Raw genomic sequence first — 57,671 nt, forward strand, 5'->3', positions numbered from 1 at the left:
CCGCGAGAACGGCGAGGCTGGCGATCACGTTGATCAGTCCGGCCAGCCCGATCGGCATCGGCACCATGGGCAGCATGGCGAGCGCCGCGAACGGCGGATAGGTGAACCCCAACCCCCCCACCCCCACCCACCCCCCCCGCCGGGGTTGATCATGAAGTTAGCTGCGACATTTGGTGCAAACTGTTCAGTCAACTTCATGATCAACCAGAAAGGGAGGGGGGAGACGGAGGGGGTGGGGTGGGGAGGGGGTGAAGATTCGGGTTGGGATTGTCGGCGTGTGGTGGGTGGAACGGGGTACCCGTGCGGTCCAACGACCAAGGGGGGAACACCATGTTGGGTGTGAAACGGCTGGCGGTGATCGTCGGCCTAGCGGTCATCGGCCTCGCGCCGGCCGCCGCGGCACAGGCAGCGGCAGAGGGGACGCCGGCACCGTCGGGCTCCGCGTCACCGGCACAGCAGGACACCCAGTACCTGCAGACGATTCACCAGGTCAACCTGGCGGAGGTCTCCGGGGGCAACGTGGCGCAGCAGAAGGCGTCGAACCAGCAGGTCAAGGACCTGGCCATGCAGTTCGTCACCGACCACCAGCAGCTCGACCAGGCGGTGCAGAGCACGGCCTCGCAGGCCGGGGTGACGCTGCCGAACGCGCCGACGAACGACCAGCAGGCCGTGCTCAACCAGTTGCAGGGTCTGAACGGGTCGGCGTTCGACAACGCGTGGGTGACGGCCGAACTGGCCGGCCACCAGAAGGCCATCCAGGCGACCGAGACCGAGGTCAACCAGGGTTCCGAGCCGGCGGTGAAGCAGCTGGCCCAGCAGGCTCTGCCGGTGCTCCAGGCCCACTTCGAGTCGCTTCAGGCACTGGCGCAGAGCCTGGGCATCGCGGTGCCGAGCCTCTCGGGTACGCCGGCTCCGGGGACCAGCTCCGGCAGTGCCAGCCCGAGCGGAAGTCCCACCGAATCGCCGGGAACGGGTGGCACCACCGAGGCACCGGGTACCGGGACCACGGAGGAGCCGACCGAGGCGCCTACTCCGGCCACCACCTGAACGGGTACGACCGGATTCAGCGGTACGGGTGGGTCTGCGGGTTGACGCCCGGCAGGCCCACCTCGCGCTCGTCCCGTCAATCAGTGACCTGAGCGGTACCTGAGTGATCCACCCGGCGGTACCGGTGGCTTGGCCGCCCCGTTGCGCGACCCGAGAGGTGGCTGTCAGTCGGCGTCGGCGAGCCCGATGGCGAACGCCTCTTCCAGGTCGTGCTGTGAGTACGCCCGGAAGGCGATGTGTGACTCGGTGTTGACCACCCCGGGCACCTTGGAGATGCGGCCGGCGATCACCTCGGCGATCTGCTCGAACTCCCGTACCCGGATGACGGCGATCAGGTCGGTGTTCCCGGCGACCGAATAGACCTCGCTCACGCCGGGCAGCGCGGCCAGGGTCTCCGCGACCTCGGGGATCGAGTCGGTGGCGCAGTCGATCAGGACGATCGCAGTGATCACCGATGTGCTCCTCTCCTGGAGAACGTCCCGTTCATGCTAGATGGTGCCGACCGGCGGCGCCCGGCCAAGCCGGATGGCGCCGGCCGGTGGCGTTGGGCCAGGCTAGACGGCGCCGGCCGGTGGCGTTGGGTCAGGCTGGACGGCGCCGGCCGGCAGCGTTCGGCCACGACCGAAGCGCACGGCCGAGTCCAGTCGCTCGTCCTCGCCGACCGACTCGCCGGGCCAGACCACCGCGCGGCGTACCGAGCCCCGGACGACCGCCCCCGCGCCCACCACCGCGCGCTCGCAGCTGCCGGTGACCGTCGCCGTGGACGCGACCAGGTTGCCGTCCCCGGCGGCGTGCAGGTTCGCCGCCAGGTAGTCCGCCGGGGTGCCGGTGTCGAGGTAGACGCCGTGGAACGGGATGATCTCCAGTTCCCCGGCCGCCTCGGCCGGCCGCCAGACCGCCCGGACCAGATCGGGCTCCCCGACCGACAGCCGGCGGACGTACCGGGCCGGGATCAGCGAGAATCCCGCGAACCGGTGGCGGCCGAACTCGCCGGAATCGGCGGGGTCGGCCACCGGCACCCCCAGCAGCCGTACGCTCCGGCCGTCCCAACCGGCCAGCAACGCCGCGATGTCGGCCCCCGGCGGCCGGTCCGGGTCCGCGAGGTAGCCGTCCGCGTTGCCCACCAGTACGCCCCGGTCCGCGATCCAGTCTCGCAGGTTGGCCAGGCCGCCGGCCGTACCCAGTGGGGAGCCCGATTCGACGGACGGCCACGCGCGGGTTCCGACCTGTCGGACCACCTGCTCGGCCAGGTAGCAGGCGTTGACCGCGACGTCGGCCGGGCCGGTCAGGCCCAGGGCGGCGACCCGGGCCAACGCCCGGTCCAGCAGTGCGACGTTGCCCACCGGGCACAGCGCCTTCGGTATCAGCTCGGTGAGCGGTCGCAGCCGTTGCCCCTCGCCGGCGGCGAGGATCACCGCGCACACCGGCGGGTCGGCCGGAGACCGCCGCCGGACCTCGGGCCGGGGCTGCCCGGCCGCACCCCGGACCGCCGCCGGATCGTCCTCGGCGGACGCGGCCGGGCGACCGGTCACGGCGCGGGCCGGGGCTCGCGGGTGGCGGCCGGGCCGAGGCCGTAGATGCCCAGCAGCCGGGCGGTGTTCGTGGTGAGCGTCGGCAGGGCGTCCACGGGATACCAGGCGGCCTCGTACACTTCCGCGCCGTCGACCACCAGTGGGTTGGTGGAGGCGGGAACCCGCGCGGTGAAGACCATGTCCACCCAGCCCTGGGCGTGTACCACGGCGTTGGGAACCGCCGGGGTGAGCTGGTCCGGGGTCAGCCGTACGCCGCTCTCCTCGGCCAGTTCGCGGGCGGCGCCGACGACCGGTGCCTCGGCCCGGCGCAGCAGTCCGGCGGGCAGTCCCCACTTTCGGCCGGGCGGCTGCCGCAGCAACAGCAGGCGTCCGGGTTCCGGTGACTCCGAATCCCAGACCACGGCCACCGCGCCGACGATGTACTTCGGCACCGCCAGGCGGACCAGTCGGTGCCGGAACCGGAACGGCAGCCGGTAGAACGCGCGGTAGACGAGGGCGCGGGCGATCGAGTGGGCGGTCACCGTCCCAGGCTAGAGGGTTCCGGCCGCAGCGGCGCCGGGGCCGGTCGGGTCCCGCGCCAGCCGGCACGGGTCACTCCGGATGGTCGACCAGGGCGATGAGCTGTTCCACCACGGCCTCCGGGGCCAGTTTGCGGTCGAAGACCGCCACGAGCATGGTGTCGACGTCCGGATAGCCACGTTCCTCGGACAGCCGGCGCAGCGGCAGGTCGCTGGCCAGTCCACGGTTGTGCCGGCGCAGCGCCAACCCGATCGCCGCCCGGCCGAGGCGGATCTTGTCGGCGATCGAGATGCCGGGTTCCTCGTGTTTGGCGAACCAGCGGTTGATCTGGAGCTGGGCGTGTGGGGACTTGACGAAGCCGAGCCACTCCTTGCGTGGGCCCGGCGGGGCCACCTCGAGGTCGAGTTCGGCGTGCGCGTCGCCCTCGGTGAAGATTTCGACCACGTCGCCCTCGCACAGTTCCGAGCCCAACGGGGCCAACCGTCCGTTCACCTTGGCGGCGAGGCAGTGGTCGCCCCGGTGCGTACCCAGCTCGTATGCCAGATCGACCGGCGTCGAACCGGAGGGCAGGACCACGGTCCGGCCGTCGGCGAACACCTGGACCTGTGATTCGGAGAGGTCGCAGCGCAGCGAGTGGAGGAACTGGCTGGAGTCGGCGGTCTCCTGCTCCCAGTCGAGCACCCGGCGCAGCCAGTCGAGCTGCTCGGTGCTCGGCGCCGAGTCGGTGACGGGCCTGGGGTAGCGGAAGTCCGCCGCGATGCCGTACTCCGCCGACCGGTGCATGTCGAGGGTCCGGATCAGCACCTCCACCGAGCGGTTGTCCGGGCCGCAGACGGTGGTGTGCAGGGAGCGGTAGAGGTTGTTCTTCGGTGAGGCGATGTAGTCCTTGAACCGGCCGGGCACCGGCCGCCAGAGCCCGTGGATCGAGCCGAGTGCGGCGTAGCAGTCGTTGTCGGAGCCCTCCACCACGACCGCGATGCGGGGCAGATCGTACGGCGTGGCGTGGCCACCCGCGACGGTGTCCTTCCAGATCGAGTAGAGGTGCCGGGGGCGCGGGTCCACCTTGGCGTCGATCTTGTCCCGGCGCAGGACCACCCGGGCCTCGCCGACCACCCGGGCCAGGTAGGGCTCCCAGTCCGGCCGGCCGCCGTTGACGTACGCGCGGATCCGGTCGTACTCCTCGGGTTCCAGGTGCATCAGCACCGCGTCGTCGAGGTCCCGCTTGAGCACCTGGATGCCGAGCCGGTCACAGAGCGGCACCAGCACCTCGACGGTGGCCCGGGCGATGCGGGCCCGGGAGGCGGGCGACCGGGCGTCCAGGGTGCGCATGTTGTGCAGCCGGTCGGCCAGCTTGATGATCAGGACCCGGACGTCCTTGCCGGCCGCGATGATCATCTTTCGGATTGTCTCGGCCTCGGCCGCCTTGCCGTAGAACTCCTTGTCGAACTTGGTCACCCCGTCGACCAGGAGTGCCACCTCGGGGCCGAAGTCGCCGTCCAGCGCGTCCAACGTGTACCGGGTGTCCTCGACCGTGTCGTGCAGCAGCGCCGCCACCAGGGTGGTGGTGTCCATCCCCAGCTCCGCGCAGATCTGCGCGACGGCCAGCGGATGGGTGATGTAGGGCTCGCCGCTCTTGCGGAACTGGCCCCGGTGCATGTTCTCGGCGATTCCGTACGCCCGGCGCAGTGCCGCGGCGTCGGCCCCGGCGTGGACCGCGCGGTGGGTCCGCACCAGGACGGTGACCGGGTCACTGTCGGACGGCGGCCAGGACAGCAGCGAGCGCAGCCGTCGAGCCAGCGGGAAGTCCGCGGGGAGGGAACCGCCGAAAGCGGCGCCGCGACCGGCGTCGACGTCCACCCGGGACACCTCCTCACCGGGCCACACCACCACCCGTCCGCTCGAACGGGCGACAGCGAGCCACGAATCGGGCACGACTGCACTTCTCCACCAGAGTAAGCGAGTATCCGTCGTCCGAACGGGTGGTTACCTACAGTCGTTCGGTCGAGAGTTGACCGGCGGCCGACTCCGCCCTGGTCAGCAGGTCGCGGAACCGGGCCGCGCCGCGTACCGGCGAGGCCCACGGTTCGGACGCCTCGACCAGTCGCGTCTCGGGCCGTTCCAACCAGGACAGAATCCGTTCCGACTCCTCGGCGGTGGCGTTCGGCACCGGTCCGGTCCCCGCCGGCACGGTCTCGGCGGTGGCCAGCACCTGATCGAGCACGGCCCGCGGCGGCTGGCCGGGCCGGGCGAGGGCGGCGCCGGCCAGCCGGCCGTGCCGGACCACCACCAGCTCCCACCCGCCGTCGGCGGTGCGTCGGGCCGCGGCCAACTGGCCGATCCGGGCCAGCCCGAGCAGACGTTGCATCCGCAGGGTGGCCCGCAGGACCGCGGCCAGCCGGCCCCGGACCACCGCGGCCTCCTCGTACCGCTGGTCGGTGGAGAGCGCCTCGATCCGGGCCAGCAGCGCGGCCACCACGACCTCCGGATCGCCCGTGGTGGCCCGGCGGAACGCGCCGGCGGCGCGCAGCTCGTAGTCGGACACCGAGATCCGGTGCTCGCACGGCGCGGCGCACCGGCCCAGCTCGGCCAGGGCGCAGGCCGGCAGGGTGGTGCGGGTGGACAGCCGGTGGGTGCACTGCCGCAGCGGCAGGGCGTCGTGCAGCGCTGCCGCCGCCAACTCGGCGGCGCGCCGGGAGGTGAACGGGCCGAGGTAGGCGTCGTCGCCGTCAGCCAGCTTCCGGACCAGGGACAGCCGTGGGTACGCCTCCGCGGTCAGCTTCAGCCAGACGACCCGGTGCGGGTACTTCGACCGACGGTTGTACGGCGGCGTGTGCGCGGCGATCAACCGCAGCTCGCGTACCTCGGCCTCCAGCGGGTGCGCGCACTCGACGGCGTCGACCCGGACGGCGGCGGCCAGCATCTCCGATATCCGGGCCCGCTTCTCGGCGGCGGTGAAGTAGCTGCGTACCCGGGTGGCGACGTCGCCGGAGGTGCCCACGTAGAGCGGCCGGTCATCGGCGGCCCGGAAGATGTAGACCCCGGGCACCCGGGGCAACCCGTCGGCCAGGTGCCGCTTGCTGCGCTGCACCGGGCTGACCGCCCGGCAGAACTCGATGGCGTCGCCGATGGTCTCCACCCGGTGGCCGCTCAACCGGGCGATCAACCCGTGCAGCACGTCGACCGTCGCCTCGGCGTCGGCCAGCGCGCGGTGGCTGGGCTGCCGAGGGGTCCGGAAGTACGCGGCGAGCGTGCCCAACTTGCGGTTGGGTACCTCGTCGGCGGTCAGCACCCGGCGGGCCAGCGCGGCGGTGTCCAACACCCGGGGGTTGGGCCAGGCGTAACCGTGTCGGGCGCAGGCGGCCTTGAGGAAACCCACGTCGTACGGGGCGTTGTGCGCCACCAGCACCGCGTCCCGGAGGAACTCCAGCAGGCTCGGCAGGATCTGCTCGATCGGCGGCGCGGGCAGCAGCATCGCCTGGGTGATCCCGGTCAGCACGGTGATGAACGGCGGGATCGGCACGCCCGGGTTGACCAGCGTGGCCAGCACACCCAGCTCCTCGCCGCCACGGACCCGTACCGCGCCGATCTCCGTGATGCCCCCGCCGTCCGGAGTGCCGCCGGTGGTCTCCAGATCGAGCACCACGAACGTCGTGCGGTGCAACGGGAGGTCGTCGGGAATGCCGGTCGAGGGGTCGAGCAGCCCGTCGAGGGTGCCCTGGACGTACTCCGGTTGTGCCACGGCGGGCAGGCTAAAAGCCGCGTACGACACTTCCGGCACGGTGGGTCCCGATCGTGACGGGCGACGCACCGTACGCTCCGACTGACTCACCGGGCGCACAGCGCGGCGACGGTGGGAGACTTGTCAGATGTCCCACCCCGAGCCCCGCCCGCACGGTCCCGCCGAACCGGCGGCGACCGACCCGACCGGTGTGCCCGGCGCGGTCCCGCTGGCGGGGGACGACCGGGCCGGGAACGAGCCGGCAGGGCCGGCGACCGACGGAGACGGGCTGGCCGGATCGACCACCGACGGGAACGAGCCGGCAGGGCCGGCGACCCGCGGCGAGCAGGCGCCGGCCGAGCCGGCGGGTCTGCCGGAACCGAGCCTGCCGGAACCGATCCTGCCCGAGCCGGTCCGGCAGCGCGTCGTGACGCTCGCCGCCACGGCGCTGCCGAGCCTCATCACCGACGAGATACCCGTGCCCCTGCGCCGGGTGGCCCGGTTCGCGCCGAACCGACGGGCCCGGCTCGGCGGGCCGGCCATCGCGGCCCAACTGGCGGCCGACCCACTCTTCCGGCAGCGGATCGGGGCTCGGGCGTTGGTCGAGGCCGGGGAACTCGGCGCGGCCGTCGGCGGGGGTACGGTGCCGGCGGCGGCCGACCCGGTCCAGGTGGCGGCGCTCGCGTACCTGGCCCGGCCGGTCGGCTGGCGGGATCTGGTCGACGCCAGCGGGGCGGCCGTCCGGGCCGAGGCGGACAGTGCCCAGGTCGCGGAGCTGGTCCGGGAGGCCGAGCAGCGCGCCGACCGCGCGGAGCATGACCGGGCGCTCGCCCGGGTGGAGGCGGACAAGCTGCGCGACGAGTTGTCCCGGGTACGCGAGGAACTGGGCCAGCTGCGGGAGGAGACCCGGGTCCAGGCGCGGGCGCTGCGCGAGTTGCAGGCCCAGCACCGTCGGGTGAGCGAGTTGCTGGCCACCGAGAAGGGCCGGGCCGGGCGGGCGAGCGCCGACCACGACGCCGAACTGCGCCGGCTGCGCGCCCGGTTGGCCGAGGCTGAGAGCGCCGCCGGCGCGGCCCGGCAGAGCGCCAAGGACGCCCGGTCGGTCGACAACGCCCGGCTGTGGCTGCTGCTGGAGACGATCGGCCAGGCGGCCGTGGGGCTACGGCGCGAGCTGGCGCTCGACCCGGTCGACCGGCTGCCCGCGGACTTCGTGGCGGACGAGTTCGCCGAGCGACCGGGTGACCGGTCCGTGGCCCGCGCCGGGGCAAGGGCGCTGGACACCGATGATCCCGCCCGGCTGGACGAACTGCTGGCCCTGCCCCGGGCGCATCTGGTGGTGGACGGCTACAACGTCACCAAGCGGGGTTTCGGCGAGATGTCCCTGGAGCAGCAGCGCAAACGGCTCATCACCGGTCTCGGCGGGTTGGCCGCGCGAACCGGTGACGAGGTGACCGTCGTCTTCGACGGAGCCGAACGGGTGCCCGGGCTGCCGCCGGCGCCCCGGGGCGTCCGGGTGCTGTTCTCCCGCAAGGGGGAGACCGCCGACGAACTGATCCGCCGGCTGGTCCGGGCCGAGCCGGCCGGCCGGCCGGTCGTGGTGATCTCCTCGGACCGCGAGGTGGCCGACGGGGTACGCCGGCACGGCGCGTACCCGCTGGGCGCTGACTCGCTGCTGCGCCGGCTCGCGCGGTCCTGAACCGGCCACCCCCGGACTCCACGATCGGACGGTCGGCGCCGTCGACGGACGGCACCAGGCCGGCTCGCCGCCGGCCACCGGGTCCCTCGCCGGACATTCAGGGCATCGGGGCCTGACCAGCGCGAGATCGTGGCGATCTTCGACTCTTGGACAAAGTTGTCGGACCCCCCGGTTAGCGTCGATGTCACCGACGGTGGCCGGTTGGTGATCGGGCCGCCGACGCACGTGAGGAGAGGCGGGATCCGATGCTCATCGACTGCGACACCTGCACCGTCCGCGGCGCGGCCTGCGCCGGCTGCCTGGTGAGTGCGCTGGTCGACGCGACAGCGGACGTGGCCGGCCTGACCCCCGCCGAGGAGCGGGCGATCGAGGTCTTCGCCCGGGCCGGCTTCGACGTCGAGGTGCTCAGCGCCCCGGCCACCGCTCCGGCCGGCCCACCGGTGCCGCTGGCGCGTCCCCGCCGCCGGGGCCGGAACGTGGCCTGATTCCGGGCCGTCGCCCGCCGCGCCCGGCCCCGGACGGCGGACCCATAGGATGGGCCGACGCGCACCGGCGGCGGGAGGAGCTGCGCTGATGAGTCCACGGGCGTGGGCGGTGACCACCCTGGTGGCGCTGGCCGTGCTGCTGGTGTTCGTGGCCGTCCTGCTGGTGCCGTGGGCCCGCCCGCCGGCTCCGCGCGCCGACCAGGTGGCGGCGCTGCGCGAACTGCCGGCCGCGCAGGTCGCCCGGGGACGGGCCTTCACCGCCGCACTGCGGCCGGCCGGGTACGGGGCGATGCTCGTCGGCTTGGCCGTGGCCGTCGTGCTCGGGCTCACTCCGTTGGGCGCCGGGCTGGTCCGCCTGGTCGGCCGACCGTTCGGCGGGCACTGGATCGCCGAGGCGGTGCTCGGCGGTCTGGCCGTGGTCTTCGTCGCCGACCTGGTCACCCTGCCCTTCGCGGCCTGGCGGCACACCGTCGTCGTCCGGTACGGGCTGTCCACCCAGGGTTGGGGCGGTTGGGTCGGCGATCTGCTCCGGTCGTACGCCGTGACCGCCGTGCTCGGCGCGGTGGCCCTGTTCGGCTTCTACGCCGTGACCCGGCTGGCCCCGCGCTGGTGGTGGGCGTTCGGCGCGGCCGGCGCGGCGCTGCTGGTGGCGCTGCTCTCGTTCGTGTTCCCGGTGCTTGTCGAGCCGGTGTTCAACAAATTCACCCCGATGGAACCGGGCCCGCTGCGCAGCCAGCTGCTGGACCTGGCCCAGCGGGACGGGGTGCCGGTCCGGGACGTGCTGGTCGCCGACGCCTCCCGGCGGAGCCGCGCGGTGAACGCCTACGTCTCGGGTCTCGGCCCGACCCGCCGGATCGTCGTCTACGACACGCTGCTCCGCGAGGCGCCGCCGGAGGAGGTGGTCAGCGTCGTGGCACACGAACTCGGGCATGCCCGGGACCGCGACGTGTTCACCGGCACCCTGCTGGGTGCGCTCGGCGCGGCGTTCGGGGTGGTGGCCGTCTACCTTCTCGGGCAGTGGACCGGGCTGCTGCGGGCGGCCGGTGTGGACGGTGTCGCGGGCGCGGTCGGGCTGGCGGGACCGGACGGCATCGCCCAGCCGAGGGCCCTGCCACTGCTGCTCGCCGTGCTGGCCGTGACCGGGCTGGTCGCGGCGCCGGCCCAGGCGTTGGTGTCCCGCCGGGTGGAGGCACGGGCCGACGAGCACGCGCTGGCACTGACCGGCGACCCGAGCACGTTCGCGGCGATGCAGCGGCGGCTGTCGGCGGTCAACCTGGGCGATCCCGATCCGCCCCGCTGGGAGTACCTCTACTCGGCCAGTCACTCTTCCACCGTGGAGCGGATCGCGGCGGCCCGGGCGTACGCGAGGCGGGTCGGCCGGTGAACCGCACCCTGCTGATTACCAACGACTTCCCGCCCCGGCCCGGCGGGATCCAGCTGTTCGTCCACCGCCTCGCGTTGAGCCTGCCGGCCGATTCCGTGGTCGTGTACGCCTCGTCCTGGCGCGGTGCCGACAAGTTCGACGCCGACCAGCCGTTCGAGGTGGTACGCGAGCCCACCACGGTGCTGCTGCCCACCCCGGGGGTGGCCCGCCGGGCTGCCGCGCTGGCCCGCGACCGGGGTTGCGACACGGTCATGTTCGGCGCGGCGGCCCCGCTCGGGTTGCTCGCCGCCGGACTGCGTCGACGGGCCGGCATCGACCGGGTGGTGGCGCTGACCCACGGCCACGAGGCCGGCTGGACCACCGTGCCCGGCGCCGGTGTGCTGCTGCGCCGGATCGCTCGCGGCGCCGACGTGGTGACCTACCTCGGCGAGTACCAACGCTCCCGGCTCGACCGGGTGATGGGTGGGCTGACCGAGCTGCGCCGGCTCGCCCCGGGGGTTGACGTCGGGACGTACCACCCGGGGGTCGACGGTTCCGGGGTGCGCGCCCGGTACGGCCTCACCGACCGGCCGGTGGTGGTCTGCGTCTCCCGGCTGGTGCCCCGCAAGGGACAGGACTCGCTGATCCGGGCCTGGCCGCAGGTCCGGCGGCGGGTGCCGGACGCGGCGCTGCTGATCGTGAGCGGGGGTCCCTACCGCGCGAAACTCGAGCGGCTGGCCCGGCAGGCCGGTGTGGAGCGCGACGTGGTGTTCACCGGCTCGGTGCCGTGGGCCGAACTGCCCGAGCACTACGCGGCCGGTGACGTGTACGCGATGCCCTGCCGCACCCGCAACCGGGGGCTGGACGTGGAGGGGTTGGGCATCGTCTACCTGGAGGCGTCGGCGACGGGGCTGCCGGTGGTGGCCGGCGACTCCGGTGGGGCGCCGGACGCGGTGCGGGACGGCGAGACCGGTTTCGTGGTCGGCGGCCGGGACGGCGCCGCGCTGGTCGACCGGCTGGTCACGCTGCTCACCGACCGGGCGCTGGCCAGCCGGATGGGCGCCGCGGGCCGGTCCTGGGTGGACCGGGAGTGGCGCTGGGATCGCCAGGCCGCCCGACTCGCCGAACTGCTCGCCGGCTGACCCACCCCACCCCACCCCACCCCACCCCCACCCCACTCCCACCGTTGATCATGAAGTTAGCTGACCGTTTGGAGATCAAACAGCCAGCTAACTTCATGATCAACGGAGGGGTGGGGATGGGAGGGGGAGCCGGACAGGGTGGCGCTGGCTGACGGATCAGCCAGCGACCAGCCCGGGGGAGGGGATCAGAACTTCGGGGCGTCGGGCGCTTCGAGCAGGCCCAGCCGCAGGGCCGTCATCAGGGCCTGGGCCCGGTTGGCGGCGCCGAGCTTCTCGTAGAGCTTCGAGATGTGGGTCTTGGCGGTCGACTCGCTGACGAACAACTGCTTGGCGATGCCGGCCACGCTCATGCCGTCGGCGAGCAGTCGCAGCACCTGGCCCTCGCGCGGGCTCAGTTGCGGGCCGGAGGGGGCGAGCCGGCGCTTCATGGCCTCGGCCAGATCGGCGGCGGTGAACGCGCTGGGCGACGACGCGGCGTGCCGGGCGGCGGCCACCACCTCGTCGGCGGGGGCGGTCTTCGGCACGAACGCGCTGGCCCCCGCCTCCAGGGCACCGAACAGCTGATCGTCACCCGCGTACATGGTCAGCACCACGATGCCCATGGTGGCACTGGACTTGCGCAGTGCCCGGGTGGCCTCCAGCCCGCTGCCGTCGGGCAGTCGGAGATCCATGATCACGACATCTGGCTGCAACGCCCCGGCCTGCCGTACGCCCTCGGCGGCGGTCGCGGCCTCACCGACCACCTCGAATTGCCGGTCCCGCTCGAATGCGTGGCGCAGTCCCTTGCGGATCAGATCGTGATCATCGACGAGCAGAACCTTGGTGCGGGTCGTCGGCATGGGGCTGGTCGTCATGTTCCGGGTTACTCCCCTTCTGGTGCGGTACTACCGCGCACGTTATCTCGCCGAGGGGAGGTTCCGAGCACCACCGCCACGGTCGTACCGCTGGGGCGACGCGGACTGATCTCCAGCCGGCCCCGGATACGTTCCGCCCTCTCTGCCATGATCGCAAGACCGTACCTTCCGTCGGGCCGCTGGTCAGCGATGCCCTGACCATCATCCGACACTTCAATTCGGGCGTACGGGGGATCAATCTCGCAGGTGACCCAGAGATTCGCGGCACTTGCGTGTTTTCGGGCGTTGGTGACGGCTTCCTGGGCGATGCGCAGCAGTTCCGCCTCGGTGGCCGCCGGCAGCCGGGCCGTGGACTCGTCCAGTGACAGGTGTACCCGCAGCCCGGCCGAGGCGCCGACGGTCCGGGCGTACTCGGCGATCGCCGCGGCCAGCCCGCCGTGCCGGTCCACCTCGCTGCGCAACTCGAACAGGCTCAACCGCAGCTCGGTGATCACCCGGGTGACCTCGGCGCGCAGCATCCGCAGCGCCTCCTCGGTCTCCTTGGCGTCCTCGTGGACCGTGGCGAGGGCGTTGTCGATGCCGTACCCGACCATCACCAGCTCCTGCGCCACCCCGTCGTGGATCTCCCGGGCCAGGCGTTGCCGCTCCTCGTTGGTGGCCAGCGACCGGACGTCGTCGAAGAGCAACGCCGCCTCCAACCGCAGCGCGGCCGGATCGGTGAGCGCCCGCACCCGGGCCACCACGGGCGGCGGGTACGCGTTGGCCACGTCGGCCTCCAGCGTCACCAGCCCGACCGTGCGCACCCCGGCCACCAGCGGCACCACCAGCGCCGACACGTCGCCACCCGGGTGTGACCGGGCCTGCGAGCGGGGCGCGGTCTGCGGCTGCTGGCTCGCCCAGGCGTCGGCGATGGCCGAGTCCGCGTCCAGCGTCGTCTCCCAGTCGACCCGGTCGGCGCCGCGCTGGGCCAACACCACGAGCCGGCCACCGCCGCTGGCCGACAGCACGGCGGCCCGGTCGGCCCGGGTGACCGTGAGCAACTCCTCGACCAGGTGCTCCGAGATCCCGCCCGGATCCAGGGTGGCGCCCGGCAGTTGGCGGGCCACGCTGCGCAGCTGGGTCAGCAGCCGGGTGGCCTCGGCGTACGGCTGCGGGGTGGCCTCGGTGCGGGCCCGGATCACCCGTTGGAAGGTGGCGGCGGCGTAGAGCCCGAGCGCGGCCAGGATCAGCCACTGGGCGCAGACCGCCAGATACCACGGCTGGGTGAGCTGCCGGTGCCCGCCGGAGGTGGTGAGCGCGCCGCTGACCACCAGCACCGTGGCGGTGACCAGGAGCAGGCCCGCTCCCTCGGCGGTACGGCGGCTCAGCGCGACCACCGTCAGCGGCACGGCCAGGTAGGGCAGGATCGCCGAGGCGCCCCAGCCGCCGCCGGTGTCGGCGACCGCCGCCACCTGGCTGGCCGCCAGCCCGACCACCACGGCCTCGGCGAACCGGCCGATCGGTCCGACCAGCCGGTGCCGCGGCGCCAGCACCGCCGGCAGGCCGGCGGCGGCGAGCAGCACCACCCACCACAGTTGGACCGGTTGCCGGGTCGCCACCAGGGCGAGCACCGCGACCAGCGCGAGCATGACGACCCGGGCCGTCGCCGCGAGAGGTCTCGGGCGAAGGCTGACGGCTGTGGACGCGGACACCTGAGGGATCGTAGTCAGCTGGAGTAGATGGCCGCGATCTCGGCGGCGTATGTCTTGAGTACGACGTTGCGCTTGACCTTCATCGACGGGGTCAGCTCCCCACTCTGTTCGGTGAAGTCGGCGGGCAGGACGCGGAACTGCTTGATCGCCTCGGCCCGGGAGACCGCCTGGTTGGCCTCGTCGACACAGCTCTGGATTTCCGCCCGCAGCTGCGGGTCGTCGCGCAGGTCCGCCACCGGGGTGTCCGCGGGGTGGCCGTGCCCGGCCAGCCAGCCCGGCCAGGCATCGGGATCGATGGTGACCAGTGCGGCGATGAACGGCTGCCGGTCGCCCACGACCAGGCACTGGCTGACCAGCGGATGCGCCCGGATCCGGTCCTCCAGCACGGCGGGCGCGACGTTCTTGCCGGCCGCCGTGACGATCAGCTCCTTCTTCCGGCCGGTGATCGTCAGGTAGCCGTCGTCGTCGAGCCTGCCCAGGTCGCCCGTGTGGAACCAGCCGTCCTGGAGTGCCTCGGCGCTGGCGTCGGGGTTGTTCCAGTAGCCCTGGAAGACGATGTCGCCCTTGATCAGGACCTCGCCGTCGTCCGCGACCCGGATGGTCACCCCGGGCAGCGGGCGGCCCACCGTGCCGATCCGGGTGGCGGACGGCAGGTTTGCGGCGGCCGCCGGTGCGGTCTCGGTCAGGCCGTACCCCTCCTGGATCGTCACGCCCACCCCGCGGAAGAAGTGGCCGAGTCGGGCCCCCAGCGGGGCGCCACCGGAGATCGCGGCGTCACACCGGCCGCCCAGCCCGGCCCGCAGCTTGCGGTAGACCAGCCGGTCGAACATCCGGTGCCGCAGCCGCAGGCCCAGGCCGGGTCCGGACGGGGTGTCCAGCGCCTGGCTGTACGCCACCGCCACCCGATCGGCCTGGCTGAAGATCTTCCCCTTGCCCTCGGCCTGGGCGCGCTGCGCGGCGGCGTTGTAGACCTTCTCGAAGACCCGGGGCACCGACAGTACGAAGGTGGGGCGGAACCGCTTCAGGTCGTCGACCAGGTTCCTGGTGTCGGGGGCGTGTACCAGGGTGGCCCGGGCGGCCACCGCGCCGAGCTGGATCAGCCGGGCGAAGGCGTGCGCCAGGGGCAGGAACAACAGTGTCGAGGCACCCTCGTGGAACAGGTTGGGCAGCACCGGGATCGCGTTGGCGACGTCGGCGTACATGTTGCGGTGGGTCAGCGTGCAGCCCTTGGGTCGGCCGGTGGTCCCGCTGGTGTAGATGATCGTGGCGATGTCGTCGGCCCGGACGGCCCGGCGTCGGGACTCGATCTCGGCCTCGTCGACCCCGACACCCCCGGCGACCAGGCCGGCCAGGTCACCGGTCTCGATCTGCCAGACGTGCTCCAGACCGGGCAGCCGGTCCCGGACGCCGGCCAGCACCAGCGCGTGCGCGTTGGTCTCGACCACGCAGGCCACCGCGCCGGAGTCGGCCAGGATCCACGCGACCTGCTCGGCGCTGGAGGTCTCGTAGATCGGCACGGTCACCGCACCCGCCGCCCAGATCGCGTGGTCGAGCAGGGCCCACTCGTACCGGGTCCGGCTCATCAGCCCGACCCGGGCGCCGGGCTCGATTCCGGCGGCGACCAGACCGCGGGCCGCCGCGACCACCTCGTCGCGGAACTGCCGGGAGGTGACGTCGGTCCAGCCCGACCCGTCCCCGTCCGGCCGGACGAACTGCACGAAATCGGGGGTCGCCGTGGCGTTCGTCCAGACCGGGTCGGTCAGGTTGGCCGCGTCGCCGACGGTGACGATCGGGGGGACCGAGAACTCGCGCACCTGAACTCCCTCGTACATTCGCGCCCGCGGCGTCGTCGCGGCGACGGGTCGGCCATCCGAACCTACCCGCCGGTGGCCGGTGCGAGCCGCCCGGCCACCCGGGGCGGCACAGAGGGTAGCCTCCCCACATGGCGGACTCCTCCACCCAGTCGATCGTGATCTCGGCGCCGTGTCCACGGGTGGCAGAGGTGATCTGTGACTTCGCGCGGTACCCGGAGTGGACCGAGGCGGTCCACCGGGTGGAGGTCCAGGAGGAGTACGAGGACGGGTACGCCAGTCGGGTGCGCTTCGTCCTCGACGCCGGTGTGCTGACCGACGACTACACGCTGGTCTACTCGTACGCCGAGGACCTGACCCGGATCGAGTGGGAGCTGGCCGAGCCGAGCCGCATGCAGCGCCGGCAGGTCGGCTCGTACGACCTCACCGAGAACGGCGACGGCACCTGCACGGTGACGTACACGCTGGAGGTGGAACTCTCGGTGGCGACACTGGGCATGTTCCGGCGCAAGGCCGAAAAAATGATCATGGATGCCGCGCTCAAGCAGCTCAAGCGACGGGTGGAAGCGGGCGAGGGCGCGTGAGTGCGGCGCGGGCGGCGGGACCACCGCGGTGAGGGGGCCGGAGATGGCGCAGATCGATCCGGGTAGCGCCCGCGAGGAGGCGGAACGGTTGGTGGCCACCGCGCTGGCGGCGGCCCGGCTGGCCGCCTCGGGACAGCGCGCGGCCGGTACCGCCGGCCGGTTGCTGGACGCGCTCGGCCAGTTCGCCGGGTCGCCTGGTGGCCGGTTCGCCACCGGCAGCGCCGAGTGCTGCGTCTGCCCGGTCTGCCGCGCCATCGCCGCCGTGCGGGACCCGAGCCCGGAGTTCGCCGAACGACTCAGCACCGGCGCCGGTGACCTGGCGGCCGGGGTCGCCAGCCTGCTGCGGTCTCTCGCCACCGCCGGTGGGTCCCAGCCCGCCGAGGAGGCCGGTGGGTTCTCCGAAGCGGAGCCGACCGGTTCCGCCGACGCCGAGCGGACCGGTTTCGCCGACGCCGAGCCGACCGGTTTCACCGACGCCGAGCCGACCGGTTTCACCGACGCCGAGCCGACCGGTTCCGCCGGCGCCGAGCGGACCGGTGGGTCCCCGGAGGCCGAGCCGACCGGCGGGTTCGCGGAGGCTGGTTCCAGGGTTTCTCCCGGGGCCGGACGGGCCGGTGGGGACGATCATGATTTCGATCCGGGTGATGATCCGGACCGGGTGTGGCGCGCGGCAACTCGTACCAGGCATGATGCACAGCCGGCGGCAACACCGGATGGCTGGGCCGCCGCCACGGTCACGGACCCGGCCGGACCTGCCACGACGGCGGGTACCGGCGGTGGAGTGCCGGGTCGGACGGTGCCGGCGAGTCGGACACCCGAGGACGCGGGTCCACCGGACGACGGGGCCCGGCGAGCGGGGTGAGTGGCGACCGCCACCGGCGGCGGGCCGGCAGCGGGGTCGGATGCGGCATGGCAGAGGGGAGCGGCAGCGGTGACGCTGACCATCGGAGTCGACGTCGGTGGCACGAAGGTGGCCGGAGGTGTCGTCGACGAGTCCGGTGAGGTCCTGGTCGAGACCCGTCGGGACACCCCTGCCGACGACGTCGGCAAGACTCGGGACGTCATCGTCGAGGTGGTCACCGAGCTGGCCATCGGCCGCCAGATCGAGGCGGTCGGGATCGGTGCGGCCGGCTGGATCGACGCCGGCCGGTCGACGGTGCTCTTCGCGCCCAACATCGCCTGGCGGGACGAGCCGATCCGCGACTACGTCAGCTCCGCCGTCGACCTGCCGGTGATCGTCGAGAACGACGCGAACGTGGCGGCCTGGGCGGAGTTCCGGCACGGCGCGGCCCGGTCGGCCGACGACTCCATGGTCATGTTCACCATCGGCACCGGGGTGGGTGGCGGCATCGTGCTCGGTGGTGAGCTGCTGCGCGGGGCGCACGGCATCGCCGCCGAACTGGGTCACACGCTGGCCGTGCCGGACGGGCACCTGTGCGGCTGCGGCCGGTTGGGCTGCATCGAGCAGTACGCCAGCGGGAGCGCCCTGGTCCGGTTCGCCCGAGCCGGCGCGCGGCAGGAGCCGGAGCGCGCGACCGCGCTGCTGGAGATCGCCGGTGGGGATCCGGAGGCGATCACGGGCCGGATGGTCACCTCGGCGGCCCAGTCCGGGGACCCGGTCTCCGCCGAGGCGTTCGCCCAGCTCGGCCGCTGGCTCGGCATGACGATGGCCGACCTCGTGCAGATCCTCGACCCCCAGGTCGTGGTGATCGGTGGTGGCGTGATCGACGCCGGTGAGCTGCTGCTCGGGCCCACCGACCGGTCCTACCGGGAGTCCCTGGCCCAGCGCGGCCGGATCGAGGTGGCCGAGATCCGGCCGGCGGAGCTGGGCAACCAGGCCGGCGTGGTGGGCGCCGCCGACCTGGCCCGGCGCCGATGAGCGACCCGGTGACGGCCGACGGCCCGGTGACGGCGAACGGCCCGGCGAAGGCCGACGGCCTGGCGACGGCGAATGGCCCGGACAGCCTGGCGACGGTGGACGGTCCGGCGCTGGTCGGGCCCCGGTTGCGGGTGCTGTCGTACAACATCCACGGCCGGCGGGACGACCTGGCCGCGCTCGCGGCGGCGGTCCGGGACACTGCCCCGGACGTGTTGATCGTGCAGGAGGCGCCGCGTCGGTTCCGGTGGCGGCACAAGTGCGCCGCGCTGGCCGAGTCGTTCGGCATGGTGGTCGCCGTCGGTGGCCTGCCGTCGCTGGGCAACCTGGTGCTGACCACGCTGCGGGTCCGGGTGCTGCGGACCTGGACCCAGCGGTATCCGCTCACCCCCGGGCGACACCTGCGCGGTGCCGCGTACGCCGAATGTTCGGTGGGTCCGGGTCCGGACGGCACCGGGACCGCGCGGTTCGTGGTGGCCGGCTCGCACCTGTCCACCGATCCCGCCGAGCGGCCCGGTCAGGCGGAACTGCTGCGGTCCGAACTGGCCGGTGTGGACCTGCCGCTGATCGTCGGCGCCGACCTCAACGAGGATCCGGGCGGCCCGGCCTGGCGGACGGTGGGGAAGGACCTGACGGACTCGGCGGTCGCCGCCGACCGGGCCGACCTGCTCACCTTCCCCTGCGCCGGCCCCCGGCAGCGGTTGGACGCGATCTTCGTGGATCCGCGGATCCGGATCGTGGACTACGACGTGGTGGACACCGAACGGACCCGTCAAGCCAGCGACCACCTACCGGTGCTGGCCGACCTGATCCTGCCGCCCGCCTGAAAGGAAGGGCACCCTGTTATCGCTTTTCGTATAGCAGGGGGCCCTTCTTAACGGAGCCACGTTTCGCGGTCACCGTCCGGCTCAGTGCGCCGACTGGACAACGGGGGCGGCGAGGGATGAGGATTCTGCGGCATGTCGGCACTCGTGCCGGAGCGAAGGAGATTCCCGGTGTCCACCTCCACCGAGCACCCCGGTCCTGAACCCGGCCCCGCCGTCCCCGGCTCCGCCCCGGAGACAGCCGGCTGGAGCCCCGAACCGGCCGCCACCGAGTGGCGGGACGGCCGCCAGGTGTACGACCGCGGCGACACCGTCTGCGTGATCGGCGCCGGCGCCAGCGGACTCGCGGCCGTCAAGAACCTCACCGAGTACGGCTTCGGGGTCGACTGCTACGAACGGGAGACCGGCGTCGGCGGCATCTGGAACTGGCGGCACGACCGCAGCCCGGTGTACGCGAGCACCCATCTCATCTCCTCGAAGCCGTTCACCCAGTTCCCGGACTTCCCGATGCCGGACGACTGGCCGGACTACCCGCATCACACCCGGCTGCTGTCCTATCTCGAGCGGTACGCCGACCACTTCGACCTGCGCCGGCACATCTGGTTCGGCACCGAGGTGGTCCGGGTGGAACCGGCCGGGAACGACAGGTGGTACGTCACGACCCGCAGCACGGGCGGCTACGGCAGCGAGCGGACCAGCCGGTACGCCGCCGTGGTGGTGGCCAACGGGCACAACTGGTCGCCCAAGATGCCCGAGTACGAGGGCCTGGCCGACTTCCGCGGGCAGGTGGTCCACGCCTCGGCGTACCAGGATCCGACCCAGTTGCGCGGCAAGCGGGTGCTGGTGGTGGGTGCCGGTAACACCGGCTGCGACATCGCGGTGGAGGCGGCCCAGCAGGCCGCGCGATGCTGGCATTCCACCCGCCGGGGCTACTGGTACGCGCCGAAGTACGTCCTGGGTCGTCCGGCCGACCAGGTCAACGACACCACGCACTGGTTCCGGCTGCCACTGTGGCTGCGGCAGTGGCTGTTCCACCAGACCCTGCGGCTGACCGTGGGCGACCTGACCCGGTTCGGCCTGCCGAAGCCCGACCACAAGGTGTACGAGACGCACCCGATCGCGAACAGCCAACTCGTCTACTACGTCGGCCACGGCGGGATCGATCCGGTGCCCGAGGTGGCCCGGTTCACCCGCCAGCGGGTGGTGCTCAGCGACGGCCGGGAGATCGAACCCGATCTGGTCATCATGGCGACCGGTTACCTGCCGCGCTTCGAGTTCCTCGACCCGGCGGTGCTCGGTGACGACGGCTCGGGCCGGCCGACCCTCTACCTGAACGCCTTCCCCCGGCAGCATCCGACGCTGGCGGTGGTCGGCCTGGTGCAGCCCGATTCGGGGATTCTCCCGCTGTCACACTGGCAGAGCGTGGTGGTCGCCCGCTACCTGCGGCTGCGGGAGCGGGCTCCCGAGCGGGCGGCCGAGTTCGCCGGCCGGGTGGAGTCGGACGCCGCGCGCCGGTGGCACGAGGCCAACGTGAAGGACAGCAGTCGGCACTGGTTCGAGGTGGGGCACGTGGCGTACCTGCGTGCGCTGCAGAGCGCCCTCGACGACCTGGAGGTCCCCGCGTGAGCGCGAGGTGCGCGCGTTCCGGGGTCAGCCGCGTGGGACGCGCTGACGCCGGAATGCGGGTAGAGCCGGGTTTGCGAGCCCCGCAGTCGCGAACGAAGGGTGGATCCGCGTGAGCGCGAGGCAGCGGGAACGGCTGGACATCATGCGGTTCCGGGACTGGGCCCGTCCGGTGCCACCGGTCCGGCGCGAGATCCTCAGCGCGTTGCCGGCGACGGACGAGGGCCGCCCGCCGCTGCTGTTCGTGCCGGGCTACGGGCACGGCGCCTGGATCTTCGCGGAACACTGGCTGGCCCACGCCGCCAGCCGGGGCTTCCCGGCGTACGCGGTGAGCCTGCGCGGTCACGGCGACAGCGGTTCGGCGCCGGGGGCGGACCTGCGGGCGTACGCGCACGACGTGGCGCAGGCCGCGGCCGGCCTGCCCCGGCGGTCGGTACTGGTCGGGCATGGTGCGGGTGCCCTGGTGGTCGAGCACGCGCTGGCCCGCTATCCGGCGCGGGCGGCCGTGCTGGCCGCGCCGGTGCTGGGTGGCTGGGGGACCTTCGGTACGGCGTTGCGCCGCAACCCGGCCGGCACCCTGCCCGCGGTGTTCGGCGGTGCGCTGCGGTTCAACCGGCGGCAGCGGTTCAGCCGGGAGCTGCCAGCCGAGGTGGCCGACGCCTACCTGGGCCGGATCGGCCGGGCCGGCCGGCGGGCCCAGTGGCAGTTGGTCGACCGGCCACGTCTGGAGCCGGCCGTGGGTGATCCGCCGGTCCTGGTGGTGGGCAGTCCGGACGACCGGATCGTGCCGTCCGCCGCGCTCACCGAGGCGGCCCGACGGCACGGCACCGCACCGTTGCTCTTTCCCGGGATGGGGCACGACCTGATGCTGGACGCCGGCTGGTACGAGCCGATCGAGGCGATCCTGGACTGGCTGGTCAAGGAGACGGACTGAGCCGTAGGTTGGGCCACTCCGCCGGCTCGCGTCCACTCTGGCCGGTCTGGGTTGTCAGGCTGAGGGCTGGGTGAGCAGGTCGCGCACGGTGCGTGGTTCCCGGTCGAGAAGTTTGCCGAGCAGACGGTCGACTCCGGCGAAGTCGCCCTGCCGTGCGGCCTGGTAGAAGCCGAGGAGGAAGCGCGCCATGAACTCCTGCGTTCCCTGAGCGATCTGGGCCGCGAGCCACTCCTGTTCGCCCAGGATCTCAAGCTTGACCGTGCGGCCGGCGACCTCGGACGCGATCATGGCGATGTCTTCGAAGGTCGGTGCGGTACCCGCGGTGAGCGTCGTCGGTCCGTCGTACGCCCCGTTCGAGGCGAGGATGATGGCGGCGGCCTCGGCGGCGTCTTCGCGGGCGGTCCACGACACCGGTCCGTCGCCGGGCACGGTGATGACGCCGGTCTCGCGCCACGGGCCCATCATCCAGTTGAGGCTGTGCAGGTAGAAGCCGTTGCGCAGCGAGGTCCAGGCGACGCCTGACCCGGCGAGCAGCTGCTCGGTCGCGGCATGGTCACGCCCCGGCCTGAAGGGGGTGCCGGGGGTGGCGTTCTGGTGGCTGGTGTAGAGGATGCGTCCGACCCCCGCGGCGACGGCCGCTTGGATCGCGGTCCGGTGCAGGCTCACGGCGTCGGCGCCCGGGTCATTCGAGGACACCAGCAACAGCTGGTCGGCACCGTCGAAGGCACCCGGCAGTGAGGCTGGGTCGGCGTAGTCGCCGTGGCGCACCGCCACGCCGCGGTCGGCGAACCGCTGGGCCTTCGTGACGTCGCGTACGACGACGGCGACGTCCTCGGCGGAGACGCGGTCGAGGAGGTGATCGACGGTGGCGCCGTTGAGCGCGCCGGTGGCTCCGGTGATGACGATCATGGAGGACTCCAGGTGTTAGCGATGATTGCAGTTCGACGCTAACACTGTAATTGCGGTGATAGCAACAAGGAGATAACGTTGGAATCATGAAGGCACCCGTCCCGCAGCCGGCCCGCGACGCCGTACGGACCCGGCTGGTCGAAGTCGCCGCACGCCTGCTCGCCAGCGAGGGGCCTGACGCGGTGACCACGCGCTCGGTCGCGCTCGCCGCCGGCGTTCAGGCGCCGGCGATCTACCGTCTCTTCGGCGACAAGGACGGGTTGCTCGACGCCGTGGCGGAACACGGCTTCGCGAGCTACGTGGCGCGGAAGCCCCCCGTCGACACCGACGACGATCCGGTCGAAGGTCTGCACGCCGGGTGGAACCTGCACGTCGGCTTCGGCCTCGCGAACCCCGCCCTGTTCCGGCTCATGCATTCGGCGAAGCGGACGCCGGACGGGCAGGCCACCATCGAGTCCGGCATCGAAGTACTGCGACAGCGAGTGCGGCGGGTCGCCCAGACCGGCCGTCTGCGCGTGCCCGAACATCGCGCCGTCGCGCTCATCCACGCGGCCGGCACGGGCGTCGTGTTCACCCTCATCGACCAGCCCGACGACGAGCGGGACGAAACCCTCGCGGAGCTGGCGTGGGAAGCCGTCTGCACAACCATCCTGATCGACACGCGCGCGGCTGAGCCTTTCGGCCCGGCGGTGGCGGCGGTCGCCCTCCGGGCCGCCCTACCCGACCTCACGGCGCTCACCGCCCACGAGGGCGCACTGCTCGGAGACTGGTTGGACCGCATCGCGGATTCCGATCCACAGGTGCCGCGTCCAGCTGGACTGTGACAGTCGGTGTTCAAGGCGCCGCGTGCGCAGCCTTGATGGTTCCGGTCCGGGTCAGTCGGCGGTGAGGCGGTCGGCCAGCGCACCGGTCTCGTCCAGGGCGGTGAGGTACGACCGGGCCCAGGCGCGGATGTCATGCGAGCGCAGATGGTCACGCATCAACCGCATCCGGTTCCGTAGCTCGTCGGGCGGCGCCTGGAGGGCGTCCAACAGGGTCCGCTTGAGCCCGTCGAGGTCGTGCGGGTTGACCAGGAACGCGCTGGTGAACTCGACGGCTGTGCCGGCGAACTCGCTGAGCAGCAGCGCGCCGCCGCCGTCCACCCGGGCGGCCACGTACTCCTTGGCGACCAGGTTCATGCCGTCCCGCAGCGGGGTGACGGCCAGCACGTCGGCCACCCGGTAGAGGGCGGCCAGGCCGGCCCGGTCGAACCCCTGGGTCAGGTAGTGGATCGCGGGCTCGCCCACCCGGCCGAACTCGCCGTTGATCCGGCCGACCTGGTGCTCCACCCGGTCGCGCAGCACCTTGTACTGCGCCACCCGTTCCCGGCTGGGCACCGCCACCTGCACCAGCGCGGTGTCGTGGACCTTGACGCGACCGTCCGCCAGAAGTTCGCTGTACGCCTTGAGTCGCTGCTCGATGCCCTTGGTGTAGTCCATCCGGTCCACGCTGAGCACCACCCGCCGTGGGTCACCGAGGTCACCCCGCCACCGTCTGGCCCGGGCCAGCACTTCGGGCTGGTCGGCCAGGGTGGCCATCTCGGCCATGTCGATCGAGACGGGGAAGGCGCCGATCCGCACCGGGCGACCGGCCACGGTGATCTGCTCGTCGCTGGCGGGCAGGCCGAGCAGCCGGGTGGCGAGCTGGGCGAAGTTGTGCGCGGCCTGGACGCGCTGGAAGCCGACGAGGTCGGCACCGAGCATGCCGGCCAGCAGCTCGGCACGCCGGGGCAGTTGCATGAACAGCTCGGGCGGTGGGAACGGCACGTGCAGGAAGAAGCCGATCCGTACGTCGGGCCGGCGCTCCCGCAGCATGCTCGGCAACAGTTGCAGGTGGTAGTCCTGCACCCAGACCACCGCGTCGGGCTCCGCGGTGGCCGCCACCACGTCCGCGAACCGCTGGTTGACCCGCCGGTACGCGTCCCACCAGCGCCGGTGATAGACCGGCTGTTCCACCGAGTCGTGGTAGAGCGGCCACAGGGTCGCGTTCGCGAACCCTTCGTAGTGGTCGCGGACGTCCTCTTCGGACAGTGGAACGGTGACCAGGCGTACGCCGTCGACGTCGGGCAACGTCGGCGCCGCGCCGATCCCGCCGGCCCAGCCGACCCAGGTCGCCGGTTCCCGCCGCAGCAGCGGATGAAGGGCGCTCACCAGTCCGCCGGGACTGCGCCGCCATTCGCAGGCGCCATCCGGCAGGCTGTCGTCGACGGGCAGACGGTTGGCTACTACCACGAGCGATCGGGGGCGCATCGGTACCTCGCGAGGGGTGGGCTCGACCGTCGTCTGAACCGACGGTCGGCAGAAGGATCGACCTTTCGCAGTATTCCTACTGACCCAAAGTTGCGCGAATGTTACAGCCTGTCGATCATTGCCCCGAATCGCGAACGTGGTCGGGTTATGGACGGTCAGACGACCGCCCCGTCGTCCGGGTCCGGATCCTCGTCGTCGCCCGGCCGCAGCCGCCAGACCAGCGTCACGAAGCCGGCCAGGATGCCGGTGAATCCGATCAGCTGCGCGATGTCCCCGTCGATCGGCAGCAGGGTCGGGACGAGGAACAGCGTGAAGCCGCAGAGCACGGCCAGCACACCGGCGACGGTGTATTTGGAGGGCCGCGGCAGCGGCGGGGGCGGCGGGGGAGTGAAGTGCTCCTCCGGCTCGTCGGGCAGGTCCGCGCCGAAGGTGTCCAGCCCGTCGAGCAGTGACCGGTCGTCGCGGTCGCTCACCGAGATGCCGGAGATGTCCGTGGCCGAGGTCAGCCGCCGGGCGCCGGGGGTCGTCGGTCCAGGCGGATCGGTCGGAGCACCGACCGGGCCGGCGGGCGGCGCGGTGGGATCGACGACGATGTCCTCGGCGGCGGGCCAGGGTCGGGACCCGGCCGCCACGTCCAGGTGGTACCCGGCGACGATCTTCGCCCACTCGGCCTCGACGTCGGCATCCCGCGCGGGTTCAGCCGTCGCCGTGTCGCCGGTGGCGTCGTTGGCGAGCTGCGTCAGGTAGTCGCGGGCGGTGGCCAGGTGGGCCCGGTCGACGTAGAGCCGATCCACCGGCCGGGCCGGCACGGTGGTGGTCCGGGTGACCGGGTTGAGGTCGGCCGAGGGCTGCAGGTACGCGGCGATCCCGCCGGCGGCCAGCACGTCGAGCAGGTGCTCGCCGACCCGCGGATCGACGTCACCGGCGACCGCGTACTCGCTCGCGTCGATCCCGTTGTCCCGCCGGCCCCGCCGGGCCCCACCTCCTGACACCCGACATCCCTCCCTGCCCGGCGTGCGCGTCCGGTCTCCCGTTCGCCCGCGACCTCCGTACGCCGTGCCTTGAATCCTGACACGGCGGCCACCCGTTCCGGGAGTACGTTGTGGCGCGGCACATCCGGTACGGGTACCCGACCCGGTCCGCGCCGGCCGCCGTCACCGGCCGGCCCGGGGCCCACAGACCGGCCCGGATGGCACGGAGCGCCTCTGACCAGGCAGTTCTCGCCGAGGTCGACGCTCGGTCCGGTAACCGGTCCGCGCCGCTCCGATGATCAAGCGCAAAGTCACCTTCGCGGCAAATCCGAATTCGTCCCCGGCGGAGGGGTCGGGGCCGGGACTCATCGGCGTCAATCGAGGTGGGCCAGGCGCAGCAGGCCGGGCGCCCGGTTACGGGTCGCGAACGCCCGCACCGCCGCCGCCTCCTCGGTCTGGCTGGTTTCGTCGCCCGCCCCGACCAGGAGCGCGGTGGCCAACGCCTGGTCGGTGCGCGCGGGCAGGTCCGCGTACACCCGCACGGCGGCGGCGTGCGACCGGAGCGCGCCGGCCCGGTCCCCGGCGGCGCCGGCCAGGGCCCCCTCGGCGGCGTGCCGGGCGGCCCTGGCCCACGGGGTCTCCCGAGGGGCCCGGTGCAGCATCCGCTGGACCAGCTCGGCCGCCTCGCCGCCGACCACCGCGGCCACGTGCCCGGCCGCAGCCGTCCATTCCATGAACGGGATGATCGGGGTCAGCCGGTAGTCGTCGTCCAGCTCGGTCAGCAACGCCGTCGCCTCGGCCAGCCGCCCCTGTACGGCCCGGCAGAGCGCGGCCTGGGCGAGGGTCGACCGGAGCACCCGGCGGAAGCCGCTGCGGCGCGCGGCGGCCAGCGCCTGGTCCACCTCGTCCGTGCCGTCGGCGGCCGGCGACTCGTCGCGCAGCGCCCGCATCCAGCCGGCGATGCCCACGAGGTGCAGGTCCCACTCGGCGGTGGGCCGACGGGTGAACTCGGCCGCGGCCCGCACCGACGTGGTCCAGTCACCGGCGTAGTAGGCGTCGGCGAACTGCTGGGCGAAGTCGATCGCCAGGCTGTGTCCGCCGCCCACGTCGATGGAAGCCTGCTCCTTGACCAGTTCGGCCGAGCCGGCGAGGTCGCCCTCCTCCTGCAACGCCCAGGCCAGGTTCTGCAACGCCCGCCGCCGGCTGGACAGGCCGAGCTTCCGGCAGTGCTCGGTGATCGCGACCAGCTCGTCGAACGCCTCCGGTACCCCGGCCATGTACCGGGCGGCGGCCAGGGTGACCCGGGCGTCGGCCGCCACCTCGAACAGTTCGAGCCCGCTGGCCAGTTCGGCGGCCGACTGGGCCGCCTGGCAGGCTGGCTCGGTCTCCGCGTTGATCATCCGTACCCGGGCCAGTTCGAGCAGCGCTCCCGCCTTCTCCTCCGAGGCCGGCAGGTGCTCGTACAGCGCGATCGACCGGTCGAGACAGACGAGCGTCTCCGCGCGGTCGGCCCGGCGCCACGCGGCGGTGCCGAGCAGCGTCCAGGCCCGTGCGGCGCCCGCCCGGTCGCCGGTGGCGGCCAGCCGGTCGGCCAGCTCGCGCAGCCGCTTGCTGCCACCGTCGCTGAGGAAGGCGTCGCTGTCCCGGTAGAGGGCGATCTCGGCGGCGAACAGGTCGAGGCCGAGATCGGGCGGCAGCTCCAGCCCCAGCGCCCGGGTGATCAACTTCTCGGCCGCCTCCAGCGCGTGCAGCGCGTACGCCCGGCGGGCCGCCCGCCACAGCGCCGCCCGGGCCGGTCCGGCGTACGGGGCGGGGTCGATACCAACGGTGCGGGCGATCTCGTGCGCGGCCCAGCGGTGGTTGGCCAGCACCTCGGCCAGGTCGTTCTGCTGGCCGTCCGAGACCCGCTCCAGCCAGTCCGCCGTGCGCTGGTGCCGGGCCACCCGCTCGGCCCGGGGCAGGCGCTGATAGCAGATGTCCCGCACCAGCACGTGCCGGAACCGGTACTCCGGTTGGTCGGCCATGGCCGAGGAGGTCTGCTCGTAGACCAGGTCCCGCTGCTGGAGCCGGTCGAGGCAACGCTCCACCCACTCGGTGGTCCGGCCCACCGCGGCGGCGACCGCCCCCGGCCAGAACTGCGCGCCCACCACGGCGGCGGCCTGCAACACCGCACGGTCGGCCGCCTCCAGCAGGTCGAGCCGGTTGGCGATGACGGCCTGCACGGTACGGGGCATCCGGGGCGTACCCGGCTTGCTGAGCACGATGCCGGCCTGCCGCAGCAGACCCCCGTCGACCAGCATCCGGGTGTACTCCTGGGCGTACAGCGGATTGCCGTCGGCGAACTCGATCAGCGGTTCCAGCACGTCGGCCGGCAGGGCCGCCTGCCCGAGCAGCAGCGAGTAGAGCGTGGCGATGTCCGAGTCGTGCATCGGCGGCACCGAGATCGAGATCGCCCCGCTGATCGTGCTCGTCCAGGCCGGTTGCTGCTCGCGCAGCTCGGGACGGGCGGTGGCGATGATCAGCAGCGGCAGGCCACGGGCCGCCGCGCCGAGCTGCTCGACGAAGTGCAGCATCGGCTGGTCGGCCCAGTGCATGTCCTCGAAGACCAGCACGGTCGGCCCGGTTGAGGTCAGGCCGAGCAGGAACCGTCGCCACGCCGACTCGGTCTCCCCCGGGGACAGGCGCTCGCCGCGCACGCCGACCAGCGGCGCGAGGGCGTCGGGGAGAAAGTCCCCGCGCCCGTCGGGCAGCCGGGCCAGCCGGGCGCGCAGCCGGGCGGCGCGGGTCGCCTCGTCGTCGCTGTCCAGGATGCCCGCCCACGCCTTGACGATGTCCGCCAACGCGGCGTACGCGACGTTCTCCCCGAACGGCGGGCAGTGGCCGACCCACCAACCCACGGTCGGGCCGGGCAGGCTGGCGGCGTGCCGGGCCAGCTCCCGCAGCAACCGGCTCTTGCCCACCCCGGCCGGTCCGAAGACGGTCACCAGCTGCGGCACGCCCTCGTGGACGGTGCGGTGCAGGGCGTTGACCAGCAGGCCCCGCTCGTGGTCCCGGTCCACCATCGGGGCCAGCTCGGCCTGGTACAGCTCGTCGCGCGGACGGGCCCGGGTGGCCAACCAGACCCGGCTCACCGCTGAGCGCCCGCGCAGCGTGACCGGCGGCTGTTCGATGTATTCCATCTCGCGCTGAGTCGCCGCGTGGGTGGCCTCGTCCACCACCACCCCGCCGGTGGGCGCCAGGGACTGGAGCCGGGACGCGCTGTTGACCACGTCACCCGTGACGAACGCCTGGCCGCCGTCCCGGGCCGCCGCGTGGTTGACCAGGGCCTCGCCGGTGGCGATGCCGACCCGGAAGCCCATCGGCGGCTGGTTGTTGGCCGGCTGCCGGGCCAGGGCCCGTTGCAGCTCCAGACCCGCGCGTACGCACCGCAGCGCGTCGTTGTCGGTGGCGACCGGTGCTCCGAAGAGCGCCATGACGGCGTCGCCGATGTACTTCTCGACCACGCCGCCGTACTGACGGACCAGTCGGCGAACGGTCGCGAAGTATTCCTGCTGAAGGTTCCGGGCCTGCTCGGGGTCGGTGCGTTCGGCGTACGCGGTGAAGTCCGCGATGTCGATGAAGAGAACGCTGACCTGGCGGCGATCCTCCTGGGTGGTCGGTTCACCACTGGTCAACGGCTGCCCGCAGTTGGTACAGAATCGGGCGTCGAATGCGTTCTGCCGTCCACAGTGGGCACACTGCGGAGCGAGGTTACGGCCGCAGCCAGCGCAGAACCGGTCGTCCGGGCCGGCGGGGCGTGAGCAGTCGGGGCAGGTCACGCTATCTCGTGGCTCCGTCAGGTCGCAGGGAAGCTCAGCTCCAGTATGTGCGTGCCGTGGCCAGCGCGGTAATCGACGTGTTGACAATCCGACGATCTCTTGGCCAAACCGCGTACGCCGATAGCCTTTTGGTTGAAGTTCATTCGTTTCGAGGAGGCCACAATGTATGTTCGGCTGGCGTCGGCCTGGACCGACCTCAGCGGAGCGGCGCACCAAGCAGGCGATGTCGTCGACATCGACGTGGTCACCCTCGCCGAACTGGAGGAGCAGGGAGTGGTTGACGAGTTCAACAGTCACGGCGTCGAGACCGACGGGGCGACCGAAAGCCAGGCCCCTCAGGGACTCATCGGTCCCGGTCCGACCGCACCGCCGGCGGACGATCCCGAGACGATCGGTCCCGGTCCCACCGTCCCGCCCAAGGACGGGCCGTCGGTGCGGGGACTCATCGGTCCCGGTCCCACCGTCCCGCCCGTGGACGGGCCGTCGACGCAGTCGAAGATCGGCCCCGGTCCCACCGCCCCGCCCAAGGGCTGACCACCGGGACTGGCATCAGGAGTGGACGCCGGCCAGCCATCACGGCTGGCCGGCGTTCGTCGTTCGGGGAAGCCGCCGGCGGTCGATCAGCGGTCGATCATGCCGGCCCGCCGGCGCAGCGCCCCGACGTCCGTGACCACGATCCGCCGGCCCTCGGTACGCAACCAGCCCCGGCTGGCGAACGAGCCGATCGCCTGGTTGACGCTCTGTCGCGAACCACCGGCCATCTCCGCGAGCTGGCTCTGGTTGAGCTCGATGGTGATCATCGGCGCCTGGCTCTCGCCGGCCAGCCGGACCAGCGTCTTGGCCACCCGCCCCGGCAGGTCAAGGAAGACGTGGTCGGCGTTCTGCTCGGTGAGCCGCCGGATCAGACCACCCAGCGCCCGCATCACCGCGTCCAGGATGCGTGGATTGGAGTGCACCAGTTCCATGAACGCGCCCCGGCTCAGTGCCAACGCGGTCGTGTCCTCGATCGCCTCGGCCGAGGTCGACCGGGTCGAGGCGTCGAGCAGCGAGACCTCGCCCAGCACGTCCGGCGGGCGCATCACGGTCAGGATGGCCCGTTCGCCGGTCGGCGCGGTGCGGAAGACCGCCACGGCGCCGCGGCGGAGCACGATCAGCGACTCGCCGGGATCGTTCTCCACGAACAGCAACTGTCCCTTGCGGTAGGTGCGCGGCACGGCGGCGGCGATCACCCGTTGCCGTACCTCCGGCTCCAGACCAGCGAACATCTCGACGCCGGTGAGCGCGTCACCCTGCTCCGGTAGGCGTCCCTCCACGGCACAACCCCTCCCCGGTACGGACCACCTGCCGCACCCGGACCCTACAATCGCCGGACGCGGGTTGCTTTGACACCGGTTTTCCGCCCGGCAGCGCTACACATCAGATCATGACTGTCCTGTCGCGTGCTGTACACCCCTCAAATCGTTTCCGTGACAGTTCCGATGCTGGTGGCGGGGCACGATGATCGGTAGATCCGCCATCGGGTGGGGGCCACACGGGGGCGGGGCGGATCAGGTCGCGGGGCGTCGCGGCCGGCCGGGGTAGGGGCGGGGGTGCTTCGCCCGGTCGGTCGCGATGGACCGACGTCGGTGTCGACCGCGGGGGGAGAAACGAGCGGTTGAGCCTGGGGAGGTCCCGGTGGTCCACCTGTCGGGTGGGCCACCGGGCATCCGCCTACGGACCGTCCTGGAACGTGGCCCCGCCTGTCGGGACCAGGCGGCGGTGGTCCAGGATTGCGGTGATGGTGTACCGCTACTTCTACGACTGCGAGTTCATCGAGGACGGCCGGACCATCGACCTCGTGTCGATCGGCGTCGTCGATGAGTACGAACGCGAGTTCTACGCGGTTTCGACCGAGTTCGACGATCGCCGGGCGATCCCCTGGGTACGCCGCAACGTACTGGACCGGCTGCCCTCACCGGCGGACCCGGCGTGGCGGTCCCGGGAGCGCATCCGGGACGACCTGTACGACTTCCTCACCGAGCCGGTCCGGGGCCGGACCGGCGAGCGGATCGAGCTGTGGGCCTGGTTCGCCGCGTACGACCACGTCGCGCTGGCCCAGTTGTGGGGCGCGATGCCCGCGCTGCCCCGGGAACTGCCCCGGTTCACCAAGGACCTGCGTCAACGCTGGGACGACCAGGGCCGACCGCCACTGCCGGAGGCCGCCGCCGGCCGGCACGACGCGCTGGTGGACGCCCGACACAACCTGGCCCGCTGGCGGGCCATGGGCGGCTAGGGCCCACTCCACCCGTCCGCCAGCGGGACGCCACCGCCGGGGGAATGCCGGCCTGCTGGCCCGGCTCCGGATCCGGCCGCTAGAGTTCGCACTGACGGCCTGCCCCGGGCCGGCAACGACGCCGCAGTCTGACCTGACTTCGACCCTGGGGCTCGACGGGCTGATCGAGCTCGGAGAGAAGGAGAATCAGCTCATGCGTATCGGCGTGCTGACCGGCGGCGGTGACTGCCCTGGCCTGAACGCGGTGATCCGCGCGGTGGTCCGCAAGGGCGTGGCCAACTACGGCCACGAGTTCGTGGGCTTCCAGGACGGCTGGCGCGGCCCGCTCGACGGGCTGAGCCGGCCACTCGGTATCGCCGAGGTCCGTGGGATCCTGCCGCGCGGCGGGACGATTCTCGGTTCGTCCCGGACCAACCCGTTCAAGATTGACAACGGGGTCGAGCGGATCAAGGAAAACCTGGCCGACCAGGGCGTGGACGCGCTGGTCGCGATCGGTGGCGAGGACACCCTCGGTGTCGCCACCAAACTGTACGAACTGGGCGTCCAGGTGGTCGGCGTGCCGAAGACCATCGACAACGACCTCGGAGCCACCGACTACACCTTCGGCTTCGACACCGCGGTCAACATCGCGATGGAGGCGATCGACCGGCTGCACACCACGGCCGAGAGCCACCACCGCACCCTGGTGGTCGAGGTGATGGGCCGGCACGCCGGGTGGATCGCCCTGCACGCCGGGCTCGCCGGCGGTGCCAACGTGATCCTGCTGCCGGAGCGTCGGTTCGACGTCGAACAGGTCGCCGGGTACGTCGAGAAGCGGTTCCAGCACCAGTACGCCCCCATCGTGGTGGTGGCCGAAGGCGCCCAGCCGCTGGACGGGCAGATGGTGCTGCACAACCAGGAACTCGACGCTTTCGGGCACGTCCGGCTCGGCGGCATCGGCCAGTGGCTGGCCGAGCAGCTGGAGGCCAAGACCGGCAAGGAGGCCCGGACCGTCGTACTGGGCCACATCCAGCGCGGTGGCACCCCCACCGCGTTCGACCGGGTGCTCGCGACCCGGCTGGGCCTGCACGCCATCGACGCCGTTCACGAGGGTGACTGGGGCAAGATGGTGGCCATGCAGGGCACCGGCATCGTCCGGGTGCCGCTGGCGGCCGCGACGGCCGAGCTGAAGACCGTGCCGCTGGAGCGCTACACCGAGGCCGAGGTCTTCTTCGGCAGCTGACGCCCTGGGGTGGCCCGCGGGTGCCGGCTTGGACGGCGGTCGGGGCTGGCCGCTTGGTGCCGGCTTGGACGGTGGTCGGGATGGCCCGCCGTGCCCGGCTCCGAGCGGTCAGGCTTGATCTCTGCGCCGGGCACGGCGGGCCATCCCTCAGCGGTGCGGGCCGCTCCGGGGCGGGTCGTTCTGGTTGGGCGGGCCGCCTTGACCGGGGCGGGGCCGTTCTGAGCGGGGGCGGGCGGCTCCGGGCGGGGCGTTCCGGGTGGGGCGGGCCTCAACGGTGGGGGTTCCGATGTGGGACTGGGCCTAGGCTCGCTGACGAGGCTGGTTGAGGAGGGGTCATGGCGGCGGGTGCGCACACGGTGGCGGTGATCGGCGCCGGGAAGATCGGCGAGCTGGTCCTGTCCGGACTGCTCCGGGCCGGCTGGCCGGCCGGGAAGCTGCTGGCCACCGCCCGCCGGCCGGCCCGGGCGGCGGAACTGGGCGCCCGACACGGCGTACGGGTGGTGGACAATCTCACCGCGGTCGGCGCGGCCGACGTGCTGGCCGTGGCGGTCAAGCCGCAGGACGCCGCCAACCTGCTGGCCGAGATCGGCCCGAAGGTACCCGCCGACAAGCTGGTCATCTCGCTCTGTGCCGGCCTGCCGACCGCGTTCTTCAACCGCAGGCTGGCCGAGGGTACGCCGGTGGTCCGGGTGATGACGAACACGCCGGCCCTGGTGGATGCCGCGATGACCGCGATCTCGGCGGGGGCGCACGCCACCGACGAACACCTCGCGCTCGCCGAGGAGATGTTCACCCCGCTGGGCGCCACCATCCGGGTGCCCGAGTCGCAGCAGGACGCGGTCACCGCGCTCTCCGGATCCGGACCGGCGTACTTCTACTACCTCGTGGAGGCGATGACCGACGCCGGCATCCTGCTCGGGCTGCCGCGCCAGGTCGCGCACGACCTGATCGTGCAGACGGCCATCGGCTCGGCGATCATGCTGCGGGACTCCGGCGAGCATCCGGTCAAGCTCCGCGAGGCGGTGACGTCACCCGCCGGCACCACCATCTCGGCGATCCGCGAATTGGAGAACCACGCCGTCCGGGCGGCTCTGCTGGCCGCGCTGGAGGCGGCCCGCGACCGGGCCCGGGAACTCGCCGCCCAGTCGGACTGAGCGATCACCCCGGGTCGGCTGGCCTGGTCGGTTCGTTCCCGGAGCGGATCAGTCCGGGGGTTCGGAGCCGGGCCGGGAACGGCGGCCTCGACCACGTCCCGGCCCCGGGGCCGGGCGCAGGTCGCCGTGCCGGCCATCTCCCGGGCGCCGCTTGTCCGGCCGCCGCGTGGCGCCGGTCATCCGGCCGGGGCGAAGGCGGGCACCGCCTCCGCGGTGGCGAAGACCACCACGTTCTCGCGGTAGTGCCGGGTACGCCGGTCGAAGTCGCCACCACAGGTGATGAGCCGCAACTGCGGCGTGGGCGTCGGCCCGTACACATCGGCGGTGGGAAAGCGGTCCTTGGCATGGTGGGTCACCGAGTCGACCCGGAAGGCGACCACGCCGGTCCCGCGGAACACCTCGATCCGGTCACCGGGGCGTAACTCGCTGAGCCGGGCGAACACCGCGGGACCCGAGGTCGAGTCGACGTGCCCGGCGATGACGGCCGGCCCGACATCACCCGGCGCCGGACCGCCGCCGTACCAGCCGGCCCGGTCGTAGTCGGTCGGTGGGACCAGTTCGCCCGCGTGGTCCAGGCCGAGTACGGCGAGCGGCGAGTCGATGCCCAACCGGGCGACCCGCAGCCGGCGCGGTGCCCCGGCGCCTGACTCTGCGCTTGGCCCGACGCCTCGCCCGGCGGCTGGCCCGAGGTCCGGCCCGGTCGCACCGTCGGCCCCGCCGTCGGCCCCGCCGTCGGCCCCGCCGTCGGCCCCGATGTCCGCCCCGCCGTCGGCTCCAGCGCACAGCCGCTCGCATGCCGGATACCAGACCGGCATGCCGGGTGCGGAGCCGGTCAGTGCCAGCGCGGCGGCCGTGGTGACCGTCAACAGCAGAACCAGGCCGGCGACCCGGAACGGGGCCAGTCGGTACCGACCGGGCGGCCAGCGTGTCCGGTGCCGGGTGATGCCGGGCTCCCGGCCGGCGCCGGTGGGCCGGGCCGGTTCTGGTCCGGTGCCGGTGGGCCGGGCGGGGACCGTCACCGGGACCGTGTCGGCGCCGGTGGGCCGGGCCGGTTCTGGTCCGGTGGTTTCGGGCCGTGCGGTGGCCGGTCCGGGGGTGCTCACCAGGTGGTGCGGGACCGGCGCCGGACCAGCAGCGCGATCCCGGCCGTGAGCACGGCCAGCAGCAGGCCGGTGGCGACGACGGCGAGCGGCAGGTACCACCGGTCGGTCCGGGCCGTACCTCCGGCGCCGGCCGCGACCGCGCCGGTCGGTACGACGGCACCGCCGCGGGCGTCGACCCGCAGCTCGGTGCGCAGCCCACCGGACTTCGCGTCCAACACCAGCAGCGAGTACACCGTGTCGACGGCGAGCGTGCAGTCCGAGGTGGTCACCTTGGCGCCGGGCGGGGCGAGCCGCAGGTGCCAGGAACCGGGCCGGACGGCGGCGTAGTCCGTGGTGGTCGCGAACTGTACGCCGGTGGCGATGGTCGGTCCCCGTACCGCGGCCACGTCCAGCACCGGCGCCCGGACCGAGGCCTGCACCACCCGCACCTTGGCCCGGCCGCCCGGCGGCGGGCTCAGATCGTCGTCAAGAACCCGCAGACCCAGGTCGGCGTACCGGCCGACCCCGGCCACCGTGTACGCCCGACCGGCCGCCACCGCCACCTCGGTGGTGAGCACCGGCGGGTCGGCGGCCGGCGCGCCGGCCTTGCGCATCGCCACCGCGTACCGGTCGGCCGGCATCGTGAGGTACTGGGACAGCTGGCCGTAGCCCACCGCCCGGAACACCTGCGGCTTGGCCCCCGGGGCAGCCTTGCTCAGGTAGACGTCCACGGCCGGCGTGTCGGGGGACAGGTGGGCCAGCCGGACGTAGCCGACCGGGGCGGCCTGGGCGGGTCGGACGGCGGCCGGGGCGACGCCGGCACCGAGCAGGACAGCGGCGGTCATCGCCAGGATCCGGGTCAGGGCCCTCGGTCGGGGCCGGTGCCGGATCGCGGGTACGGGGGACGTCATACCGCCTCCTGGGCTGATGGATCCCGCTCGGGGTTCTCGTGGCGGGAGCTGTGCGGCACGGTCGATGGTTGACCGGACCAGACCGCAAGGGACCGGACCAGACCGCAAGGGACCGGACCGGCCGCAAGGGACCGAGCCGGACCGGACTGGATCGGACTGGATCGGACTGGATCGGATCAACAGTCCCGTTGATAGGACTATGTCGCAAGTCGGGACACGCCCGCTGACCGATTTCCGACTCAACCGCGTTGACGTGGATCAATTGATTCTGGCATCGTGGCTGGGAGCGCTCCCAACCGCGCTCCACCCTCACCCCGCCCTGCCCCGCTTCACTCTGCCCGCGAAGGGAAGCTTCTGTGCGCCATCGACAAACCTTATTGACCATCCTCCTGCTGGGCGCCGTGGGCGCCGTGGTGCCGCCCGGATCAGCGGTCGCGGCCGACGCCGGTCCGGCGCTGTCCATCGACGCCACTGCCGGACGGCACGCGATCAGCCCGGATGTCTACGGCATGAACTTCGCCACTGAGAGCCTCGCCAAAGAGCTGCGACTGCCGCTCAACCGCTGGGGCGGCAACGCCACCACCCGGTTCAACTGGAAGACCGACACCAGCAACCGGGCCGGCGACTGGTACTTCGAGAACATCCCGGCAGACACCCCGGACCCGACGAAGCTGCCGGACGGCTCCGAGCCGGACCGGTTCGTCGACCAGGACGTCCGGACCGGTACGCAGAGCCTGCTCACCATGCCGCTGATCGGCTGGACGCCCAAGGACCGGACCAAGAGTTGTGGGTTCAGCGTCGCCAAGTACGGCCCGCAGGAATCCACCGACCCGTGGTCGCCGGACTGCGGCAACGGCAAGAAGCCGGACGGCACGCTGATCACGGGCAACGATCCGCACGACACGAGCACCGAGATCGGCCCGGACTACGTCACGGACTGGATCAAGCACCTGAAGGACCGCTACGGCACCGCGGCCAACGGCGGGGTCAGGTACTACGGCCTGGACAACGAGCCCGACCTCTGGCACTCCACCCACCGGGACGTCCGGCCGACCGGCCTGGGCTACGACGAGCTGCGGGACCGGACGTACGACTACGCCTCGGCGATCAAGCAGGCCGACCCGGGTGCCAGGACGCTCGGCCCGGTCGGTTGGGGCCTCAACTCGATCATCTACTCCGGCCTCGACCAGGACACCTGCGGCCGTACCGGCTGCTGGAGCAACCCGCCGGACAAGGCCGCGCACGGCGGCGTCGACCTCGGCCCGTGGTACCTGCAACAGATGAAGGCGTACGAGCAGCAGCACGGCACCCGGATCCTCGACTACTTCGACAACCACATCTACCCGCAGCAGAGCGGGGTCGCCCTGGGCGGCGTGGGAGACGCCACCACCCAGGCGCTGCGGCTGCGCTCCACCCGGCAACTGTGGGACCCGACGTACGTCGACGAGAGCTGGATCAACCAGCCGGTGCAGATGATCCCGCGGATGAAGCAGCTGGTCGCGCAGAACTACCCGGGCACGAAGACGGCGATCACCGAGTACAACTGGGGCGCGTACGACGACATCAACGGCGCTCTCGCCGAGGCGGACGTACTGGGCATCTTCGGTCGGGAGGGGCTGGACCTCGCCGCGCTGTGGACCGCGCCCGACCCCGGGCAGCCGGTGGCGAACGCCTTCCGGATCTACCGCAACTACGACGGCAAGGGCGGCGCGTTCGGCGAGACCTCGGTCAAGGCCACCAGCGCCGACCAGGAGAAGCTCGCCGTGTACGCGGCCGAGCGCACCTCGGACAAGGCGCTCACCCTGGTCGTGGTGAACAAGTCGGGCACCGACCTGACCAGCGGCGTGTCGGTGGCCGGCCGTGGCGGCGCGACGACCGCGCAGGTCTACCGCTACAGCCCGGCCAACCTGACCGGCGTGGTCCGGGTGGCGGACCAGGCGGTCGGCCCGGAAGGGGGCTTCACGGCCACCTTCCCGGCGAACTCCATCACCCACCTGGTGCTGCCGGTCGCCCCCGTGAACGACGACACCATCCCGCCGAGCGCGCCCGGCAAGCCGGTGGCCGGTGCCGTCACCACCACGACGGTTCCGCTGAGCTGGCCGGCCGCCACCGACAACATCCGGGTCACCGGGTACGACGTGCACCGTCGGACCGGGACCACGGACGTCACGGTTGGTTCCAGCACCGGCACGTCGTACACGGTCACCGGGCTGACCTCGGACACCCCGTACACGTTCTACGTCACCGCCCGGGACGCGGCCGGGAACGTCTCGCCGGCCTCGCCCGACCTGACGGTGCGGACGGCGGTCCCGAACGGCGGCCTGAGCTGCCGGATCCACTATGACCAGACCAGCTGGCCCGGCGGGTTCACCGCCACGGTCACGCTCACCAACACCGGCACGACCCCGGTCGCCGGCTGGCGACTCAGCTTCAACTTCCCGTCCACCGGCCAGAAGCTCACCCAGGGCTGGTCGGCCACCTGGTCGCAGACGGGCAGCACGGTGACCGCCAGCAACCTGGACTGGAACCGGTCCATCGCGCCCGGCGCCTCCACCTCGGTCGGCTTCGGTGGGTCGTACACCGGTACGGGCAATCCCGCCCCGACGGCGTTCACCCTGAACGGAAGCCCCTGCACCGTCGTCTGAGATGCAAGGAAGGGCCCCTTCTTATCGCTTTTTGCATAGGAAGGGGCCCTTCTTAACGCTCAGACATCGATGTATTTGACATCTTGACGGACCGGCGACGGTGGCCTTAGCGTCGGCGTACTTACTGGAAGGTTTCCTTATTATTAAGGAGGCGCAGATGAGCAGATCCATGCGCCGGACCCTGTGGGCCGGCGTGCTGACCGCGCTGCTCGCCGTGACCCCGGTGACCGCGGCGCTCGGCGCCGGCAGCCTCACCGCCACGTTCACCGCCGGCGCCGACTGGGGCACCGGCCACGAGGGCAAGGTCACCGTCCGCAACGGGTCGTCGGGCACCGTCGACACCTGGCGGATCGAGTTCGACCTGCCGGCCGGCACCACCATCAGCAGCTTCTGGGACGCCGACGTGACCTCCAGCGGCAGCCACTACGTCGCCGTCAAGAAGAGCTGGGCCGGTCCACTCACCCCGGGCGCCACCTTCAGCTGGGGGTACAACGGCACCGGTCCGTACCGTGCTCCGCTGAACTGCCTGATCAACGGCGCACCCTGCGGCGGCGGCACGACCCCGACCTCGGGGCCGCCGACCACCGCGCCACCCAGCACGGCCCCACCCACGACGGCGCCGCCGAGCACCGCGCCACCCAGCACGCCCCCGCCGACGAACCCGCCGCCGGGCGGTCGCAAGCTGGTCGGCTACTTCACCGAGTGGGGCGTCTACGGCCGTAACTACCAGGTCAAGAACATCGCCACCAGCGGGTCCGCCGGCAAGCTCAGCCACATCCTGTACGCCTTCGGCAACACCACGGGCGGCCGGTGCGCGATCGGGGACAGCTACGCCGACTACGACAAGGCGTACACCGCCGCCGACAGCGTGGACGGCGTCGCGGACACCTGGGACCAGCCGCTGCGCGGCAACTTCAACCAGTTGCGCAAGCTCAAGCGGATGTACCCCAACATCAAGGTGCTCTGGTCGTTCGGTGGCTGGACCTGGTCGGCCGGCTTCAGCCAGGCCGCGCAGAACCCGGCCGCGTTCGCGGACTCGTGCTACAGCCTGATCAAGGATCCCCGCTGGGCCGACGTCTTCGACGGCATCGACATCGACTGGGAGTACCCGAACGCCTGCGGCCTCCAGTGCGACAGCAGCGGCCCGGCCGCGTTCCGGAACGTGGCCAGCGCGCTGCGGTCCCGGTTCGGGTCCAACTTCCTGGTCACCGCGGCCATCACCGCCGACGGCAGCAACGGCGGCAAGGTCGACGCCGCCGACTACGCCGGCGCGGCGCCGTACCTCGACTGGCTGGCCCCGATGACGTACGACTACTTCGGCGCCTTCAACCCGCAGGGCCCCACGGCCCCGCACTCGCCGCTCTACTCGTACGCGGGCATCCCGCAGCCGGGCTTCTACGCCGACGCCGCCGTGCAGAAGCTCAAGAGCAAGGGCGTACCGGCCGGCAAGCTGTTGCTCGGCGTCGGCTTCTACGGCCGGGGCTGGAGCGGGGTGACCCAGTCCGCACCCGGTGGGTCGGCCACCGGCGCGGCACCCGGGACGTACGAGGCGGGCATCGAGGACTACAAGGTGTTGAAGAACACCTGCCCGGCCACCAGCGTGGTCGCCGGGACGGCGTACGCGCTCTGCGGCAACAACTGGTGGAGTTACGACACCCCGGGCACCATCGGCGGCAAGATGTCGTACGCCAAGGGCCAGAGCCTGGGCGGCGCCTTCTTCTGGGAACTGTCCGGCGACACCGGCAACGGCGAACTGATCGGTGCGATGTCCACCGGCCTGCGCTGAGCGGCCGAGGACCAGCATCCGGCTGCGCGCTGCTGCCCGGCTGCGGCGCTGCCGTCCGGCTGCGCGCTGCCGTCGGGCGGGTTAGGAAGGGCCCCTTCCTATACAAAAAGCGATAACAGGGGGCCCTTCCTTTCCTCGGGTGGCCGGATGTGCGGTCGCTGTGGCAAACTCGCCGCTCGATGAGAGCTCGATTTCCCTTCGGCGAGGAGCGCCCCATGGCAGCACCGCCGCGCTCGGCCGTGCTTCTCGTGGCCGGCCTGCTGGCTCCGTTCGCACTCACCGCGTGCAGTTTCGGCGACGACGACTCGGGTGATGCGGGGGCCGGCGGCATCCAGGCGACCGAGGACGCCGGCAAGCTGGCCCGGGAACGGGTGCAGGCGTATCTGGACGCCATGCGGGCCAAGGACGTCGCCGCCGGGCGTGAGCAGTTGTGCGCGGCGCTGCGGGACAGCTTCGATGTCGCGGCCACGGGTTCCACCGGCGACTTCGCGAAGCACTTCAAGGTGACCAGCACCAGGATCACCGATGTCACCCCCGACGGTGGGCGTCAGCGGGTGGGGGGTGCCGTCACCGTGAAGATCGGCACCCGGTCCGTGAACCGCGCGGTCGACTTCTCGGTCGTACCGGTGGACGGTGCCTGGTGCATCGCGGACGAGGCGCCGGCCGCGTCGGCCGGAGCGAGCGCGGACCCGTCCCCGTCGTCCTGATCCGGGCTGGCGTTTCGGCCGGACCCGGCGTCGTCCTGATCCCCGGTGACCTGCCGGTGCGACCGGGGCAGGACGGTCGAGCCATCCCCGATGGCCCGTCATCCTGATCTTCGACGTATTGACCTGCGCACTCCCAACACCCGGAACGGTAACCCTCGGTGCCAGTGTTTCCGGCATGTCGCCGTACGCTCTTTGTCATGCGCCAAGAGTGGCACCAGTTGAGCTACCCGGATGTGGCCAACCCCGGCCTGCGGACCACCCGTCCCACCGTCGACTCGGCGGAGGACGAGGCCCTCGGTCTGGACCGGTGGCGGAGCCTGCCCCGCGCCCAGACCCCGCCCTGGCCGGATCCGGCCGCCGTGGCCGACGTCTGCAAGATCCTCGAAAACGTGCCGTCGGTGGTCGCGCCGTACGAGGTCGACCTGCTGCGGGAGCGGCTGGCGCAGGTCTGTGAGGGTCGGGCCTTCCTCCTGCAGGGTGGCGACTGCGCCGAGACGTTCACCGACAACACCGAGAGCCACCTGCTGGCCAACGCCCGCACGCTGCTCCAGATGGCCGTGGTGCTGACCTACGGCGCGTCGTTGCCGGTGGTGAAGGTGGCCCGGGTCGCCGGTCAGTACACCAAGCCCCGCTCGCTGCCGACCGACGCCAGGGGCCTGCCGGCGTACCGCGGTGACATGATCAATTCGCTGGAGACCACGCCGGAGGCCCGGGTCGCCGACCCGCAGCGCATGATCCGGGCGTACGCGAACTCGTCGTCGGCGATGAACATGCTCCGGGCGTACCTGGTGGGCGGGTTGGCCGACCTGCACGCCGTGCACGACTGGAACAAGGGCTTCGTCAAGGCGTCCCCGGCGGGGGAGCGGTACGAGGCGATCGCCCGGGAGATCGACCGGGCGCTGGCCTTCATGCGGGCCTGCGGGATGAGCGACGAAGAGGCGCTGCGGACGGTCACCCTCTACTGCTCGCACGAGGCGCTCGCCCTGGAGTACGACCGGGCCCTGACCCGGGTCTCCGGCGGCCGGGCGTACGGGCTGTCCGGGCACTTCCTCTGGGTCGGTGAGCGGACCCGGCAGTTGGACGGCGCGCACATCGACTTCATCTCCCGGCTCGCCAACCCGATCGGCGTGAAGCTCGGCCCCACCACCAGCCCGGACGAGGCGATCGAGCTGTGCGAGAAGCTCAACCCGGAGAACATCCCGGGTCGGCTCACGCTGATCAGCCGGATGGGCAACCACCGGGTCCGTGACGCGCTGCCGCCGATCGTCGCCAAGGTCACCGCGTCGGGCGCCAAGGTGGTCTGGCAGTGCGACCCGATGCACGGCAACACCCACGAGTCGTCAAACGGGTACAAGACCCGGCACTTCGACCGGATCGTGGACGAGGTGCTCGGCTACTTCGAGGTACACCGCGGGCTGGAGACCCACCCGGGTGGCCTGCACGTCGAGCTGACCGGCGAGGACGTCACCGAGTGCCTGGGCGGCGCCCAGGGCATCGAGGATCTTGACCTGCCCGACCGGTACGAGACGGCCTGTGACCCGAGGCTGAACACCCAGCAGTCGTTGGAGTTGGCGTTCCTCGTCGCCGAGATGCTGCGCGGCTGATCCGCCGGGGTAGCCTCGGCGCCAGCCCGGTGATCCCGCCGGCCCGAACCGCGGAAGTGGTGCCCATGACGGTTGACCTGCGCTCCGACACGGTGACCCGGCCGACCGCCGGGATGCGGGCCGCGATGGCCGAGGCCGAGGTCGGCGACGACGTCTATGGCGAGGACCCGACCATCCAGGCGTTGGAGGCGGAGGTCGCCGCGCTGTTCGGGCACGAGGCGGCGCTGTTCACCCCGACCGGCTCGATGGCCAACCAGATCGCCCTGCAACTGCTCGTACCGCCCGGCGAGGAACTGCTCTGCGACGCCGACGCGCACGTCGTGACGTACGAGATCGGTGCTGCCGCGGCCATCGGCGGCATCTCGTCCCGGACCTGGCCGGTGGCCGGCGCGGACCTCGACCCGGAGGTTGTCGCCGGGATGGTCCGGCCGGACGGCTACCACGCGGTGCCGACCCGGGCGATCGCCGTCGAGCAGACCCACAACCGGGCCGGCGGCGAGGTGATCCCGCTGGCCACCCTGCGTGAGCTGCGCCGGGTGGCGGACACCGCCGGCGTGGCGCTGCACTGCGACGGCGCCCGGATCTGGCACGCGCACGTGGCCGACCAGGTGCCGCTACGCGACTACGGCGGGCTGTTCGACACGCTTTCGGTGTGCCTGTCCAAGGGGCTGGGCGCGCCGGTCGGCTCGCTGGTGGTCGGCGCCGCCGAGAAGATCGACCGGGCCCGGTGGATCCGCAAGCGGATGGGCGGGGGCATGCGGCAGGCCGGCATCCTCGCCGCCGCCGGCCGGTACGCGCTGCGCGAACACCTGGGCCGGCTGGCCGAGGACCACGAGCGGGCCGCCCGGTTGGCCTCGGCGCTGGCACCGTCCGGGTTGGTGGCCGGGACGGTACGCACCAACATCGTCGTCCTCGACCTGACCAAGGCGGCCCTGGACGCCCCCGCGCTCGTCGCCGCCGCCCGGGAGCGCGACGTGCTGATCTCGGCGCTCGGGCCGCGGACCGCCCGCCTGGTCACCCACCTGGACGTGGACGACGCCGGCATCGACCGGGCGATCGAGGCGCTGACCGACGTTCTCCGCCCCTGACCCCCCCGCCCCCCGCCCCCCATCGGTCCGAGGTCACCGGTCCGAGGTCACCGGTTGATCATGAGGTTAGCGGCCAATTCGATCTCCAAATCGACCGCTAACCTCATGATCAACGCGCTGTTCGTGTCGGCGCCGTTCGTGTCGGCGCTGCGGTGTCCGGGTGCGCGGTTGGGCGAGGGTCAGGGGTGCAGCCGTTTGAGGGTGGCGATGTCGGCGGCGTGCCCGAGGTGCCGTTCCGTCGGGGTCTCCACCAGCACCGGAATCCCGGCGGTGGCGGGATGGGCCATCAGTTCCGCGAACGCGGGCTCGCCGATCATGCCCTTGCCGACCGACTCGTGCCGGTCCCGGGTCGAGCCGCAGAGATCCTTGGAGTCGTTGGCGTGAATCAGCCGTAGCCGGTCCGGGCCGACCGTCGCCAGCAGCGCGTCAAGGGTCCGGGTCATGCCGCCCTCGGCGGCCAGGTCGTGGCCGGCCGCCCAGGCGTGGCAGGTGTCGAAGCAGACGCCGAGCCAGGGGTGCCGGTCGACCGCGTCGAGGTACGGACCCAACTGTTCCACCCGGGAGGCCAGCGACCGGCCACCGCCCGCGCTCGGCTCGACCAGCAGCATCGGTCCACCGGTGGCCGCCGCGGCGTCCAGCAGCGGCAGCAGCGACTCCCGGACCTGGACCATCGCCCGCTCGGCGTGCCCGGCGTCGACCGCGCTGCCGGCGTGGAACACCACGGCCCGCGCGCCGATGGCGGCACCCCGGCGCAGCGCGTGGGCCAGAGTCGCCACCGACCGCTCCACGGTGGCCTCGGTCGGCGAACCCAGGTTCACCAGCAGGGAGGCGTGGATGTACGTGGGCACGTCCCGTTCGGCGCAGCCGTCCCGGAACAGGGTGTCCTGCTCGGGGTCGCCGTCCGGCAGGGCCCAGCCCCGCGAGTTGCCCACGTACACCTGGACCGCCTCGGAACCGGCGGCGTCGACGTACGGCAGCACCGCCCGGGCCAGACCACCCGCCGTCGGCGTGTGCGAACCCACCGGCCGCCGACCGACCGTCACAGGCACAGGACCACTACCTGGGTACCGGGCGGCACCTGGGAGTTCTCCGGCGGATTCTGGGTCCGCGCCGTGCCGTTCGGGTTCACCTGCAACTGCGGCGTGAGCTGCGCCTGCTGGAGAACCTGCTGGGCCTGCTGGCACGGCATGTCGACCACCCTGGGCACCACCACGGCGGGCGGGCCCTTGCTGACCTTGAGCTTCACCTCCGTGCCCTTCTCCACGCCGGTGCCGTCGCTCGGGCTCTGCTCGATCACCTGGTCCTTGGGCTTGTCGGAGTCGACGTACTGCTCCACCGAGACCAGCCCGAGCTGCCCCAGCGCGACCCGCGCCTGGTCGATGTTCTTGCCGACCAGAGGCGGTACGGACAGCGGAGCCTTGCCCTTGCTCACCGTGAGCGTGATCGTCACCCCGGGCTTCACCTCGGTGCCGACCGTCGGGTTGAGGGAGACCACCGTCCCGGCCGGCAGGTCGTCGTTGTAGCGGTCGGGACCGCGTTTGACGACCAGATTGAGCCGTTCCAGAGCGGCCTGGGCCAGGTCGAAGGTCTGCCCCGTCACGTCGGGCACCTGGTAGCGCTCCGGACCCAGGGACAGGACCAGCGTGATCGTCCCACCCTTGACGATCCGGGCGCTGACGTCGGGATCCTGGCTCAGCACGACGTCCTTGGCGACCTTCTCGTCGTACCGTGGGGTGCCGAACGCGACGGTCAGGCCGGCGCGGCTGGCCTGCTCCTCGGCCTGGCTCTTCGACATGGCGGTCAGCTTCGGGGCGACCGTGTACCGGCCGAAGCCGAACCACCAGCCACCCACCGCGAGCAACAGGACCAGCACCGAGCCCACGGCGATCACCGCCGTCCGGTTACGGGGGTCGGTGAGCAGGCCGACGAGGCCGGTACGTACCCGGTCGAAGGTGCTGGTCGGCTCGGCTCGCCGCCGGTGCGGCGCGGTCTGGTCCGCCCGCCGGGGTGGCGCCTGCGACCAGGACGGCCGGCCGGCGGCCGGCTGCAACGCCGCCACCACCATGGTCGGCTGGTCCAGCTTGCGCAGCACCGCGGTCTCCGCGGCGCCGACGCTGCCCAGGTCGTCCCGGACCTGCTGTACCTCGGCCAGCAGCGCGCCGGCGTCGGTCGGCCGGGCGCCGGGCTCGCGCCGGGTCGCCCGCAGCACCAGCTCGTCCAGCGCCGGCGGGATGCCGGGGACCAGCGTCGAAGGTCGGGGTACGTCCCGGTCCACGTGCTGCCAGGCGATGTCGACGGCCCGGTCGCCGTCGTACGGGACCCGCCCGGTGAGCATCTCGAACAACACGATGCCGGCCGAGTAGACGTCGGTGCGCGGGTCGGCCCGGCCCTCGGTGACCAGCTCCGGGGCGACGTACGCCACGGTGGCCATCAGCTTGCCGCCCGGCTCCTCGACGGCGGACGCCTCGACGGCGCGGGCCAGCCCGAAATCGGCGACCTTGACCACGCTGTCGACCAGATCCGCCACGCCACCGCTCGGCGCCTCGGCCACCAGCACGTTCTCGGGCTTCACGTCCCGATGCACCAGCCCGGCCCGGTGCGCCGCGGCGATGGCGGCGAGCATCTGGTCGAAGATGGCCAGCGCCTCGGCCGGGTTGAGCCGGCGCCGGTCGGCCAGGATCTCCCGCAGGGTCCGGCCGCGCACATACTCCATGACCAGGTACGGCAGACCGTTGTGACTGCCCTGGTCGTACACCGCGACGACGTTCGGGTGGGTCAACCGGGCGATCGTCTTGGCCTCGTCGGTGAACCGCTCGACGAAGCCCGAGAGCTGCCCCGGCGTACCGGAAGCCGGCGTGGAATGAATGATCTTGAGGGCGACGGTGCGTTCAAGGCGCTCGTCCGTGGCCGTATAGACCGTCGCCATGCCCCCGCGGGCCACCCGGGCGCGGACGCGGTAACGCCCGTCGACCAGTGAGCCCAGTAACGTGTCGGCGACTTGAATGTCCATCGGCAGGCAGTCTATGTCTCCACGGGTCGGCGGCAGAACAGGATGCCACCGCGACGGCCCCGGGATTGGCATCCCCCAGCGTAACCGGGTGTTTCCCGGCCGGTAACCCACCGCGTACCGGGGCGGGTGACCGGGCGTTTCCCGGCTCTTCGTCCGCCGCGTACCGGAGGTGTCGCCCGACCGGGGGACCGTTTGGCGCCGCCGGCCGGTCTCGTGCGAGGGTGGACGGGTGAGTGGACCGATTTCCGCGGCGACGGACCGGCCCGGCCCGACCGGCCCGGAGAACTGGCTGACCCTGCCCGACGTGGCCGAACGACTGGACGTACCCATCACCCGGGTGCATCGGATGATCCGGGAGGGGCAACTGATCGCCGTACCCCGGGACGGGGTGCGGCGGGTTCCGGCCGAACTGGTGGCCAACCAGACGGTGCTCAAGCACCTGCCGGGCATCCTCACCCTGCTGCGCGACTCCGGATACGACGACGAGGAGATCGTGGGCTGGCTCTACGCGCCCGACGACAGCCTGCCCGGCACCCCGGCGGCGGCCCTCGGCGGTGACCTGGCCCGCGAGGTGAAGCGCCGGGCCCAGGCAATCGGTTTCTGAGCCGGCCGACACCGTGGGACACCTCGGGTACCTCGCCGTGCTCGCCGGCTGCCTGGTCTGCGCGCTCTGGCTGGAACCGGTGCTCCGGGTCAACGTGCTGCGCCGCTGGCGCCGGCTGATCCTGACCGTGCTACCCGTGGTGCTGGTCTTCTCGCTGTGGGACATCGCGGCCATCGCCGCCGGCCACTGGACCTTCGACCCGGAACAGACCACCCGGGTACGCCTGCCCGGCGGACTGCCGCTGGACGAGGTGCTCTTCTTCGTCGTGGTGCCGGTCTGCGCCATCCTCGGCTTCGAGGCGGTCCGCGCCGTCCGACGGTGGCCGGCGGGCGACGAGCCTCCGGCCCCCGGAACCGCCCCGCCCCCGCCCGCCGGGACCGCCCCGCCCCCGCCCGCCGGGACCGCCACGCCGCCTCCCGCCGGGACCGCCACGCCGCCTCCCGCCGGGACCGCCACGCCGCCGGCGGCCGGGGCCGAGGAGTCGTCCGGTGGGCGACGGTGAGCGCGGTATGACGTACACCATGGCGGCGGTGCTCGGGGTGGCCGGCGCGGTGCTGCTCGACGTGGTGGTACTACGGACCCGGCTGGTGCGCCGACGGGTCTTCTGGGCCACCTACCCGATCATCATCTTCTTCCAGCTGCTCTCGAACGGCATCCTGACCGGCCGGAACATCGTCCGGTACGACCCAGCCGCGATCATCGGCCTGCGCCTGGTGTACGCGCCGGTGGAGGACCTGCTGTTCGGGTTCGCGGTGGTGCTGCCCACCCTGTCGGTGTGGATCTGGCTCGGCCGCCGGGGTGTGCAACGCACCCCGCTGGCTGGCGAGGGAAGCCCGCTGCTGCGCCTGCTCGACCGCCGCCGCAGGTAAGGAAGGGCACCTTGTTATCGCTTTCGGTATAGCAAGGGCCCCCTTTTAACGCAGGCATCCACCACCGCACGCCAGAGCCGCGCCGCGCTTGGGCGCCACTGCCGTGCCACGGCGCGCTCGGTGAGGTGTACGCCAGGTACCTCACCCGGACCGACTGAGGTACCTGGCGTACACCTCGGTAGGGCCGACCGGGTGCGGGCTTTACTCAAGCATGGTGTTGTCGCGCTTTCGGGGCGTTGAGCGCCGGACCGCCGCTGTGACGACGGCCAGCACGACCAGCGTGTCGAACAGCGCACCGGGCAGTTTGGTCAGCACCGCCAGTCCGAGACCGTCGGGCAGCACGAGGAAGCCGAGCGCCACCGTCACCAGTGCCACCCGCCGGATCCACCGGGGCTCGGTCAGGGCGGCCGCGAGGACCGCGAGCGCGGCCAGGGCGTACCAGGGATAGAACACCGGGGACAGCACGGCCAGGGCCGCGAAGCTGATTCCGCAGGCCAGCACCACCGTCCGGCGGACGTTGGCGGCGCCGCCCGACTCCCGGGCGGCTGGCGACCCGTCGGGCGGCGGGCGGAGTACCGCCCGGGTGGCTCGGGTGAGTGCCACCAGCACCACGACGAGCAGGGCGAGCAGTCCACAACCGCGTGCGACGGCCACCGCGAGATCGACATCGTCGGGGTGGCCCGTCAGCCGCAGGGCGTACCCGGCCGTCATGCCGAGGCCGGTCGGTAGCGATGTCCACTGCACGAGCCGTCCCGTGTCGGACAGTGCCCCGACCCAGCCCAGGCCGAGACCGGTGGCCACGCTCAACCCCGCGAACGCCACCACCGCGCCGCCGAGCACCCCGCCGGCCGAGCGGGCGAGCCCCAGCCAACCCGAGCCCCGATGCCAACCCGGTCCGCCGCCGCCCGGCCCGCTGTGCCCGCCCGGCCTGCTGCGTTCGCCCGGGTCCCCGCCGAGCAGGATCGCGAACGGCAGGCCGACGATCGCGGTGACCTTCACGGCGACGGCGAGCCCCACCAGCACCCCGGCGAGCGGCAGCACCCACCAACGTCGCGACCACCGCCACCGCCGGGACGACCACCACCACCGCCGGGACGACCACCGCCGTGACCACCACGACTGCCGCGACCACCATGACCGCCACCATGACCGGCGCGGCTCTGTCCCGGCGGCGGGTGCCGTACCGGCTCCGGCGGCGAGTGCCAGCCCGGCGATCAGCAGACCCACCATCGGGCCGTCGTTGTGGGCGCCCGCCACCAGATGTACGGCGGCTACCGGGGAGAGGAGTCCCAGCCAGATGGCGGTCCGCCCGTCGGAGCCGCAGCGGCGGGCCAGCGCGGGTAGCGCCACCGCCAGCAATGCCCCACCGGCCAGCGCCAGCAACCGGAACAGACCGACGGCCACCAGCAGTTGGGCATCCACCGACCCACCTACCGCCCGCGTCGCGGCGACCACCAGACCGGCGAGCATCACGGCCAGTGGGCCGTACGGGGTGGGGGTGTCCCGCCACAGCGCCGGCACCGCGTCCGCCCACGGACAACCCCCGCCGGCGGCCCCGACCGCGTACGGGTTGGCGCCGTCGAGCCAGAGCGAACCCTGGCAGGCGTACGCGTAGACGTCGCGACTGGCCAGCGGCGGCGCCACGAGCAGCGGTAGCGCCCACAGCACGCCGGTGACCAGCAGCCATCGCACCGACGCCACCGGTCCACCTCGGTGAGCCGTGACCCGGTCCGCCGACCCGGCTGTGACCCGGTCCGCCCACCCGGCTGCCTGGCCTGCCTCTTCGGGAGAGCCGAGTCTGCCGGGAGTCCCGCCCAGCAGCCACCAGGCGACGACCAGCGCGATCAGACCGATGGCGCAGGTCGTCAGGCCGAGCCAGTACCCGCCGGCGGTCGACGCGCCCCGGGCACCGCTGGCGTCGGCCGAGCCGGGTAACGCTCCGGCGGCCCAACCACCGGCGCTGAGCAGGGTCGTACCGGCCAGCCCGAGCAGCCGGGGACCGCGACCCGGTCGGCCGGTCGGCACGCCCACGGCGGCTCAGTCGGCCCGGCGGGTGGCCACGTAGGCCAGGTCGACCAGCACCCGTTCGGCCTCCGGGTCCAGCTCCGTGCCGGTCAGCGCGGACAGCGCCGACTCGGTCAGCGTGGTGATCCGCTCCTCGGTCCGGGCCAGCGCGCCGCTGTCCCGGATCGCCGCCCGCAGCCGGTCGACGGTTTCGGCGTCCAGGTCCGGGTCGCCGAGCCGGTCGGTCAGCAGCGCCCGCCCCGCCGGATCGGCCATCGCCAGGGTTGCCGCCACCAGCCAGGTGCGCTTGCCTTCTCGCAGGTCGTCACCGGCGGGCTTGCCGGTCTGCTCGGGGTCGCCGAACACGCCCAGGATGTCGTCCCGGAGCTGGAACGCCTCGCCCAGCGGCAACCCGTACCCGGAGTAGGCCCGGCGGACCGGTTCCGGCGCGTCGGCCAGCGCGGCGCCCAGCAACAGCGGCCGTTCCACCGTGTACTTGGCCGACTTGTACCTGGCGACCTTGCTGGCCCGCTCGACGGTGGTGTCCTCGCTGGCCTGGGTGAGGACGTCCAGGTACTGCCCGACGGTGACCTCCGTGCGCATCTCGTCGAAGACCGGTCGGGCCCGGGCCACGGTGGCCGGTTCGAGCCCGCCACCGTGCAGCAGTTCGTCGGACCAGACCAGGCACAGGTCACCGAGCAGGATCGCGGCGGCCTCGCCGAAGGCGTCGGGGCTACCGGCCCAGGCCGCGGCCCGGTGCCGGCGGGCGAACCGTCGGTGGACCGCGGGTTCGCCCCGGCGGGTGTCCGACCGGTCGATCAGGTCGTCGTGGATCAGGGCACTGGCCTGTACGAACTCCAGCGCCGCGAGGGTCGTCACGAGCTGGTCGGAGTCGATGCCGCCGGCACCCCGGTAGCCCCAGTACGCGAAGGCCGGTCGCAGCCGCTTGCCGCCGCCCAGCACGAACGCCTCCAGCGCGTCGGCCACCGGCAGCAGCGCGTCGTCCACCGCGGACATCCACCGCCGCCGGTCGGACAGGAACGCGGCCAGCGCCTTGTCGATCCGCTGGCGGAGGCCGGCACGGTCGACCGGGGGGACGGGGGCTGTCTGCGTCACCCCATGACGCTATCCGTTCCACGGGCCGGCCACCGCTGCGGCCCGGCAGTCGGACACCGACAACCACCGGCGGATTCATCGGGCGTCCCGGCCCGGTGCCGGCAGCCAGTGCCGCAGCGTCCGGGCGGCGGTCAGGTGCCGGCGTACCCGGGGTTCGGCGCTGTGCCGGGCGAGCCGCGCCCGCAGGTCCGCCAGCTCGGCCGTGGCCCGGACCGAGCCGGCGCGTACCGTGGCCAGCAGTGCCGCGTCGGCGACCGCGCAGGCCCGGTCGATCTCGCCCAGTTGCAGGCAGGCCCGAGCCCACCAGGCGCCGCGCAGGGCCCGGCTACGCGGGGTTCCGCCGTGCCGTACCGCCGCCGCCAGCAGCGGTTCCGCGCGCCGCGGCCGGCCGGCCGCGACCAGGCACCGGCCGGTCATGGCGGCCAGTTCGGCGTCGTCCAGCCAGTACAGCCAGCCGGGCTCGTGGTCGGGTTCCCGGGCCGCGGCGGCCCGGCCGGCCGCTGTGAGGGCCGTCCCGGCCAGGTCACGTCGCCCGCCGAGTGCGGCGGCGAACGCGAGGCGGTGCAGCAGTAGGGCGCGCAGTCCGGCGGGTGCGTCCGCGCCCAGCCCGGCCAGGGCGAGCCGGGCCAGCAGCAGCGCGGGCTCCGCGTGGCCCAGGCCAGCCAGCAGGTGACTCGCACAACCCAGGGCGTACGCCCCGAGTGGCCGGTCGCCGGCCGCCGTGGCCAGGCCCAACGCCCGCCGGTACGCGGCCAGCGCGGCGATCGGTTCGCCGGCGTCGGCGGCCAGCCACCCGGTCAACTGGGCCGCCTCGGCTGCGATCCGCAGCCGGGCCGGGGAGACCGGCGGGCCCGGACGGGCGGCCGGGCGCCCGGTGTCCTGGTGCGCCGAGCCGAGCAGCGGGCCGAGCCGGACCCGGCCCAGCGGGTAGAGGTCGGCGCCCCCGACCAGGTCGTCGAGCCGGCGCAGCGCGGTCAACTCGGCCGCCGCGTCGTCCGTGCCGGTGCCCGTGCCGGTGCCGGTGCCCGTGCCTGTGCCCGTGCCTGTGCCGGTGCTCGACGTGGCCGGCGCAGCTCGGCCCGCGGCCAGCCAGGCGTGCGCCGCCAGTACGACCCGCCGGATCACCCGTCCCGGGTCGCCGGCCCGATCCGGCCCGGCGGCCACGGCCCGGCTGGCGACCGCCGCCATGGTCAGATCGTCCACCGGCATCTCCAGCACGGCGGCGAGCCAGCCGAGCCAGAATTCTCCCGGTACCCGGCGTTGACGTTCCCATCGGGAGATCTCATGCCGGGTGATGGTGGGCACTCCCGAGGCGGCGCAGAGCCGTTCGGCGAGCCCGAGCTGGCTCCAGCCCAGGGCGGTGCGCCGGGCGACCAGCAGTGGGCCCAGCAGGGGCGTACCGGCGCTCGGGAGAGTCGTGGCTCGGGGATCGGTGCGCTGGCGGTGGCGGGCGAGGTGGCGGTGGTCGTCGGCTGGTACGGATGCGTCGGGCACGGTCATCAGCGGTCCTCGGGTGCGACTGGTCGGTGCCGACCCCCGTCCGGTGACGCCGCGTGGGGTGGCGACGCCGTCGGACCCGGCCGCCGTTCGGATGACGGCCGTGGCGCGTGGCCCCGGAGCGGCGAACCGCCCCCACGCGCCATCCGAGTTCTATCGCCCCGGTACGACGTTCCTCCGCTGGCGCAGTGAGATCGCTGGTCAACGGTGGTGTGGATCTTGGCGGGGATGGGCCTTGGCACCCACGATGCGCACTCTTGTTGACGATGTCAATAGTCTGCGTCGTTGTCGGCATGAAGACCCACCGACGCTGTCTACCGTCAATGACGTGGAGTTGGTGGGCGTAGCTGAGATCCGGCACATGCTCGGGGGTGTCTCCCGGCAGCGGGCCAGCGTGGTCGCAAACCAGCGCAACTTCCCGGAGCCCGTGGCCGTGTTGGCGATGGGGAAGGTGTGGCGGAGGTCGGACGTCGAGGCGTGGATCCGCGAGCACCGCCCCGAACTGGCCGGCGGCTGAGCCGTACCCGCTGATCGCCCGACCGGACCCGGCGCGACCCCGACCGCCCGGTCCGACGGGCCCCACGGCGGTCGTGGTGATGGGCCTACGACACAGAGTGGGATCAACGTGGCACGGGCCGTCCTGGACGGTAGTGTCGCAGCGTGGCCCTCGGTCTTCCCTCCGTCCTGCCCCGGTCGCAGCCGTCGATCGGGGATCTGGTGCGCGGTGGGCCCACCTTCTCGTTCGAGTTCATGCCGCCCCGGACGCCGGACGGCGAGCGACTGCTCTGGCAGACCGTCCGGGAACTCGAACCGCTGCTCCCGTCCTTCGTCCCGGTCACCTACGGTGCCGGCGGGTCGAGCCGGGACACCACGGTGGCGGCCACCGAGCGGATCGCCACCGAGACCACCCTGCTGCCGATGGCGCACCTCACCGCCGTCAACCATTCGGTTGCCGAGTTGCGCAACGTCATCGGCCGGCTGGCCGCGGTCGGGGTCCGCAACATCCTCGCGGTCCGCGGTGACCCGCCGGGTGACCCGAACGGCGAGTGGGTCCAGCATCCCGAGGGCGTCCTCTACGCCGACGAACTGGTCCGACTCATCCGTGAGTCGGGCGACTTCAGCGTCGGGGTCGCGGCCTTCCCGTACAAGCACCCGCGCTCGCCGGACATCGAGTCCGACACCCGGAACTTCGTCCGCAAGTGCCGGGCCGGTGCCGACTTCGCGATCACGCAGATGTTCTTCGACGCCGACGACTACCTGCGACTGCGGGACCGGGTCGCCGCCGCCGGCTGCGACACGCCGATCCTGGCCGGCGTCATGCCGGTGACCCGGATGGGCACCATCGAGCGGTCGGAGAAGCTGTCCGGGGCGCCGTTCCCGCGCCACCTGGCCGACCGGTTCGACCGGATCGCCGACGACCCGGTGGCGGTGCGCCAACTCGGCATCGAGGTGGCCGACGAGATGTGCCGCCGGCTGCTCGACGAGGGCGTGCCGGGCATCCACTTCATCACCCTGAACCGTTCCACCGCGACCCGTGAGGTCTGGCGACAGTTGCGGGGCTGACCCCGGTCGACCGCCACCCGGGGACACCGTGCACCGTTAGGGCGTGGTGGGCACACCGATGACCTGGGACGAGTACGCGACCACCTGGGCGCGCCTGCACGGCGGCTTCGACCCACGGCTGGCCACGCCGGTCGTGCGCGGTTGGCTCCGCTCGGCCTACCTGCTGGGGTACGTCCTCGGCCGGCTGCGCGTACCGCCCAACGCGGTCACGGTGGCCGGCATGGTGATCTGCGCCGCCGTACCGGTGGTGGCCGTCCGGTCCGCCGGAGGCGCGTTGCTGGGCGCCGGTCTCGTGCTGCTGGCCGGGGTAGCCGACAGCGCCGACGGGGCGGTCGCCGTGGTGACCGGCCGCACCAGCCGACTCGGGTACGTCTACGACTCGGCCGCCGACCGGTTCGGCGAGGCCGCCTGGCTGACGGCGTTCTGGCTGGTCGGCGCGCCCGGCCCGCTGGTGGTGGCCGCCGGTGCGATCTCCTGGCTGCACGAGTACGTCCGGGCTCGGGCCGTCGCCGCCGGGATGAAGGAGATCGGCACGGTGACCGTGGGGGAGCGGCCGACCCGGGTCTCCGTGGCCCTGGTCGGGCTGCTGGCGTCCGGGGCGGCCGGCCTCATCGAGCCGGATCTGGCGGCCGGCACCATGACCGTGGTGACGGCGGTCTGGGTGCTGCTGGCCAGCTTCGGGATCCTCCAACTGCTCGCCGCGGTCCGCCGTTCCCTGCCCTGACACCCGGTCCGCCGCTGCTGTCCCGCCCGCCCCGGCCGCCGTTCCCGACTGCCCGGTCCGCCGCTTCCGGCCGCCGGGTCCACTGGTCCCGGCCGGCCGGCCGGCCGGCCGGTCCGCCGCTTCCGGTCGGCTCGATCGGGGGGAGGGGGCGGATGTTCAGGCCGGGCCGATGGTGTCGGCGACGATCTGGGCCGACAGGGTGACCATGGGCAGCCCGCCACCGGGATGGGTGGAGCCGCCGACCAGGAACAACCCGTGCGCCGGGCCCCGGTTGGGCGGCCGGAGCAGGCCGCCGGCCGTACCGTAGATCGCGCCGCCCGGCGCCGCCGTCGCCATGGCCAGATCGGCCGGGCTGCGGACCTCGGAGAACAGCAACCGGTCCCGGACGTCGACCCCGCGCTCCGCGAGCACCGCCAGGATCCGGTCACCGTACGCCTCGGCCACCCCCGGCCGGCGCCAGTCCACCGCCCCGGTCGAGGTGCCCTGCCGGGCGGCGTTGACCAGCACGAACCACGCCTCGTGCCCGGCCGGCCGGACCAGCGGATCATCGGCCACCGTGACGAACACCGTCGGGTCGGCCGCCGGTCGGGCGGGTAGCCCGCGCCCCGGATCGCCGAACACCGCGTCGAACTCGGCGTCGTAGTCGCGCGGAAAGAACACGTTGTGGTGGGCCAACCCGGACGAGCCGCGTACCCCGAGCAGCAGCACGAAACCGGCCAGGCTGCGGTCGGCCAGCCGGGCCAGCCGGGCCGGGCTGGGCAGCAGGTCCCGGTACACGGTCAGCGCGTCGGTGTTGGCGACCACCACGTCGGCGCGGACCGGCGCGGCGGCGCCGGCGAGGCGTACCCCCTGGACCCGCCCGCCCGCCGCGTCGATGGCGGTCACCGCGGTGCCGGTCTGCACGACCACGCCCAGGTCCAGGCAGCGGGACAGCAGCGCGTCGGCGAGCGTGCCCAGCCCGCCCCGCAGGTACCAGCCGCCGAACGCCAACTCGGCGTAGGGAACCGCGACCAGCGCGGCCGGGGCCCGGCGCGGGTCGGCCCCGGTGTACGTGGCGTACCGGTCGAGCAGGGTGCGCAGCCGCGCGTCGCGCAGGTAGCGGCGGCCCAGTCCGCGCAGCGTCTGCCCCGGCCCGATCGCGGCCAGGTCGCCGAACCGCCAGGCCAGGCTGGCCAGCGAGAGCGGCGAGTCGACCCGGCTGCGCAGGATGTCCCGCCAGGAGGCGTCCCAGACCCGCGCGGCGCGCCGCCACAGCCGCTGCCAGTCGGTGGCGGCCCCGGCGCCGAACGCGGCACCGATCCGGTCGGCGAAGACCGCCGGGTCGGAGCAGGAGTCGAGGCTCGTTCCGTCGGCGAAACTGTGCCGGACGATCGGGTCCAGCGGCACCAGGTCGAGGTATTCGTCCAGCTTGGCGCCGGTGGCCTCGAACAGTTCCGCGAAGACCTGCGGCAGGGTCAGCAGGCTCGGGCCGGTGTCGAAGCCGAAGTCACCGACCTCGGTGTGCCGGGTGTACCGGCCGAGCTTGCCGCCGACCACGTCGGACCGCTCGAACACCGTGACGTCGTGGCCGGCGGCGGCCATCCGGGCCGCCGCGGCCAGCCCACCGACTCCGGCGCCGATCACCACCACCCGGCTCACTGTTCCCCCATCCGACGCGTTAACCGGGGGCCCTTCCGCTACCGAAAACGATAAGAGGGGGCCCTTCCTTACAGCACAGGACGGCCGCGCCAGAACAATCGGCGCGTCCTCCGCAGATGGTACGACCGGAGCGTGAGCCAACCGAGCAGCGCGACCGACAGCGGATGTGCCAGTGCGTCCGGCCACCACCGACCGCCGGTGGCCCGGGCGCTGACGATCCGGCCGGCCACCCCGACCAGGTACCCGACCAGGGACACGAGCGCGACCCAGCCCCGGCCGGCCAGCGCGGCGCCCAGGGCCAGCGGCAGCGGCGCGGTGTAGAGCGCCAGCAGCAGCGTCATCACCAGGGTGGCCGAGACGGGGGAGCCGAAACTCGCCCAGAGCGACTTGGTGTAGCCGTCCCGCAACTGCGCCCAGGAGCCGTACATCCGGCACGACGCCAGCGCGGACCCGTCGGCCAGCGCGATCCGGCCACCCGAGCGTTTCACCG

At 72.8% G+C, this 57,671-nt stretch carries 49 protein-coding genes (1 of these 49 running past the window's edge); 27 read left to right on the plus strand and 22 right to left on the minus strand.

What is annotated here, in order from left to right:
- Window positions 1-330: 330 nt before the first annotated feature.
- Entirely contained in the window at window positions 331-1,047 is a 717-nt protein-coding gene (locus ACXN5W_RS03635) for a DUF4142 domain-containing protein (RefSeq protein ID WP_473156691.1), read from the plus strand.
- Window positions 1,048-1,211: 164 nt separating this feature from the next.
- Here ACXN5W_RS03635 and ACXN5W_RS03640 read toward each other — a convergent pair whose 3' ends face one another.
- From ACXN5W_RS03640 to ACXN5W_RS03660, 5 genes are all read right to left on the minus strand, one after another.
- Complete coding sequence (locus ACXN5W_RS03640; protein ID WP_473156692.1) at window positions 1,212-1,499, minus strand: Lrp/AsnC family transcriptional regulator; 288 nt, start codon at window positions 1,497-1,499, stop codon at window positions 1,212-1,214.
- Window positions 1,500-1,601: 102 nt separating this feature from the next.
- Window positions 1,602-2,471: a nucleotidyltransferase family protein gene (locus tag ACXN5W_RS03645; RefSeq protein ID WP_473156806.1), complete on the minus strand. Its 870-nt coding sequence runs from the start codon at window positions 2,469-2,471 to the stop codon at window positions 1,602-1,604.
- A gap of 104 nt (window positions 2,472-2,575) precedes the next feature.
- On the minus strand, window positions 2,576-3,100 hold the full coding sequence (locus tag ACXN5W_RS03650) for an NUDIX hydrolase (RefSeq protein WP_473156693.1): 525 nt from the start codon (window positions 3,098-3,100) through the stop codon (window positions 2,576-2,578).
- Window positions 3,101-3,170: 70 nt separating this feature from the next.
- On the minus strand, window positions 3,171-4,955 hold the full coding sequence (locus tag ACXN5W_RS03655; protein WP_473156807.1) for a RelA/SpoT family protein: 1,785 nt from the start codon (window positions 4,953-4,955) through the stop codon (window positions 3,171-3,173).
- Window positions 4,956-5,085: 130 nt separating this feature from the next.
- The gene (locus ACXN5W_RS03660) at window positions 5,086-6,837 is read right to left on the minus strand and encodes a DEDD exonuclease domain-containing protein (RefSeq protein ID WP_473156694.1); all 1,752 of its coding nucleotides are present in this window, start codon (window positions 6,835-6,837) and stop codon (window positions 5,086-5,088) included.
- Between the two features lie 127 nt (window positions 6,838-6,964).
- On the opposite strand from ACXN5W_RS03660, the gene ACXN5W_RS03665 reads away from it, so the two are divergent.
- From ACXN5W_RS03665 to ACXN5W_RS03680, 4 genes are all read left to right on the plus strand, one after another.
- On the plus strand, window positions 6,965-8,512 hold the full coding sequence (locus ACXN5W_RS03665) for an NYN domain-containing protein (RefSeq protein WP_473156695.1): 1,548 nt from the start codon (window positions 6,965-6,967) through the stop codon (window positions 8,510-8,512).
- A gap of 245 nt (window positions 8,513-8,757) precedes the next feature.
- Window positions 8,758-8,997, plus strand: coding sequence for a hypothetical protein (locus tag ACXN5W_RS03670; RefSeq protein WP_473156696.1), 240 nt, complete (start codon window positions 8,758-8,760; stop codon window positions 8,995-8,997).
- Window positions 8,998-9,085: 88 nt separating this feature from the next.
- The gene (locus ACXN5W_RS03675; RefSeq protein ID WP_473156697.1) at window positions 9,086-10,381 is read left to right on the plus strand and encodes a M48 family metallopeptidase; all 1,296 of its coding nucleotides are present in this window, start codon (window positions 9,086-9,088) and stop codon (window positions 10,379-10,381) included.
- Window positions 10,378-11,502: a glycosyltransferase family 4 protein gene (locus ACXN5W_RS03680; RefSeq protein ID WP_473156698.1), complete on the plus strand. Its 1,125-nt coding sequence runs from the start codon at window positions 10,378-10,380 to the stop codon at window positions 11,500-11,502. The genes ACXN5W_RS03675 and ACXN5W_RS03680 overlap by 4 nt, the downstream gene beginning before the upstream one ends.
- A 185-nt stretch (window positions 11,503-11,687) precedes the next feature.
- Here ACXN5W_RS03680 and ACXN5W_RS03685 read toward each other — a convergent pair whose 3' ends face one another.
- Genes ACXN5W_RS03685 through ACXN5W_RS03695 form a run of 3 tightly spaced genes read right to left on the minus strand, consistent with a single transcriptional unit; the run spans window position 11,688 to window position 15,861 of the window.
- Complete coding sequence (locus ACXN5W_RS03685; protein WP_091557164.1) at window positions 11,688-12,356, minus strand: response regulator transcription factor; 669 nt, start codon at window positions 12,354-12,356, stop codon at window positions 11,688-11,690.
- Window positions 12,357-12,364: 8 nt separating this feature from the next.
- Complete coding sequence (locus tag ACXN5W_RS03690) at window positions 12,365-14,047, minus strand: sensor histidine kinase (RefSeq protein ID WP_473156699.1); 1,683 nt, start codon at window positions 14,045-14,047, stop codon at window positions 12,365-12,367.
- A gap of 14 nt (window positions 14,048-14,061) precedes the next feature.
- Window positions 14,062-15,861 carry an AMP-dependent synthetase/ligase gene (locus ACXN5W_RS03695; protein ID WP_473156700.1) on the minus strand — a complete coding sequence of 600 codons (1,800 nt, stop codon included), beginning with the start codon at window positions 15,859-15,861 and terminating at the stop codon, window positions 14,062-14,064.
- Between the two features lie 128 nt (window positions 15,862-15,989).
- Here ACXN5W_RS03695 and ACXN5W_RS03700 point away from each other — a divergent pair, with 128 nt between their 5' ends.
- From ACXN5W_RS03700 to ACXN5W_RS03725, 6 genes are all read left to right on the plus strand, one after another.
- Complete coding sequence (locus ACXN5W_RS03700) at window positions 15,990-16,442, plus strand: SRPBCC family protein (protein ID WP_473156701.1); 453 nt, start codon at window positions 15,990-15,992, stop codon at window positions 16,440-16,442.
- Between the two features lie 43 nt (window positions 16,443-16,485).
- Window positions 16,486-17,304 carry a hypothetical protein gene (locus tag ACXN5W_RS03705; RefSeq protein ID WP_473156702.1) on the plus strand — a complete coding sequence of 273 codons (819 nt, stop codon included), beginning with the start codon at window positions 16,486-16,488 and terminating at the stop codon, window positions 17,302-17,304.
- 69 nt (window positions 17,305-17,373) lie between these two features.
- Window positions 17,374-18,321 carry an ROK family glucokinase gene (locus tag ACXN5W_RS03710; RefSeq protein WP_473156703.1) on the plus strand — a complete coding sequence of 316 codons (948 nt, stop codon included), beginning with the start codon at window positions 17,374-17,376 and terminating at the stop codon, window positions 18,319-18,321.
- Complete coding sequence (locus ACXN5W_RS03715; RefSeq protein WP_473156704.1) at window positions 18,318-19,145, plus strand: endonuclease/exonuclease/phosphatase family protein; 828 nt, start codon at window positions 18,318-18,320, stop codon at window positions 19,143-19,145. Before ACXN5W_RS03710 ends, ACXN5W_RS03715 begins: the two co-directional genes overlap by 4 nt.
- Window positions 19,146-19,433: 288 nt before the next feature.
- Window positions 19,434-20,768, plus strand: coding sequence for a flavin-containing monooxygenase (locus ACXN5W_RS03720; RefSeq protein WP_473156808.1), 1,335 nt, complete (start codon window positions 19,434-19,436; stop codon window positions 20,766-20,768).
- 142 nt (window positions 20,769-20,910) lie between these two features.
- Window positions 20,911-21,699: an alpha/beta hydrolase gene (locus ACXN5W_RS03725; RefSeq protein ID WP_473156809.1), complete on the plus strand. Its 789-nt coding sequence runs from the start codon at window positions 20,911-20,913 to the stop codon at window positions 21,697-21,699.
- A gap of 54 nt (window positions 21,700-21,753) precedes the next feature.
- Here ACXN5W_RS03725 and ACXN5W_RS03730 read toward each other — a convergent pair whose 3' ends face one another.
- The gene (locus tag ACXN5W_RS03730) at window positions 21,754-22,608 is read right to left on the minus strand and encodes an NmrA family NAD(P)-binding protein (RefSeq protein WP_473156705.1); all 855 of its coding nucleotides are present in this window, start codon (window positions 22,606-22,608) and stop codon (window positions 21,754-21,756) included.
- Between the two features lie 86 nt (window positions 22,609-22,694).
- On the opposite strand from ACXN5W_RS03730, the gene ACXN5W_RS03735 reads away from it, so the two are divergent.
- Window positions 22,695-23,432 carry a TetR/AcrR family transcriptional regulator gene (locus tag ACXN5W_RS03735; protein WP_473156706.1) on the plus strand — a complete coding sequence of 246 codons (738 nt, stop codon included), beginning with the start codon at window positions 22,695-22,697 and terminating at the stop codon, window positions 23,430-23,432.
- Window positions 23,433-23,483: 51 nt separating this feature from the next.
- Here ACXN5W_RS03735 and ACXN5W_RS03740 read toward each other — a convergent pair whose 3' ends face one another.
- The 3 genes from ACXN5W_RS03740 to ACXN5W_RS03750 form a co-directional block, all read right to left on the minus strand.
- On the minus strand, window positions 23,484-24,896 hold the full coding sequence (locus tag ACXN5W_RS03740) for an alpha,alpha-trehalose-phosphate synthase (UDP-forming) (RefSeq protein ID WP_473156707.1): 1,413 nt from the start codon (window positions 24,894-24,896) through the stop codon (window positions 23,484-23,486).
- Between the two features lie 155 nt (window positions 24,897-25,051).
- On the minus strand, window positions 25,052-25,888 hold the full coding sequence (locus tag ACXN5W_RS03745; protein WP_473156708.1) for a DUF308 domain-containing protein: 837 nt from the start codon (window positions 25,886-25,888) through the stop codon (window positions 25,052-25,054).
- A gap of 353 nt (window positions 25,889-26,241) precedes the next feature.
- On the minus strand, window positions 26,242-29,685 hold the full coding sequence (locus ACXN5W_RS03750) for an ATP-binding protein (protein ID WP_473156709.1): 3,444 nt from the start codon (window positions 29,683-29,685) through the stop codon (window positions 26,242-26,244).
- Window positions 29,686-29,847: 162 nt separating this feature from the next.
- Between ACXN5W_RS03750 and ACXN5W_RS03755 the strand changes: the two genes are divergently transcribed.
- Entirely contained in the window at window positions 29,848-30,219 is a 372-nt protein-coding gene (locus ACXN5W_RS03755; RefSeq protein ID WP_473156710.1) for a hypothetical protein, read from the plus strand.
- Window positions 30,220-30,305: 86 nt separating this feature from the next.
- Here the strand turns inward: ACXN5W_RS03755 and ACXN5W_RS03760 are convergent, their stop codons facing one another.
- On the minus strand, window positions 30,306-30,998 hold the full coding sequence (locus tag ACXN5W_RS03760; RefSeq protein ID WP_473156711.1) for a Crp/Fnr family transcriptional regulator: 693 nt from the start codon (window positions 30,996-30,998) through the stop codon (window positions 30,306-30,308).
- A gap of 464 nt (window positions 30,999-31,462) precedes the next feature.
- Between ACXN5W_RS03760 and ACXN5W_RS03765 the strand changes: the two genes are divergently transcribed.
- From ACXN5W_RS03765 to proC, 3 genes are all read left to right on the plus strand, one after another.
- Entirely contained in the window at window positions 31,463-31,957 is a 495-nt protein-coding gene (locus ACXN5W_RS03765; RefSeq protein ID WP_473156712.1) for a polyadenylate-specific 3'-exoribonuclease AS, read from the plus strand.
- 193 nt (window positions 31,958-32,150) lie between these two features.
- Entirely contained in the window at window positions 32,151-33,179 is a 1,029-nt protein-coding gene (locus ACXN5W_RS03770) for a 6-phosphofructokinase (RefSeq protein WP_473156713.1), read from the plus strand.
- A 335-nt stretch (window positions 33,180-33,514) separates the two neighbouring features.
- On the plus strand, window positions 33,515-34,333 hold the full coding sequence (gene proC / locus ACXN5W_RS03775) for a pyrroline-5-carboxylate reductase (protein WP_473156714.1): 819 nt from the start codon (window positions 33,515-33,517) through the stop codon (window positions 34,331-34,333).
- A gap of 176 nt (window positions 34,334-34,509) precedes the next feature.
- Here proC and ACXN5W_RS03780 read toward each other — a convergent pair whose 3' ends face one another.
- On the minus strand, window positions 34,510-35,436 hold the full coding sequence (locus tag ACXN5W_RS03780; RefSeq protein ID WP_473156715.1) for a class F sortase: 927 nt from the start codon (window positions 35,434-35,436) through the stop codon (window positions 34,510-34,512).
- Window positions 35,433-36,326, minus strand: coding sequence for a DUF4397 domain-containing protein (locus ACXN5W_RS03785; RefSeq protein ID WP_473156716.1), 894 nt, complete (start codon window positions 36,324-36,326; stop codon window positions 35,433-35,435). Before ACXN5W_RS03785 ends, ACXN5W_RS03780 begins: the two co-directional genes overlap by 4 nt.
- 377 nt (window positions 36,327-36,703) lie before the next feature.
- On the opposite strand from ACXN5W_RS03785, the gene ACXN5W_RS03790 reads away from it, so the two are divergent.
- The 5 genes from ACXN5W_RS03790 (at window position 36,704) to ACXN5W_RS03810 (ending at window position 44,156) form a co-directional block, all read left to right on the plus strand.
- Window positions 36,704-38,971, plus strand: coding sequence for a glycoside hydrolase family 44 protein (locus ACXN5W_RS03790; RefSeq protein ID WP_473156717.1), 2,268 nt, complete (start codon window positions 36,704-36,706; stop codon window positions 38,969-38,971).
- Between the two features lie 157 nt (window positions 38,972-39,128).
- Window positions 39,129-40,757 carry a glycosyl hydrolase family 18 protein gene (locus tag ACXN5W_RS03795; RefSeq protein ID WP_473156718.1) on the plus strand — a complete coding sequence of 543 codons (1,629 nt, stop codon included), beginning with the start codon at window positions 39,129-39,131 and terminating at the stop codon, window positions 40,755-40,757.
- Window positions 40,758-40,972: 215 nt separating this feature from the next.
- Window positions 40,973-41,464 (plus strand): Rv0361 family membrane protein, encoded by a 492-nt coding sequence (locus ACXN5W_RS03800; protein WP_473156719.1) that lies wholly within the window; start codon window positions 40,973-40,975, stop codon window positions 41,462-41,464.
- A gap of 197 nt (window positions 41,465-41,661) precedes the next feature.
- On the plus strand, window positions 41,662-43,068 hold the full coding sequence (locus tag ACXN5W_RS03805) for a class II 3-deoxy-7-phosphoheptulonate synthase (protein WP_473156720.1): 1,407 nt from the start codon (window positions 41,662-41,664) through the stop codon (window positions 43,066-43,068).
- 65 nt (window positions 43,069-43,133) lie between these two features.
- Window positions 43,134-44,156 carry a threonine aldolase family protein gene (locus ACXN5W_RS03810; RefSeq protein WP_473156721.1) on the plus strand — a complete coding sequence of 341 codons (1,023 nt, stop codon included), beginning with the start codon at window positions 43,134-43,136 and terminating at the stop codon, window positions 44,154-44,156.
- Window positions 44,157-44,335: 179 nt separating this feature from the next.
- On the opposite strand, the gene ACXN5W_RS03815 is transcribed toward ACXN5W_RS03810, so the two are convergent.
- Both ACXN5W_RS03815 and pknB read right to left on the minus strand, forming a co-directional pair.
- Entirely contained in the window at window positions 44,336-45,199 is an 864-nt protein-coding gene (locus ACXN5W_RS03815) for a deoxyribonuclease IV (RefSeq protein WP_473156810.1), read from the minus strand.
- Window positions 45,196-47,166 carry a Stk1 family PASTA domain-containing Ser/Thr kinase gene (pknB, locus tag ACXN5W_RS03820; protein ID WP_473156722.1) on the minus strand — a complete coding sequence of 657 codons (1,971 nt, stop codon included), beginning with the start codon at window positions 47,164-47,166 and terminating at the stop codon, window positions 45,196-45,198. Before pknB ends, ACXN5W_RS03815 begins: the two co-directional genes overlap by 4 nt.
- Before the next feature lie 229 nt (window positions 47,167-47,395).
- Here pknB and ACXN5W_RS03825 point away from each other — a divergent pair, with 229 nt between their 5' ends.
- The 3 genes from ACXN5W_RS03825 to ACXN5W_RS03835 are packed head-to-tail and all read left to right on the plus strand — an operon-like array spanning window position 47,396 to window position 48,639.
- Window positions 47,396-47,770, plus strand: coding sequence for an Rv2175c family DNA-binding protein (locus ACXN5W_RS03825; RefSeq protein ID WP_473156723.1), 375 nt, complete (start codon window positions 47,396-47,398; stop codon window positions 47,768-47,770).
- A gap of 13 nt (window positions 47,771-47,783) precedes the next feature.
- Complete coding sequence (locus tag ACXN5W_RS03830; protein WP_473156724.1) at window positions 47,784-48,272, plus strand: lycopene cyclase domain-containing protein; 489 nt, start codon at window positions 47,784-47,786, stop codon at window positions 48,270-48,272.
- A 7-nt stretch (window positions 48,273-48,279) separates the two neighbouring features.
- Complete coding sequence (locus ACXN5W_RS03835) at window positions 48,280-48,639, plus strand: lycopene cyclase domain-containing protein (protein ID WP_473156725.1); 360 nt, start codon at window positions 48,280-48,282, stop codon at window positions 48,637-48,639.
- Between the two features lie 201 nt (window positions 48,640-48,840).
- On the opposite strand, the gene mptB is transcribed toward ACXN5W_RS03835, so the two are convergent.
- From mptB to ACXN5W_RS03850, 3 genes are all read right to left on the minus strand, one after another.
- Window positions 48,841-50,670, minus strand: coding sequence for a polyprenol phosphomannose-dependent alpha 1,6 mannosyltransferase MptB (gene mptB, locus ACXN5W_RS03840; RefSeq protein ID WP_473156726.1), 1,830 nt, complete (start codon window positions 50,668-50,670; stop codon window positions 48,841-48,843).
- A gap of 6 nt (window positions 50,671-50,676) precedes the next feature.
- Complete coding sequence (locus tag ACXN5W_RS03845) at window positions 50,677-51,759, minus strand: polyprenyl synthetase family protein (RefSeq protein WP_473156727.1); 1,083 nt, start codon at window positions 51,757-51,759, stop codon at window positions 50,677-50,679.
- A 75-nt stretch (window positions 51,760-51,834) separates the two neighbouring features.
- Window positions 51,835-53,259 (minus strand): helix-turn-helix domain-containing protein, encoded by a 1,425-nt coding sequence (locus ACXN5W_RS03850; RefSeq protein ID WP_473156728.1) that lies wholly within the window; start codon window positions 53,257-53,259, stop codon window positions 51,835-51,837.
- 325 nt (window positions 53,260-53,584) lie between these two features.
- Here ACXN5W_RS03850 and ACXN5W_RS03855 point away from each other — a divergent pair, with 325 nt between their 5' ends.
- From ACXN5W_RS03855 to ACXN5W_RS03865, 3 genes are all read left to right on the plus strand, one after another.
- On the plus strand, window positions 53,585-53,773 hold the full coding sequence (locus ACXN5W_RS03855; RefSeq protein WP_473156729.1) for a helix-turn-helix transcriptional regulator: 189 nt from the start codon (window positions 53,585-53,587) through the stop codon (window positions 53,771-53,773).
- Between the two features lie 143 nt (window positions 53,774-53,916).
- Entirely contained in the window at window positions 53,917-54,819 is a 903-nt protein-coding gene (metF, locus tag ACXN5W_RS03860) for a methylenetetrahydrofolate reductase [NAD(P)H] (protein WP_473156730.1), read from the plus strand.
- 58 nt (window positions 54,820-54,877) lie between these two features.
- Window positions 54,878-55,543, plus strand: coding sequence for a CDP-alcohol phosphatidyltransferase family protein (locus tag ACXN5W_RS03865; RefSeq protein ID WP_473156811.1), 666 nt, complete (start codon window positions 54,878-54,880; stop codon window positions 55,541-55,543).
- Between the two features lie 156 nt (window positions 55,544-55,699).
- On the opposite strand, the gene ACXN5W_RS03870 is transcribed toward ACXN5W_RS03865, so the two are convergent.
- Together ACXN5W_RS03870 and ACXN5W_RS03875 are read right to left on the minus strand one after the other, a co-directional pair.
- Window positions 55,700-57,181 (minus strand): phytoene desaturase family protein, encoded by a 1,482-nt coding sequence (locus ACXN5W_RS03870; RefSeq protein ID WP_473156731.1) that lies wholly within the window; start codon window positions 57,179-57,181, stop codon window positions 55,700-55,702.
- 68 nt (window positions 57,182-57,249) lie between these two features.
- On the minus strand, window positions 57,250-57,671 hold the end of the coding sequence (locus tag ACXN5W_RS03875) for a glycosyltransferase family 2 protein (RefSeq protein ID WP_473156732.1). Its footprint extends 718 nt past the window's final position; the window shows 422 of its 1,140 coding nt (coding positions 719-1,140); its start codon lies off the right edge, out of view — the gene reads right to left on this strand; it ends in the stop codon at window positions 57,250-57,252.

The organism is Plantactinospora sp. A48, from assembly GCF_055793945.1.

Coding starts and splice junctions, on each gene's coding strand:
- ACXN5W_RS03635 (WP_473156691.1), top strand. CDS start 331: ATGTTGGGTGTGAAACGGCTGGCGGTGATCGTCGGCCTAGCGGTCATC.
- ACXN5W_RS03665 (WP_473156695.1), top strand. CDS start 6,965: ATGTCCCACCCCGAGCCCCGCCCGCACGGTCCCGCCGAACCGGCGGCG.
- ACXN5W_RS03670 (WP_473156696.1), top strand. CDS start 8,758: ATGCTCATCGACTGCGACACCTGCACCGTCCGCGGCGCGGCCTGCGCC.
- ACXN5W_RS03675 (WP_473156697.1), top strand. CDS start 9,086: ATGAGTCCACGGGCGTGGGCGGTGACCACCCTGGTGGCGCTGGCCGTG.
- ACXN5W_RS03685 (WP_091557164.1), bottom strand. CDS start 12,356: ATGACGACCAGCCCCATGCCGACGACCCGCACCAAGGTTCTGCTCGTC.
- ACXN5W_RS03700 (WP_473156701.1), top strand. CDS start 15,990: ATGGCGGACTCCTCCACCCAGTCGATCGTGATCTCGGCGCCGTGTCCA.
- ACXN5W_RS03705 (WP_473156702.1), top strand. CDS start 16,486: ATGGCGCAGATCGATCCGGGTAGCGCCCGCGAGGAGGCGGAACGGTTG.
- ACXN5W_RS03715 (WP_473156704.1), top strand. CDS start 18,318: ATGAGCGACCCGGTGACGGCCGACGGCCCGGTGACGGCGAACGGCCCG.
- ACXN5W_RS03725 (WP_473156809.1), top strand. CDS start 20,911: ATGCGGTTCCGGGACTGGGCCCGTCCGGTGCCACCGGTCCGGCGCGAG.
- ACXN5W_RS03730 (WP_473156705.1), bottom strand. CDS start 22,608: ATGATCGTCATCACCGGAGCCACCGGCGCGCTCAACGGCGCCACCGTC.
- ACXN5W_RS03735 (WP_473156706.1), top strand. CDS start 22,695: ATGAAGGCACCCGTCCCGCAGCCGGCCCGCGACGCCGTACGGACCCGG.
- ACXN5W_RS03740 (WP_473156707.1), bottom strand. CDS start 24,896: ATGCGCCCCCGATCGCTCGTGGTAGTAGCCAACCGTCTGCCCGTCGAC.
- ACXN5W_RS03755 (WP_473156710.1), top strand. CDS start 29,848: ATGTATGTTCGGCTGGCGTCGGCCTGGACCGACCTCAGCGGAGCGGCG.
- ACXN5W_RS03765 (WP_473156712.1), top strand. CDS start 31,463: ATGGTGTACCGCTACTTCTACGACTGCGAGTTCATCGAGGACGGCCGG.
- ACXN5W_RS03770 (WP_473156713.1), top strand. CDS start 32,151: ATGCGTATCGGCGTGCTGACCGGCGGCGGTGACTGCCCTGGCCTGAAC.
- proC (WP_473156714.1), top strand. CDS start 33,515: ATGGCGGCGGGTGCGCACACGGTGGCGGTGATCGGCGCCGGGAAGATC.
- ACXN5W_RS03785 (WP_473156716.1), bottom strand. CDS start 36,326: ATGACGTCCCCCGTACCCGCGATCCGGCACCGGCCCCGACCGAGGGCC.
- ACXN5W_RS03795 (WP_473156718.1), top strand. CDS start 39,129: ATGAGCAGATCCATGCGCCGGACCCTGTGGGCCGGCGTGCTGACCGCG.
- ACXN5W_RS03800 (WP_473156719.1), top strand. CDS start 40,973: ATGGCAGCACCGCCGCGCTCGGCCGTGCTTCTCGTGGCCGGCCTGCTG.
- ACXN5W_RS03805 (WP_473156720.1), top strand. CDS start 41,662: ATGCGCCAAGAGTGGCACCAGTTGAGCTACCCGGATGTGGCCAACCCC.
- ACXN5W_RS03810 (WP_473156721.1), top strand. CDS start 43,134: ATGACGGTTGACCTGCGCTCCGACACGGTGACCCGGCCGACCGCCGGG.
- pknB (WP_473156722.1), bottom strand. CDS start 47,166: ATGGACATTCAAGTCGCCGACACGTTACTGGGCTCACTGGTCGACGGG.
- ACXN5W_RS03835 (WP_473156725.1), top strand. CDS start 48,280: ATGACGTACACCATGGCGGCGGTGCTCGGGGTGGCCGGCGCGGTGCTG.
- ACXN5W_RS03850 (WP_473156728.1), bottom strand. CDS start 53,259: ATGACCGTGCCCGACGCATCCGTACCAGCCGACGACCACCGCCACCTC.
- ACXN5W_RS03865 (WP_473156811.1), top strand. CDS start 54,878: ATGACCTGGGACGAGTACGCGACCACCTGGGCGCGCCTGCACGGCGGC.